General features: G+C 44.5%; 52 protein-coding genes (2 of these 52 only partly in view). 29 read left to right on the top strand and 23 right to left on the bottom strand.

All coding sequences use genetic code 11. The annotated features are described in order from the left end of the window. From B7360_RS04050 to B7360_RS04015, 8 genes are all read left to right on the top strand, one after another. On the top strand, nucleotides 1–144 hold the 3' portion of the coding sequence (locus tag B7360_RS04050) for a methyl-accepting chemotaxis protein (RefSeq protein WP_164673211.1). 1,794 nt of this gene lie to the left of the window's left edge; the window shows 144 of its 1,938 coding nt (coding positions 1,795–1,938); its start codon lies beyond the left edge, outside the window; it ends in the stop codon at nucleotides 142–144. Nucleotides 145–246: 102 nt separating this feature from the next. Next, nucleotides 247–1,251, top strand: a complete 1,005-nt coding sequence (locus B7360_RS04045) for a permease (RefSeq protein ID WP_085342778.1) — start codon at nucleotides 247–249, stop codon at nucleotides 1,249–1,251. A 9-nt stretch (nucleotides 1,252–1,260) separates the two neighbouring features. Then, on the top strand, nucleotides 1,261–1,494 hold the full coding sequence (locus B7360_RS04040; RefSeq protein WP_085342777.1) for a thioredoxin family protein: 234 nt from the start codon (nucleotides 1,261–1,263) through the stop codon (nucleotides 1,492–1,494). 263 nt (nucleotides 1,495–1,757) lie between these two features. Then, a complete protein-coding gene (locus B7360_RS04035) occupies nucleotides 1,758–2,561 on the top strand; it encodes an undecaprenyl-diphosphate phosphatase (protein WP_085342776.1) in 804 nt (267 codons plus the stop codon). A 12-nt stretch (nucleotides 2,562–2,573) separates the two neighbouring features. Further along, complete coding sequence (locus tag B7360_RS04030; RefSeq protein ID WP_085342775.1) at nucleotides 2,574–3,542, top strand: calcium/sodium antiporter; 969 nt, start codon at nucleotides 2,574–2,576, stop codon at nucleotides 3,540–3,542. Continuing rightward, on the top strand, nucleotides 3,542–4,549 hold the full coding sequence (locus B7360_RS04025) for an FAD:protein FMN transferase (protein WP_085342774.1): 1,008 nt from the start codon (nucleotides 3,542–3,544) through the stop codon (nucleotides 4,547–4,549). Before B7360_RS04030 ends, B7360_RS04025 begins: the two co-directional genes overlap by 1 nt. A 3-nt stretch (nucleotides 4,550–4,552) precedes the next feature. Continuing rightward, complete coding sequence (gene corA, locus B7360_RS04020; protein WP_085342773.1) at nucleotides 4,553–5,509, top strand: magnesium/cobalt transporter CorA; 957 nt, start codon at nucleotides 4,553–4,555, stop codon at nucleotides 5,507–5,509. Between the two features lie 10 nt (nucleotides 5,510–5,519). After that, a complete protein-coding gene (locus B7360_RS04015) occupies nucleotides 5,520–6,341 on the top strand; it encodes a mechanosensitive ion channel family protein (RefSeq protein ID WP_085342772.1) in 822 nt (273 codons plus the stop codon). A 62-nt stretch (nucleotides 6,342–6,403) separates the two neighbouring features. Here B7360_RS04015 and B7360_RS04010 read toward each other — a convergent pair whose 3' ends face one another. Beyond that, the gene (locus B7360_RS04010) at nucleotides 6,404–7,252 is read right to left on the bottom strand and encodes a universal stress protein (RefSeq protein ID WP_085342771.1); all 849 of its coding nucleotides are present in this window, start codon (nucleotides 7,250–7,252) and stop codon (nucleotides 6,404–6,406) included. Nucleotides 7,253–7,262: 10 nt separating this feature from the next. Continuing rightward, nucleotides 7,263–8,753, bottom strand: coding sequence for a SulP family inorganic anion transporter (locus B7360_RS04005; RefSeq protein WP_085342770.1), 1,491 nt, complete (start codon nucleotides 8,751–8,753; stop codon nucleotides 7,263–7,265). 234 nt (nucleotides 8,754–8,987) lie between these two features. On the opposite strand from B7360_RS04005, the gene B7360_RS04000 reads away from it, so the two are divergent. Genes B7360_RS04000 through B7360_RS03980 form a run of 5 tightly spaced genes read left to right on the top strand, consistent with a single transcriptional unit; the run spans nucleotide 8,988 to nucleotide 14,204 of the window. Next, nucleotides 8,988–10,019, top strand: coding sequence for an ATP-binding protein (locus tag B7360_RS04000; protein ID WP_085342769.1), 1,032 nt, complete (start codon nucleotides 8,988–8,990; stop codon nucleotides 10,017–10,019). Continuing rightward, nucleotides 10,020–10,718 carry a response regulator transcription factor gene (locus tag B7360_RS03995; RefSeq protein ID WP_085342768.1) on the top strand — a complete coding sequence of 233 codons (699 nt, stop codon included), beginning with the start codon at nucleotides 10,020–10,022 and terminating at the stop codon, nucleotides 10,716–10,718. Next, nucleotides 10,711–12,171 carry a TrkH family potassium uptake protein gene (locus B7360_RS03990; RefSeq protein ID WP_085342767.1) on the top strand — a complete coding sequence of 487 codons (1,461 nt, stop codon included), beginning with the start codon at nucleotides 10,711–10,713 and terminating at the stop codon, nucleotides 12,169–12,171. Before B7360_RS03995 ends, B7360_RS03990 begins: the two co-directional genes overlap by 8 nt. Nucleotides 12,172–12,184: 13 nt before the next feature. After that, nucleotides 12,185–12,838, top strand: coding sequence for a TrkA family potassium uptake protein (locus tag B7360_RS03985; RefSeq protein ID WP_085342766.1), 654 nt, complete (start codon nucleotides 12,185–12,187; stop codon nucleotides 12,836–12,838). 1 nt (nucleotide 12,839) lies between these two features. After that, nucleotides 12,840–14,204, top strand: coding sequence for a TrkH family potassium uptake protein (locus tag B7360_RS03980; protein ID WP_047690397.1), 1,365 nt, complete (start codon nucleotides 12,840–12,842; stop codon nucleotides 14,202–14,204). Between the two features lie 512 nt (nucleotides 14,205–14,716). Here B7360_RS03980 and phoU read toward each other — a convergent pair. The 5 genes from phoU to B7360_RS03955 all read right to left on the bottom strand — a co-directional run bounded on the left by phoU (nucleotide 14,717) and on the right by B7360_RS03955 (nucleotide 19,162). Next, nucleotides 14,717–15,364: a phosphate signaling complex protein PhoU gene (gene phoU / locus B7360_RS03975; protein ID WP_085342765.1), complete on the bottom strand. Its 648-nt coding sequence runs from the start codon at nucleotides 15,362–15,364 to the stop codon at nucleotides 14,717–14,719. Nucleotides 15,365–15,373: 9 nt separating this feature from the next. Continuing rightward, the gene (gene pstB / locus B7360_RS03970) at nucleotides 15,374–16,234 is read right to left on the bottom strand and encodes a phosphate ABC transporter ATP-binding protein PstB (protein WP_085342764.1); all 861 of its coding nucleotides are present in this window, start codon (nucleotides 16,232–16,234) and stop codon (nucleotides 15,374–15,376) included. 14 nt (nucleotides 16,235–16,248) lie between these two features. Further along, on the bottom strand, nucleotides 16,249–17,169 hold the full coding sequence (pstA, locus tag B7360_RS03965; protein ID WP_085342763.1) for a phosphate ABC transporter permease PstA: 921 nt from the start codon (nucleotides 17,167–17,169) through the stop codon (nucleotides 16,249–16,251). Beyond that, nucleotides 17,169–18,101 (bottom strand): phosphate ABC transporter permease subunit PstC, encoded by a 933-nt coding sequence (pstC, locus tag B7360_RS03960; protein ID WP_085342807.1) that lies wholly within the window; start codon nucleotides 18,099–18,101, stop codon nucleotides 17,169–17,171. The genes pstA and pstC overlap by 1 nt, the downstream gene beginning before the upstream one ends. 68 nt (nucleotides 18,102–18,169) lie before the next feature. Then, entirely contained in the window at nucleotides 18,170–19,162 is a 993-nt protein-coding gene (locus B7360_RS03955) for a PstS family phosphate ABC transporter substrate-binding protein (RefSeq protein WP_085342762.1), read from the bottom strand. Between the two features lie 172 nt (nucleotides 19,163–19,334). On the opposite strand from B7360_RS03955, the gene B7360_RS03950 reads away from it, so the two are divergent. From B7360_RS03950 to arsJ, 5 genes are all read left to right on the top strand, one after another. Then, nucleotides 19,335–19,706: a hypothetical protein gene (locus B7360_RS03950; protein ID WP_085342761.1), complete on the top strand. Its 372-nt coding sequence runs from the start codon at nucleotides 19,335–19,337 to the stop codon at nucleotides 19,704–19,706. A 76-nt stretch (nucleotides 19,707–19,782) separates the two neighbouring features. Next, nucleotides 19,783–20,124: a metalloregulator ArsR/SmtB family transcription factor gene (locus B7360_RS03945; RefSeq protein ID WP_071178641.1), complete on the top strand. Its 342-nt coding sequence runs from the start codon at nucleotides 19,783–19,785 to the stop codon at nucleotides 20,122–20,124. 13 nt (nucleotides 20,125–20,137) lie between these two features. Further along, nucleotides 20,138–21,139, top strand: a complete 1,002-nt coding sequence (locus B7360_RS03940) for an ArsJ-associated glyceraldehyde-3-phosphate dehydrogenase (RefSeq protein ID WP_085342760.1) — start codon at nucleotides 20,138–20,140, stop codon at nucleotides 21,137–21,139. Between the two features lie 12 nt (nucleotides 21,140–21,151). Then, nucleotides 21,152–21,649, top strand: coding sequence for a cyclin-dependent kinase inhibitor 3 family protein (locus tag B7360_RS03935; RefSeq protein ID WP_085342759.1), 498 nt, complete (start codon nucleotides 21,152–21,154; stop codon nucleotides 21,647–21,649). Between the two features lie 50 nt (nucleotides 21,650–21,699). After that, nucleotides 21,700–22,926, top strand: coding sequence for an organoarsenical effux MFS transporter ArsJ (arsJ, locus tag B7360_RS03930; protein WP_085342758.1), 1,227 nt, complete (start codon nucleotides 21,700–21,702; stop codon nucleotides 22,924–22,926). Nucleotides 22,927–23,061: 135 nt separating this feature from the next. On the opposite strand, the gene B7360_RS03925 is transcribed toward arsJ, so the two are convergent. The 3 genes from B7360_RS03925 to B7360_RS03915 are packed head-to-tail and all read right to left on the bottom strand — an operon-like array spanning nucleotide 23,062 to nucleotide 28,109. Continuing rightward, nucleotides 23,062–23,781 carry a hypothetical protein gene (locus tag B7360_RS03925; protein ID WP_085342757.1) on the bottom strand — a complete coding sequence of 240 codons (720 nt, stop codon included), beginning with the start codon at nucleotides 23,779–23,781 and terminating at the stop codon, nucleotides 23,062–23,064. Beyond that, entirely contained in the window at nucleotides 23,771–26,695 is a 2,925-nt protein-coding gene (locus B7360_RS03920; protein ID WP_085342756.1) for a VPA1269 family protein, read from the bottom strand. The genes B7360_RS03925 and B7360_RS03920 overlap by 11 nt, the downstream gene beginning before the upstream one ends. A 7-nt stretch (nucleotides 26,696–26,702) precedes the next feature. Beyond that, nucleotides 26,703–28,109: a site-specific integrase gene (locus B7360_RS03915; RefSeq protein WP_085342755.1), complete on the bottom strand. Its 1,407-nt coding sequence runs from the start codon at nucleotides 28,107–28,109 to the stop codon at nucleotides 26,703–26,705. 500 nt (nucleotides 28,110–28,609) lie between these two features. On the opposite strand from B7360_RS03915, the gene B7360_RS03910 reads away from it, so the two are divergent. Beyond that, nucleotides 28,610–29,413: a MetQ/NlpA family ABC transporter substrate-binding protein gene (locus B7360_RS03910; RefSeq protein WP_085342754.1), complete on the top strand. Its 804-nt coding sequence runs from the start codon at nucleotides 28,610–28,612 to the stop codon at nucleotides 29,411–29,413. Nucleotides 29,414–29,506: 93 nt separating this feature from the next. On the opposite strand, the gene B7360_RS03905 is transcribed toward B7360_RS03910, so the two are convergent. After that, nucleotides 29,507–29,782 carry a hypothetical protein gene (locus B7360_RS03905; RefSeq protein WP_048626615.1) on the bottom strand — a complete coding sequence of 92 codons (276 nt, stop codon included), beginning with the start codon at nucleotides 29,780–29,782 and terminating at the stop codon, nucleotides 29,507–29,509. Between the two features lie 229 nt (nucleotides 29,783–30,011). Between B7360_RS03905 and B7360_RS03900 the strand changes: the two genes are divergently transcribed. Beyond that, nucleotides 30,012–31,061, top strand: coding sequence for a DUF4382 domain-containing protein (locus tag B7360_RS03900; protein WP_005392211.1), 1,050 nt, complete (start codon nucleotides 30,012–30,014; stop codon nucleotides 31,059–31,061). A gap of 53 nt (nucleotides 31,062–31,114) precedes the next feature. Here the strand turns inward: B7360_RS03900 and B7360_RS03895 are convergent, their stop codons facing one another. After that, a complete protein-coding gene (locus tag B7360_RS03895) occupies nucleotides 31,115–31,834 on the bottom strand; it encodes an SIMPL domain-containing protein (protein WP_006742751.1) in 720 nt (239 codons plus the stop codon). Between the two features lie 163 nt (nucleotides 31,835–31,997). Between B7360_RS03895 and B7360_RS24970 the strand changes: the two genes are divergently transcribed. The 6 genes from B7360_RS24970 (at nucleotide 31,998) to dhaR (ending at nucleotide 40,628) form a co-directional block, all read left to right on the top strand. Continuing rightward, entirely contained in the window at nucleotides 31,998–32,264 is a 267-nt protein-coding gene (locus B7360_RS24970) for a hypothetical protein (RefSeq protein WP_041852999.1), read from the top strand. A gap of 137 nt (nucleotides 32,265–32,401) precedes the next feature. Further along, complete coding sequence (locus B7360_RS03885) at nucleotides 32,402–34,150, top strand: lysophospholipid acyltransferase family protein (RefSeq protein ID WP_006742750.1); 1,749 nt, start codon at nucleotides 32,402–32,404, stop codon at nucleotides 34,148–34,150. 602 nt (nucleotides 34,151–34,752) lie between these two features. After that, nucleotides 34,753–36,705 (top strand): PTS mannitol transporter subunit IICBA, encoded by a 1,953-nt coding sequence (locus tag B7360_RS03880; protein ID WP_085342753.1) that lies wholly within the window; start codon nucleotides 34,753–34,755, stop codon nucleotides 36,703–36,705. 112 nt (nucleotides 36,706–36,817) lie between these two features. Beyond that, nucleotides 36,818–37,966: a mannitol-1-phosphate 5-dehydrogenase gene (locus B7360_RS03875; protein ID WP_085342752.1), complete on the top strand. Its 1,149-nt coding sequence runs from the start codon at nucleotides 36,818–36,820 to the stop codon at nucleotides 37,964–37,966. Nucleotides 37,967–38,023: 57 nt separating this feature from the next. Next, nucleotides 38,024–38,554, top strand: coding sequence for an MltR family transcriptional regulator (locus B7360_RS03870; RefSeq protein WP_012841150.1), 531 nt, complete (start codon nucleotides 38,024–38,026; stop codon nucleotides 38,552–38,554). Nucleotides 38,555–38,702: 148 nt separating this feature from the next. Continuing rightward, nucleotides 38,703–40,628, top strand: coding sequence for a dihydroxyacetone kinase operon transcriptional regulator DhaR (dhaR, locus tag B7360_RS03865; RefSeq protein WP_085342751.1), 1,926 nt, complete (start codon nucleotides 38,703–38,705; stop codon nucleotides 40,626–40,628). Nucleotides 40,629–40,706: 78 nt separating this feature from the next. Here dhaR and ptsP read toward each other — a convergent pair whose 3' ends face one another. Genes ptsP through dhaK form a run of 3 tightly spaced genes read right to left on the bottom strand, consistent with a single transcriptional unit; the run spans nucleotide 40,707 to nucleotide 44,817 of the window. Further along, nucleotides 40,707–43,106, bottom strand: a complete 2,400-nt coding sequence (ptsP, locus tag B7360_RS03860) for a phosphoenolpyruvate--protein phosphotransferase (protein ID WP_085342750.1) — start codon at nucleotides 43,104–43,106, stop codon at nucleotides 40,707–40,709. Nucleotide 43,107: 1 nt separating this feature from the next. Then, complete coding sequence (gene dhaL / locus B7360_RS03855; RefSeq protein ID WP_053304323.1) at nucleotides 43,108–43,743, bottom strand: dihydroxyacetone kinase subunit DhaL; 636 nt, start codon at nucleotides 43,741–43,743, stop codon at nucleotides 43,108–43,110. A gap of 15 nt (nucleotides 43,744–43,758) precedes the next feature. Next, entirely contained in the window at nucleotides 43,759–44,817 is a 1,059-nt protein-coding gene (gene dhaK, locus B7360_RS03850) for a dihydroxyacetone kinase subunit DhaK (protein ID WP_085342749.1), read from the bottom strand. Between the two features lie 353 nt (nucleotides 44,818–45,170). Between dhaK and B7360_RS03845 the strand changes: the two genes are divergently transcribed. Beyond that, on the top strand, nucleotides 45,171–46,253 hold the full coding sequence (locus B7360_RS03845) for a glycerol dehydrogenase (RefSeq protein WP_025631419.1): 1,083 nt from the start codon (nucleotides 45,171–45,173) through the stop codon (nucleotides 46,251–46,253). Between the two features lie 53 nt (nucleotides 46,254–46,306). Here the strand turns inward: B7360_RS03845 and B7360_RS03840 are convergent, their stop codons facing one another. The 5 genes from B7360_RS03840 to B7360_RS03820 form a co-directional block, all read right to left on the bottom strand. Continuing rightward, nucleotides 46,307–47,692, bottom strand: a complete 1,386-nt coding sequence (locus tag B7360_RS03840) for a heavy metal sensor histidine kinase (protein ID WP_085342748.1) — start codon at nucleotides 47,690–47,692, stop codon at nucleotides 46,307–46,309. Beyond that, entirely contained in the window at nucleotides 47,685–48,377 is a 693-nt protein-coding gene (locus B7360_RS03835) for a heavy metal response regulator transcription factor (RefSeq protein WP_005392236.1), read from the bottom strand. Before B7360_RS03835 ends, B7360_RS03840 begins: the two co-directional genes overlap by 8 nt. Before the next feature lie 102 nt (nucleotides 48,378–48,479). After that, nucleotides 48,480–48,857 carry a DUF3316 domain-containing protein gene (locus B7360_RS03830; protein WP_031815906.1) on the bottom strand — a complete coding sequence of 126 codons (378 nt, stop codon included), beginning with the start codon at nucleotides 48,855–48,857 and terminating at the stop codon, nucleotides 48,480–48,482. A 204-nt stretch (nucleotides 48,858–49,061) separates the two neighbouring features. Continuing rightward, the gene (gene glmS, locus B7360_RS03825) at nucleotides 49,062–50,894 is read right to left on the bottom strand and encodes a glutamine--fructose-6-phosphate transaminase (isomerizing) (protein ID WP_005392238.1); all 1,833 of its coding nucleotides are present in this window, start codon (nucleotides 50,892–50,894) and stop codon (nucleotides 49,062–49,064) included. A gap of 114 nt (nucleotides 50,895–51,008) precedes the next feature. Beyond that, a complete protein-coding gene (locus B7360_RS03820) occupies nucleotides 51,009–51,770 on the bottom strand; it encodes a DeoR/GlpR family DNA-binding transcription regulator (RefSeq protein WP_005392240.1) in 762 nt (253 codons plus the stop codon). A gap of 433 nt (nucleotides 51,771–52,203) precedes the next feature. On the opposite strand from B7360_RS03820, the gene pykF reads away from it, so the two are divergent. Continuing rightward, nucleotides 52,204–53,616 carry a pyruvate kinase PykF gene (pykF, locus tag B7360_RS03815; RefSeq protein WP_005392243.1) on the top strand — a complete coding sequence of 471 codons (1,413 nt, stop codon included), beginning with the start codon at nucleotides 52,204–52,206 and terminating at the stop codon, nucleotides 53,614–53,616. Between the two features lie 157 nt (nucleotides 53,617–53,773). Then, a complete protein-coding gene (locus B7360_RS03810; RefSeq protein ID WP_082240136.1) occupies nucleotides 53,774–54,460 on the top strand; it encodes a GntR family transcriptional regulator in 687 nt (228 codons plus the stop codon). Nucleotides 54,461–54,524: 64 nt separating this feature from the next. Here B7360_RS03810 and B7360_RS03805 read toward each other — a convergent pair whose 3' ends face one another. The 3 genes from B7360_RS03805 to B7360_RS03795 form a co-directional block, all read right to left on the bottom strand. Then, nucleotides 54,525–56,405 carry a GGDEF domain-containing protein gene (locus B7360_RS03805; protein ID WP_005392251.1) on the bottom strand — a complete coding sequence of 627 codons (1,881 nt, stop codon included), beginning with the start codon at nucleotides 56,403–56,405 and terminating at the stop codon, nucleotides 54,525–54,527. A 109-nt stretch (nucleotides 56,406–56,514) separates the two neighbouring features. Next, nucleotides 56,515–57,009: an acetolactate synthase small subunit gene (ilvN, locus tag B7360_RS03800; RefSeq protein WP_005392253.1), complete on the bottom strand. Its 495-nt coding sequence runs from the start codon at nucleotides 57,007–57,009 to the stop codon at nucleotides 56,515–56,517. Nucleotide 57,010: 1 nt separating this feature from the next. Next, nucleotides 57,011–57,671 carry the final stretch of an acetolactate synthase 3 large subunit gene (locus B7360_RS03795; protein ID WP_085342747.1) on the bottom strand. Its footprint extends 1,064 nt past the window's final position, so only the last 661 of its 1,725 coding nucleotides appear in the window; the start codon falls outside the window, past its right edge — the gene reads right to left on this strand; its stop codon occupies nucleotides 57,011–57,013.

Raw genomic sequence — 57,671 nt, 5'->3', positions numbered from 1 at the left:
ACCGATATGATTAATAACATTCGCTCATTTGCCGACATGGCAACACAACAAGCGGCGACGAATGAAAACATCGCTAGCTCGTTATCTGATGAAGTCGATAACGCGATTGTTATCCTCGGTCAGTTTAAAACTCACGCTGGCTAACTCTCCTCTATCGATTAAAAAATATAAACTATTCTGCATCCTTTTAGCTTCATTTTCGTCTTAGTGACATCAAAGACAAATTATGAGGCTGAAGGAAACAAAATGTTTGAAGTATTTACTCATCTTGCTGATTGGATGACCTACCAGTTATTTGCTATGCAGCAAGGTACTAAGCTGGCAGATGCTATTCACTTTTTTATAGAAGACACTAGTAAAATCATGGTTTTGCTGATTGTCATGATTTACGTCATTGCCTTGTTTCGCGCTTCTTTAAATGTTGAAAAAGTACGCCACTACCTTGCAGGAAAACGGCGTCTTTTTGGCTATGTGACGGGGAGTGTCTTCGGGGCGATCACCCCATTCTGCTCATGTTCAAGCATTCCCGTTTTTCTTGGCTTTACCTCCGCAGGTATCCCGCTTGGGATCACCATGGCATTTTTGATTACCTCGCCATTGATCAATGAAATCGCAGTATTGCTTCTGTTTAGCCTACTTGGATGGAAATTCACCATCATGTACGTCCTGATTGGAATGCTTATCGGGATGTTGAGTGGCTGGTTGCTGGATCTGATAGGAGCAGAGCGTTGGTTACAGCCATTTGCCGCGAAAGCCATGCAGAAAGCCCAAGCCCAACAGCATACTCAGAACAACCTTAACGTTAGTAACGAAGAGGCTGCAATCACACTTTCATATCGACATCAGTTTGCCAAACAAGAGATGGTTGAAATCATCGGTCGGGTTTGGAAATGGGTGTTTATTGGCGTGGGTATAGGCGCAGGCTTACATGGCTTTGTACCCGATGGTTGGATAGAAGCCCACTTAGGCGCGGGTCAGTGGTGGTCTGTTCCAGCTTCAGTATTGATTGGTATCCCTTTGTATTCTAATGCGACGGGTGTGATCCCCATAATGGAGAGTTTACTGAGAAATGGGCTTCCCATTGGTACGACATTAGCGTTTTGTATGAGCACTGTCGCTGCAAGTGTCCCTGAGTTTGTGATGCTAAAACAAGTGATGCAATGGCGCTTATTGGGACTTCTTTTTGGTCTACTGCTAACAGCGTTTACTGTTATGGGGTGGATATTTAACTTACCGTTCTGGCAATTTTAGGAGATAAACATGAAAGCATTTAAAGTACTAGGGTCAGGTTGTGCCAACTGCGTCAATACCGCGAAACTGATTGAGAAAGTTGCGGCAGAGCAAGGCGTTGATGTTTCGGTTGAAAAAGTGACCGATCTTGAAACGATCATGAATTATGGCGTGATGTCTACGCCAGGCGTCGTCATGGATGAAGAAGTGGTTCACGCAGGAGGGATTCCTAACTATGAAACCATTGTGAGTTGGCTTGACTAAGCTATTTTAATTTATTGGAGATAAATAAATCATAAGTTTCCTTTGATGTATATTGTATTAATTCGTTACAATCTGCATCTGTTTAAGGGAGTAGCCTTCCACTACTGATTAGTAGTGGAGTGAATATCAACAGTCTCCAAGCCTCATGCTTGTGGTATTCACGTTCGACATGTTCTGGCAAGACTTAAGCAAAACAGCGATGCGGGCAGGATCGCTGTTTTGCTTTTGTTTTGCCTGCCCGATATGACAAAAGGAAACCTGCTGTGGATGCATGGTACGCTTTGTTTTTAGGGATTGTGCAAGGAATCACCGAGTTTCTTCCCATTTCTAGCTCTGCTCATTTGATTTTAATGCCTACCTTGCTCGGTGAAGCCGATCAAGGTATCAGTTTCGACCTCGCCACTCACATTGGCACTCTGCTCGCGGTGCTTATCTACTTTCGTCAAGATATCGTTTTGCTGCTCACGGAGTGGAGCAAGTCAATCACTCATCGCTCATATTCGACATCACACAGTCGTTTAGCTTGGGCGATTTTGTGGGGAACGTTTCCCGCAGCACTTGCAGGTTTACTGCTAATGGATGTGATTGATCACCAACTTCGTTCGGTTGAAGTGATTATTTTCACAACAGTGTTCTTTGGCGTATTACTGGGTCTGGCTGATATTTTCAGCAAGAAAACACGAGATATCAGTACGTTAACGTGGAAGGACGTGGTGGTGGTAGGCTGTGCTCAGGCACTCGCCTTAATCCCAGGAACCTCCCGTTCAGGGGCGACGATTACCGCTGCGCTTATGCTCGGCTTCGAGCGTCAGGCCGCTTCGCGCCTTTCATTTTTGCTTGCCATACCGATTACAGCTCTCGCGGCAGCCGCCAAAATCGCTGAAGTAGTGATGGATAGTTCGGTAACCGTAGATTGGCTGGCACTTTTAATTGGTAGCGTTACCTCTTTTCTCACCGCAATACTGGCGATCCACTACTTCCTCAAATTCCTGAATCAATTTGGGATGATGCCTTATGTCATCTACCGATTAATTTTGGCCATTATTCTATACCTTTACGTTATTTAATGGGGTTAAAACATGCTATTAGCGACACTCGCGATTATCGCTGGCTTTGCACAGCTTGTCTGGAGTGCAGATAAATTTGTTGAAGGCGCAGCCGCTAGTGCCAACTACGCAGGAATGCCGCCTTTATTGATTGGTATGTTGGTCGTCGGATTCGGTACATCGGCTCCCGAAATGGTGGTTTCGGCTATGGCGGCTATGGATGGCAACCCTGCTCTGGCACTCGGAAATGCTGTCGGTTCGAACATTGTCAACATTACCTTAATACTTGGTGTGACCGCGATCATTGCACCGATTGCTGTGCATTCAAGCATCATCCGTAAAGAACTTCCCATTCTTTTACTCGTCACGCTTGTCATTGGTGCAATGTTGTGGAATCACCATATCAGCACATTAGAAGCCTGGGCGTTGATTGGTGGATTCATGCTTTTGATTGGTTGGTCAATCTGGAGCGCATTACGCTCAAAGGGAGACCACTTAGAGCAAGAGATGGACGACGAACTGTCTAGCCAAAGTATGTCGCTTAAGTCTTCCATTTTCTGGCTGATTACAGGGTTAGTGTTACTGATTATCAGCTCGCGTATTTTGGTGTGGGGAGCGGTGGAAATCGCACAACAACTCGGTGTCAGCGATTTATTGATTGGCCTAACTATTGTGGCCTTAGGAACATCCTTACCCGAATTAGCAGCATCCATCGTGGCGGCTCGTAAAGGCGAGCATGATATAGCGGTGGGTAATGTGGTTGGCTCAAATATGTTTAACTCCTTAGCCGTCATCGGTATTGCTGGCACCATTGAGCCTATTAGCAATATTGGTGCTGAAGTCTTCTGGCGTGACTGGACATCGATGCTTTTTGTCACGGGATTGCTGTTGTTGACCGCCGCTCGTTTTGGTAAATCGCAGACGCTCTCTCGCAGTGAAGGCGCTTTGCTGTTGGTGTGTTATTTGGGGTACAACGGTTATCTCATCTATGGAGCGCTGTAATGTCTAAATTAGGCTGGATTGTTGTTGGTCTAGTTTTCCTCTCTGGATGCGAAAGCGCGTCTCCGAAGGTAGAAAAACTATCGGGAATGGCTCAAGGAACAACGTGGCATGTGAGCTATTGGAGCCAAGAAACCTTTGATAGCAATAAGTTAGATGCTGAGCTGGAAGTGGTACTCGCCGAAATTGATAAAGAGATGTCGAACTATCGTCCCGATTCGACCATCTCTGCATTCAACTCGGAAGCGAGTTTGTCTGGTCAGGTGGGGAATAACATTACTCATCTGATACAGGTCGCGAAAGACGTTTCTCAACAGTCCCGAGGGTGTTATGACTTGACCATAAGACCTTTGTTTGACCTCTGGGGATTTACACAAAATAAGCTATCCATTCCATCACAACAAGAGCTTGATAACGTCATGATGTCGGTGGGCATGGATAAAATTCAGGTTGACGATGCCATGATGACGAAAGCATCTGCACAAGTCCACGTCGATTTATCCTCCATTGCTCAGGGATACAGCGTTGGCCGATTGGCAGAGGTGCTTAAACAACACCAAATCACCAACTACCTGGTTGAAATCGGGGGAGAAATGGTGGTGAGTGGCGTAAAACCGAATGGCGAGCCGTGGAAAATCGCGATTGAAAAGCCCTTGCCTGGAGAACGAACGCTACAGAAAGTGTTGGCTTTCGACTTCCCTCAGGCAATCATGACATCAGGTACTTATCGACACTATTTCGATCAAGATGGACAGCGCTATACCCATATCATTGATGCCAGAACAGGAACGCCCGTTACGCACCATACAGTGTCGGTAACCGTTCTTCACGACGACCCAACTCAAGCGGATGCCTGGTCTACTGCGCTGCTTTGTCTTGGCTCTGAACAAGGTATTCAGGTTGCCAATGATAATCACATAAAAGCTCTGTTTATCGATGAAGCCGATGGAGAACTGAAAGAACAAAGAAGCAAAGCGTACCAAGAAATTCATAACGAGATTGAGGAATAACGAATGTTACGATTTTTTAATATTATCAATGGGGTGATCACAACCATTGCTGACGATGACAAACACGATCTGAATCAATTGGTCGCGCAAGCGGATTGGATTGATGCCCATGAGCCTACCGATGAAGAACGAGATTTAATCAGCTCTTTATTACGTATCGAACTGCCCGAGTCGGAAGATGTAGAAGAAATCGAAACCTCCGCACGTTGCTTTATTGATACCGCAGGGATCCATGTTCACTCTCTGTTCCTTTCACCAACAGAGGGACGCCACAACACTGTCACGGTAGTTTGCATTTTGCAAAATAAGCGTTTAATCACCATTCGTGAAGGGGATGTGGCAGATTTTCGTTTGCTCCGCCTAAGGGCAAGAAAAGGACAAATTCGTTGTGAGGATGTCGATAGCTTATTGGTGACTTTACTAGAGCAAAAAGTTGAAAATCATGCCGACACACTAGAAGACATTCACCGCCAATTAGAAAAGGTCAGCCATGATGTACTTGAGAATGATGATGCAGATTTAGAAGAATGTATTAGCCGCCTAGCTCGTTTGGAGGACAGCAACGGCAAAGTGCGTTTGTGTTTGATGGATACTCAACGTGACATCTCCTTTCTATTGCGCCATTTAAAATCTCGTAATGATCACCGAGAAACCTTGAGTGAAATTAGCCGAGATATTGAAGCCTTGATGTCACACACCACGTTCTTGTTCGATAAAATTAACTTCCTTATGGATTCCACCCAAGGATTTATCAATATAGAACAAAACCAGATCATCAAAATATTTTCCATCGCTGCTGTTGTTTTCCTTCCACCGACTGTAATTGCGAGTATCTATGGTATGAACTTTGACTTTATGCCAGAACTACATTGGTTAGGAGGCTACCCTTGGGCGCTAGGACTGATGTTAGCGTCAGGATTTGCTCCTTACTTTTACTTTAAACGCAAAGGATGGCTATAAAGGAGCGCCTATGAACTATTTAAGTGCATTTTATACTACGCATCAGGATTTGATTGTCCAAATCCTACAAAATACTCTCATCACTGTTTTTGTTTTTATTGTCGCCGCTATGCTCGCTAAGCTTGTTAAACGTGGCGTTTTCAAAGCAACCAGTAAACTGAGCGGTGGTGATGAAATCGTAGCACGTCTGCTGTCACAGGTGGCTTCTTATGCCGTCTACTTGGTTGGATTGGTGATCATTTTAGACTTGTTTGGTGTCAATACTGCCAGCTTAGTTGCTTTAGTCGGTGCAGCAGGTTTAGCGATTGGCCTAGCTCTGAAAGACACACTGAGCAACATTGCCGCAGGTATCATGATTTTATTTCTGAAGCCGATCAAAAAAGGCGAGTTCGTTGAATTCGGAAGCTACTCAGGTAGTGTGGTTGATATTGGTCTATTCACTTCTGTGTTCGAGACAGCGGATGGCCTCTACATCTCTAGCCCGAATAGTGCCGTTTGGAATTCAACCATTCGTAATTTTAGCCGTAACAACAAACGTCGTATGGATATCACGGTTGGTATCTCTTACCAAGATTCAGTCGAGGTTGGATTGAATGTGCTTAAAGAGTTAGCGTTGTCCCAGCCACATATCCTTAAAGATCCTGAGCCTCAAGTGATTGTTCACATGCTGGCTGACAGTTCAGTGAACCTCCAACTTCGCGCCTGGTGTCCAACGGATAAATACTGGGATACCTATTGGGCGGTGCAAAAGCAAGTGAAGCCGAATATCGAAGCGGCTGGATTAACTATTCCTTTCCCGCAGAGAGTTCTGAATATTAATTATAAAGACTAGATCGCGTATTGCGCTTAACATCTGCTGATATAAAAAGCCTTCCGTGAGGAAGGCTTTAGATTCTATCGTATCAATAGTAGAGGGACCGTTGTGTCGGTAATAATCCTCGTCGTATTACTTCCGACGAAGAATTGGCGAAGTTTAGAATGCCCGTAAGCACCCATCACAATCATGCCAATCTTTTGCTTCTGCTGATAGGTTAAGATAGTGGAATGCACTTCACCTTGTAATTGGGCTTCAACAACGTTGATGCCCTTGTCCTTAAGTTTCTGCGCAGCATTTGAAAAAGCATCACATTTACTATCAGAATCCTCAACCATCACCAGATGACAGGTCATGCCTTTTAGAAGCGGCGTGTTGATCGCCTTATCAACCAGTTTCTCGCTGATCGTACTGCCGTCGAAGGCAAGTATGTAACTATCTGGCTGAGAAAAATGACCTGAGGCAATCAGGATATGAGCCTTAATCGAACGCACAACACTTTCTAACTGTGAGCCAATGGTTTTAGTGTCATTCTGATGAAGGTCACCAGACTTACCCATAACTAAAACACGAATGTCTTGCTCCATATCGGTTAAAGTTTCAACAAGATTGCCATGCTTTTGTCGCTTTTGAATATCGTTGTGACCCTGATCATTTAAGTGGCTTTCTAGCTCGCTTAATAGCGCTTTGCCGTGCTTTAGTGCAATTTTTGCTCGTTGCTCATCAAGTTCAACAAGCTCTGCCAGTAGCTGCTCTCTCGCACCTAAGCCAATATTGCCACTTAATTCACTTTCCGCTTCTTGTGACGATTTGTCCAATACATGAAGTAACGTCAGGGGTGCAGATAGTTTTTTTGATGTCCATGCGCCAATGTCGGCAACTGATTGAGAATAGCTTGATCCATCGATACACGCGATTATGTTTGTCATATTTGGCTCCTTAGTGTCCGCCCATCAGTTTTTCAACTTCTTCTGGTTTATCGTGGATACCAAACTTATCAACGATGGTGCTGGTTGCTTCATTCATGCCAATTAAATTGACATCGGTGCCTTCGCGTCTGAACTTAATCACAACACGATCGAGAGAAGAAACCGAGGTAATATCCCAGAAATGTGCATTTGAGAGATCAATCGTGACACGCTCAAGCGCCTCTTTAAAGTCAAACGCTCTTAAAAATTGATCCGACGAAGCAAAAAAGACTTGTCCCACAACACGATACGTTCGCTCTTCACCACTTTCAGACAAATCGCTTTTCACCACCATGAAACGACCAATCTTGTTGGCAAAAAACAGCGAAGCCAGTAAAACACCGACAAAGACACCAATGGCGAGGTTGTGAGTCGCGACCACTACCACTACCGTCGCAATCATCACGATATTGGTCGATAACGGATGAGACTTAAGATCTTTAATCGAACTCCAAGAAAAAGTACCAATAGAGACCATGATCATCACGGCAACTAATGCAGCCATCGGAATAAGTTTCAGCCAATCACTAAGAAAGACCACCATAATCAATAAGAAAATACCCGCACAAAGCGTAGAAAGACGACCACGACCGCCCGATTTGATATTGATAATGGACTGACCAATCATGGCACAGCCAGCCATACCCCCAATAAAGCCTGTTGCGATATTGGCAATACCTTGTCCTTTACACTCACGGTTCTTATCGCTGTTAGTATCCGTTAAATCATCTACAATCGTCGCCGTCATCATCGATTCAAGCAAGCCTACAATCGCAAGACCTAATGAGTAAGGCAAAATAATCCAAAGTGTTTCAAGGTTAAGCGGGACATCAGGCCATAAGAAAACAGGCAAAGTGTCAGGTAGTTGTCCCATATCGCCAACAGTACGAATGTCGATATTAAATACAATCGCGACTGCCGTCAGCGAGATAATACACACGAGTGGTGATGGTAAAAGTTTGCCGACATAAGGGAGATAAGGGAACAAGTAGATAATCGCAAGACCCGCAGCCGTCATCGCATAAACATGCCAGGTCACGTTGGTTAACTCTGGCAGTTGCGCCATAAAAATAAGAATCGCTAACGCATTAACAAAGCCAGTGACCACCGAGCGAGAGACAAAGCGCATTAAATCCCCTAACTTGAGATAGCCTGCTGCGATTTGGATGATGCCTGTCAACACGGTTGCGGCTAATAGGTATTGTAAGCCATGCTCTTTAACGAGCGTGACCATCAACAGAGCCATCGCCCCTGTTGCCGCTGATATCATTCCTGGACGTCCACCGACAATGGATATGATAAAAGCAATACTAAATGAGGCGTAAAGACCCACTTTAGGGTCAACACCAGCGATAATGGAGAAAGCAATCGCTTCAGGGATCAAAGCCAGTGCGACAACTATGCCAGCCAGCACATCACCACGCACATTGGATAACCAATCACGTTTCATCGTTTCAATCATGAATTTACTCGTAAAATTAATAAATTAGTTAATGTATAGAAAGGAGTTGAGGAAGGCGGGTGGTCTAAGGCGGCGTAATTGACATCGAGTCGCTCCATAAAAAATAAAAACGTGATCCTAACTACAGATTAAGAAACAGTCAAACTCTTAAAAATTTTACGCTTTTTTTACGCGAAGCCTTTGGACTCGTTTGCTAGAGTGGGCAACACTGTTTATCGTCGCTGTTCTACTTTTATGACAACTTGTTGGCTTCATCGTCGCTCCCTAATATCTGTATTAGTGTTTTCTGTCGCTCTCCTTATCTCTTTAGGACTTGATCACTGGTTAGGCTCAACCATCGCGGTATTGCTGATACTCCAGCTCTCTATCGTTGTGATTGCCCTTCAATGTCACTCACGAATAGCTTATGTGGCTGCGATTGCCGAAGCCGTCAGTTTCAACTTTCTCTTTACCACGCCTCGATATTCGCTTCAGATGTTCCACTTAGATGACATCATCAACTTACTTGTTTTTATTGTGGTTGCCTTTACTACCAGTCAGCTCGCTGAACGATATCGACGTCAACAAAATGCGCTAGAACAAGTGCAACTACGCCACCAAATTTTGCTCTCTGTATCCCATGACTTGAGAACCCCGCTCGCGGGGATTATAGGCAATCTCACCACTTTCAAAGAATATCAGACGCAACTTCAAGCCAAAGAAAAGGATGAACTGCTCGACAGTGCCATCAAAGAAAGCCATCGCTTACACCAATACATAGAGAACCTTTTGCAAGCGACGAAATTGCAACACGGCGTGGTTCGCATCCAGAAGCAACAGGAATCCATTGTACATATTGTAAAAAGCGTTATCGGTCGTTTCTCTTCATCCACCACAAGTATTGAGGTCGTCGTCAATGGGGCGGTTTCATTGGTTGATGTCAGTCGGGCTTTGCTAGAGCAGGCGTTATTTAATGTCTTGGACAATGCGTTGCGCTATTCCCCTAAAGATAAACAGGTCAGGGTGACAATTTATCAGAATCAGCAAAATGTGGTGATTGATGTCTACAACCAAGGCCAATCACTGCAAGCCGATGAGGCAGAACGAATGTTCGAGCTGTTTTATTCAGGCAAGGAAAAAAGAAATGACGATTCTGGCTCGGGCCTTGGATTGAGTGTGGCAAAAGGTGTGGTCTCAGCCCATCAAGGCCATATCGAATGTGTAGAAGTACAACAAGGTTGTTTGATTCGGATTTCGCTGCCAAGCAGTCAACAAGGAGAGCTGTAAGTGAACTACAAAATACTGGTGGTGGATGATGAGCCTCAAATCCAAACGTTTATGCGCATTTCTTTGGCGGCTGAAGGCTTTGATTACGTGGGAGCAGATTCGTTAGCCATGGCAAAAGTGCAATTTGAGCGTGTTCAGCCGCATGTGGTGGTGCTCGACTTGGGATTGCCTGATGGTGATGGTATTGAGTTCCTATCGATGATCCGTCAGTCAAGTAAAACCCCCGTGCTCATCCTAACGGCACGCGATCAAGAAGAAGAGAAGATCCGCTTGCTTGAAGCAGGGGCTAACGACTACCTCAGTAAGCCATTTGGCATTAAAGAACTTATTGTACGGATTAAGGTACTGCTGCGAGACTTGGTTAGTGAGCATTTTAGCGAGGATATCTTAGACTTCGGTGTGCTCAAACTGCAAAAGAGCACACATCAATGTTGGCTTTCCGATACCGAAGTCATTCTGACCAAAAAGGAGTTTGCGTTTCTTGAAATGCTCATGATTACACCTGGGCAACTTGTGAAGCAAACAGATTTGCTGAGAGAGGTGTGGGGCGAAAGTCATACCGAAGATACTCATTATCTGCGCGTACTGGTTAGTCAGTTACGCAAAAAACTTAACGACAGCGCAGACGAACAACAGCTCATTAAAACCGAATCAGGGATCGGCTACCGTTTAGTTGCGATGGAGCCACCTCGTGATTAATCTCAAGAATACCGTTCGACTCTTGGTCATGCCCATGCTTTGGATGGGGATTGTGCAAGGTTCATTTGGCCTATTGTCGCTGTTTATATTTCAAGATCATATTTCAGGTGACTTCTTCTCTCCTTCGTCGGTAATGATGCTCACTGCCTTTTTGTTGTCCGTTCTATTACGAAAAAGTGAGCTACATAAAGTCACGTTTCGAGATGCGTTAATGTTTGCCAGTTTAACTTGGGTATTAACAGGCTTCTTAGGTGCATTACCGATCCATTTCGTTACCAAAGTCAGTATGACTGACGCAATATTTGAGTCCATCAGTGCCTTAACCACCACAGGTGCCACTATCTTAGCTGGTTTGGATGATATGCCGAAATCTTTTCTCTTGTATCGTCAATTTCTTCAGTGGATGGGTGGGTTAGGCGTGGTGATTTTTGTCGTCGCGGTATTGCCCATGCTCAATGTCGGAGGAATGCGACTGCTTAAGGCAGAAACGCCTGGGCCGATTAAAGATGACAAGCTTTCGCCCCGTATTAATAAGACAGCACATTATCTCTGGGGTGTGTATTTGGCGATTACCGTTGCGTGTGCGTTGGCTTACTATCTTGCAGGGATGTCGGCTTACGATGCCATTGCGCACAGTTTTACCACGGTTTCAACAGGCGGTTTTTCGACGCATGACGCCAGTATGTGGCATTTTGAAAGTCACCTTATCCTTATGCTATCTAACATTTTCATGATGTTGGGCGCAATCAGTTTTGGTCTTCATTTTCGAGTATTTCGAAGTGGTTTTGCAGGGCTACGTCTGTATGTCTCTGATGAAGAGTCAAGAGTATTTATTCTTACCGCGATTGCTCTCTCCTTTGTTTTAGGGTGGTACATTTTTAGCCATTCTGCTTACGACGATTTTCTTACCTCACTGAGTTTTGCCATGTTCAGCGTCGTCTCATTTATGACCAGTACAGGATTTGGGGCAGCGGATTTGGGCAGTTGGCCTGCGGCAAGCGCACTCTTCTTGGTGTTTTGTGCCTATCTTGGTGGTTGCTCAGGTTCAACCGCAGGGGGCAATAAATTTGTGCGCGATATCATTACGTTCAAAGTAATTCGACGAGAAATTCGCCAGATTGCACATCCCAGAGCCATTTTGCCGATCCGTTATCAAGGGCGCGTTGTGGCCTCTGATGTGACCAATGCCGTGATGGCTTTTATGTCTCTGGCAGCGCTGACCACCGTGGTGTTCACTTTGCTGATGATGGCAACAGGACTGGACTTTTGGTCGTCCTTTACCGCAGTGGTGGCGTGTATCAATGTGCTTGGCCCTGGTTTTGGCGTGGTAGCAAGCAATTTTCAACCTGTTTCTGATACAGGCATCTGGATATTAAATCTGGCAATGATCCTTGGCCGACTGGAATACTTCACGGTATTAGCCATGTTCTTGCCACACTTTTGGAAAAAATAGTAAAGGTATTGTCATGGCACATTTTACTGTCATTGGACTTGGGCGTTTTGGTATCGCGGCCAGTCTTGAACTGATCCATCTCGGACACACCGTGACGGGCGTTGATCGCGACCCAAAAATCGTTGAGAAATATGTCGAGGAGTTAACGCAAGCCATAATTTGCGACTCCACCGATGAGAATGCGCTGCGTGAATTAGATCTTGGCAACAGTGAAGCGGTATTGATCGCGATTGGGGAAGACATGCAGTCAAGTTTGCTTTGCACTTTGGCATTGAAAAATCTCGGTGTTAAAGAGATTTGGGTTAAGGCCAGTACCAAAGCACATCACACCATAGTGTCGAAACTTGGCGTTCAACGTATTATCCATCCAGAAGAGGAAATGGGCGTGCGTGTCGCTCAGGCGCTAAACTACCCTATGGTGAATAACTACTTGTCCTTAGGTCATGGGTTGTATGTGGTTGAAATTCATATCAGAGCATCGTTACACGACACTCCGATTGGACAAATTCTTGGTGATGCCAAAGTCAGTGTGCAAACGGTTCTCATCAAACGTGAACAAGACGTGATCAATCAGATTGGTCATGATTTTGTCTTGAAAGCGAATGATATCATTCTGTTGTGCGGCACTCGCGCTGAGCTAAAATACCTCGCTCCAAGGTTGGTGTGACATGGTATTGTGGCACCCCTCTATCACACCGATAGAACGTAAACCCAAGTCAGGAAAAAAAATAGTGGGTGCGCCGCCACTGATTTTAAGTGGCAGCTTTTTACTGCTTATCCTGCTGGGTACGGCATTACTCAAACTGCCAATTGCGGCTCATGAGCCTATCACTTGGATACAGAGTTTGTTCACGGCTACCTCAGCCGTAACGGTGACAGGGCTAGTGGTGGTTGATACAGGCACTCAGTTCACCTTATTTGGGCAAGTTGTCATCGCTTTACTCATTCAGTGTGGTGGCCTCGGACTCATGACCTTTGCCATTGTGACCTTGATTGCTTTGGGAGGGAAAATCGGCTTTTTAGAGCGTACCGTCGCAAGAGAAGCATTTAATCAAACCGACTCCTCAACGCTTGTTGCGACCGCTAAATCCGTGTTGATGTTTGCTCTGACCGTCGAACTGGTTGGGATGACCATATTGACCTGGTATTGGAGCGATGAGCTTGGCTGGGCAACCAGTTTATTTCACGGTTTTTTCTATACCATCAGTGCGTTTAATAATGCAGGGTTTGCCTTAAGTGCTGATAGCTTAATGCCTTATGTGGATGACCCCGTCGTTAACCTGACCATTACAGGACTATTTATCATTGGCGGGTTAGGCTTTTCGGTTTGGATGGATTTAAAGCGAAACCGTCGGTGGTCAAAGCTGACGGTTTATAGCCGCATGATGATAACGGGAACCGTGCTTATCAATGCCGTGGCAGTGATAGCCATCTACCTAATCGAGCGTGATAACCCCAACACCTTAGCGCCACTCAGCGAACTCGGTAAGTGGCTGGCTTCTTGGTTTCAGGCGGTAACTCCACGAACCGCAGGCTTTAATACACTTGCGATTGACCAACTCGAAGATGCAACAACGGCAATTATTCTGGTGCTGATGTTCATTGGTGGCGGCTCTTTAAGTACCGCAAGCGGTATCAAAGTCGTGACCTTTATGGTTTTGATATTATCGACTTACGCTTACTTACGTCGTGATGAGCAAATCCATGTGTTTAAACGTGAAATCGCGAAAGATACGATCAGCAAAGCTCTTGCACTGACGATGATTTCGGTTGTAGTGACGTGGTTAGCCATCTTTGCATTACTCTTGACGGAAAATGCCCCGATGATAGATGTCGTGTTTGAAGCGGTTTCTGCATTAGGTACTGTGGGGTTGTCTCGTGGCTTAACAGGTCAGCTTTCTGCATCGGGTGAACTCATTATCATCTTTATGATGTATATGGGGAGATTGGGACCATTAACCTTGGCGTACTTTTTAGCCAGCCCACGCCAGAAAAAACTACGTTTTGCGGAGACAAAATTAGCCATTGGATGAGTTTTCAAGGCTAACACAAGGAAGTGAATGCAGGTTTAACGAACTAATAGCTAAAGCAATGTCATCAACAATAATAAGCCTTATTTACGATGACTAGGGTATGACTATGTATTATTACTGGCGTATTTTAAGAAGGACGTTTTGGGTTAAATTCAATTGTTCAAGAGGACTGCACCATGATCCTGATAGCAACGCACAGTGCTGTTCTTACTGTGGAAAAAAGATATCTCACATATCGGCTTAAGTTGTAAATGCAGGTTCAATGCAGTTTGATATAAATCATGGAGATTTCCTTATTATTGATTTAACAATTTCTAATTTAGTGATGTCGAAAGCTCATTTTTAACCTATTTCAATTCAGACCTGTTACTCACAACATTCCTGAGTATCGAGGTTTACCCTAATTTACCTAAAGAATGATTATTAGAGGCGTTTATTCTCGCTGTCTCCATGAGAATAAACAGTATAAGGGTCTAAACAAGTTAAGACCCTTATTTACAGACAATACCCGTTTAAGCGCCATTCACCATAAACTGTACATCCGTAGCAATGTCACTGATGTGATCGCCAGCTCGCTCTAGCCCTTTCGCAATAAACAACAGTTCAACCAGTTGTTCAGATGATGTGGCTTGCTGGTTAAATCCCTGAATGAGCAGTGTGTATACATCTCGATAATAGGCATCGAGCGTATCATCGCCTTCCCAGACAACATTCGCCTGAGTGGCATTTTTAGTATTGTATGCCTCAATGACACTACGCAGCATTGTCACTAGGTGTAAATGCATCTGGTGAAATATTTCATTGAGTTCATCAGGAATGACTTGTTTGAACTGACTCGACTTTACCGCCATCGATTTTGCATAATCACCGACACGCTCTAACCTGGGTGCGATCCGCATTGATGATAGGATAAAGCGCAGGTCATCGGCTACGGCATGTTGACGTGCTAATACTCTGGCTCCATGTTGCTCGATGTTACTCAAACACTGGTTGGCGATACGGTCTTGAGCAACAATGTTATCGGCTAGCTCAGTATTAGGTTTATCAAAGACATCAATCGCTTGCTCGAACTCTGTTAACACAATGTTGGCGAGTTCATTGAGTTCGGTTTTTATCTGTTCTAAGTCACGATCAAATTTCTTTAGAGTATGATTTTCCATTTTATATTCCTAACCAAAACGGCCTGTGATGTAGTCGCGAGTCTTCTCTTTTGCTGGTGACGTAAACAAGGTATCTGTTGGCGCAAACTCGACCATTTCTCCCATATGCATGTAAGCGGTATAGTGAGAGATACGCGCTGCTTGTTGCATGTTGTGCGTTACCATGACTACCGTAGTCTCTTTGTGCAAGTCGCTCAGTAGGTCTTCAATCTTGGCAGTTGCAATCGGGTCTAATGCCGATGTCGGCTCATCCAGTAGCAACAAATCTGGCTTTGGCGCTAATGCTCGCGCGATACAAAGGCGTTGTTGTTGCCCTCCAGATAAACCATAGGCTGAGGTGTGAAGTCTGTCTTTGACTTCATCCCAAATCGCTGCACCTCGTAGTGACTCTTCGGCACGAGCATCAAGCTCGGCTTTGTTACTGACACCGCGAATACGCAGTCCAGCCACCACGTTTTCATAAATGCTTTTTGGAAAAGGGTTAGGCTTTTGGAACACCATGCCGACCGTTAAACGAACTAGGCCTGGATCCATATCAATCAGATTATGAGCACCAGGATGCAACAGGATTTCTCCCTCATAGCGATTGCCTGGATAGAGGTCGTGCATTCGGTTAAAGCTACGCAGCAGCGTACTCTTGCCGCAGCCAGAAGGACCAATCAACGCGGTTATCTTCTTATCCGCAATCGGTAAATTGACATTGTGCAAAGCATGAACCTTACCGCCGTACCAGAAATTGAGGTTTTTGACTTCTGCACGAAGCGTCTCTTTCACTGATGAAGCAGCCGATATCGTTGAGCTGCGTTTCACGCTATCTTGCTCAGTTGCCGCTGATTGGCTAGAGAAAGTTGAAATGGTTTGTGTCGTCATTGTTTGGTTCTCTCTTACTTCAGGTTACGACGCAGTCGGTATCGGATATAAATGGCAATACCATTCATCAATATTGTCATTGCCATGAGTACAACACCTGTCGCAGCAGCATTGATGTGGAATTCAGCTTGAGGGCGGGATACCCAGTTAAATAGCTGGATAGGCATCAAAGTAAACGGGCTGGACAACCACTCAAAATTAATGAATGGGAACTCACTTTGAAAAGGTGAACTGGGCAAAAAGGCAATAAAGGTTAATGCGCCGATAGTAATAACAGGTGCAGCTTCACCAATAGCACGAGCCAGTCCAACTATCGTGCCAGTTAAAATGCCAGGTCTTGCTGCGGGTAATATGTACATGCGCACGGTTTGCCATTGGTCAGCTCCCAGACCATAAGCGGCTTCACGTAGCTCTTGAGGAATGCTGCGAATTGATTCTCGTGTCGATACAATGATGACAGGAAGGATCAATAACGCGAGGACTAACCCCGCCGTAATGATGCTCTCCCCTAAACCAAAACCATAAATAAACAAGCCCAAAGCAAGTAAGCCATAGATAATGGAAGGCACGCCTGCTAGGTTACTGACGTTGATTTCAATGATATTCGTCAGCCAGTTCTTTGGTGCATACTCTTCGAGGTACAACCCTGCGGCGACACCAAAAGGGATGGCGATACAAGCCGTCACCAACATCACAAGACTAGTGCCAACCCATGCAGATAAAATACCCGCACGCTCTGGGTGTCGAGAAGGAAAGTTGGTATAAAAATCAGCGTCAAAAAGACGAGGAAACCCAGAATAAATCAGCTCGGCAAAAACACTGACCAGCAGTGACATCGCCATAAGCAGGATAATGATCCCAATCGTTGCGACGGTGAGATCGGCTTGTTTATTTTTACGGACGATCTGTTCGAGAGTTAAAGTGGTGTTTTGCATTAGTAAACCTCTCTGAATCGACGGCGTAGGTAGAAACCGAGGATGTTAAAAATCAGAGTGATGATGAAAAGTACTAAGCCTGCGGCAAAGACAGACTGATAGGCAATCGTGCCATGAGGTAAATCTCCCATCGCCATCTGTACGATGAATGATGTGATGGTGGCGGCTCCTTCGGTTGGGTCAAAACCAAACCGTGGGTTTTGCCCCGCAGCAATTGCCACAACCATGGTTTCACCAACCGCACGTGACATACCAAGAATACAAGCGGCTGTAATGCCAGATAAGGCAGCAGGGATCACGATATGCGTCGCCACGCGAAAGCGAGAATAGCCCAACGCATAGCCTGCTTCTCTCAAGTGCATAGGCACAGAGCGCATGGCATCTTCACTCACGGAGGCTGTATACGGCAGAATCATAATCCCCATCACAATACCTGGCGCTAACAAGTTAAAACCAGAGAGACTTGGAATGAAGGTTTGCAGTAGAGGTGTAACAAAAAGTAGCGCAAAGAAGCCATAGACGACCGTTGGCACACCTTCTAAAAGCTCCAGGAAAGGTTTAACCACTTCTCGTACTCGGTTGCTGGCGTATTCACTCAGATAGATGGCAAGGCCAATCCCCGCAGGAATGGCAACCCCAAGAGCAATACCTGCCACTGTGAGTGTTGCTGAAACCAACGTCATCACACCAAAATGCGCATTAGCAAACATCGGTGTCCACTGAGTGTCAGTGAGAAAATCGAGAATCGATACGTGCTGGAAAAAGGGTAATGATTCTGAAACCAGTACGTACACAATACCCACAGTGACAAAAATGGAAGCCAGAGCTGCTGCCATAAGAAGGTAACGACTCACCACATTCCAAAATGCACGTTGTTTTAAAAAGGCTTCAGAGACCAAGAGGCTTGAAGAACTGGATTGAGTTGTATTCATATTCATGCCTGCGTAAAGAGAACAAGGAGGGCAGCAAAGCTCCCTCCATGAATCAATACAATAATGACTTACTTAGGAGTGCGAGCTAACAGCTCTTCAATACCGACACCGACTTCAGCTCCGTGGAAAACAGAACCCGTACGACGTTGCTTAAAGTTTTCTTGCGCTAATTTGTAAGCTTTTTCTGGTAGAGGAACATAGCCGACTTCTTTGACTAGCTCAGGTGCATGAGTCGTGTCCATGTAGAAGTCTACAAATCGTTCAACGTGCGCTTTTTCATCGGCTGATTTTTTGTTCACGTAGATGAAAATTGGGCGAGACAACGGTTGGTAAGTTGCATTCTTGGCATTTTCAACACTTGGCTCTACAGGTTGACTGCCTTTCCAGCTAATTGGTGCAGCTTTTAGTTTGTCTTTGTTTTCTTCATAGTAAGCCAAACCAAAGAAACCAAGTGCATCAACGTCATTAGAGACGCCTTGCACGATGATGTTGTCGTCTTCGCTGGCGGTGAAATCACCACGGCTAGATTTGCCTTCAACAATCGCTTCAAGGAAGTAATCATAAGTGCCTGAATCAGTACCAGGACCAAAAAGTTTAAGCGGTCGATCAGGGAAAGCTGGGTTCATTTGTTTCCATGTCATGACTTTTCCTTGAGCCGCTGGTTCCCAAGCCTTTTTCAGATCTTCGACGTTCAAGTGTTTAACCCAATCATTTTTCGGGTTGATAACCACAGTCAGCGCATCAAGTGCTGCTGGCAGTTCGATAAACTCGATGCCGTTTTCAGCGCACAGTTTGCGCTCAGAATCCTTAATTGGTCGAGAGGCATTCGAAATATCCGTTTCACCACGGCAGAACTTTTTAAAACCACCGCCAGTACCAGAAATACCGACGGTGACCATGGTTTTGCCTTTCTCTGCATTTTGGAACTCTTCAGCCATCGCCTCGGTAATAGGGAAAACTGTACTAGAGCCATCAATTTTAACCAGATCACGAGCGAATGCGCCTTGACTAGCTGCGAGTAGCGTCGCGCCAACTAAGGCTGCTGACAAAGTATGTTTCATGACTTATCTCCATGTTTTACGTCATTGATAACTTCGATGGTTACGTTACTACTCATTTGTGACACTTTTGTGTCTATTTATTTAAATATACATGTATCCATATGTACGAACCTAAAAATATGCTGTATGTTTTTACGACTGTGGAATCTTACTTATTGATGAGAATGACAGGATGGATAAGAGAACTGTACATTTCATTAGCTACCCAACCTCCGATCTAGCCTGTATTGCTGCTCAGCTTCTTTTTAGTCGCTCTAGTGACCGATATCACATCAGTTATGAAAGGCTGCCCAACGAAGAAGACTGCGGCGATACGCTGGATTGCTATGGATATTTTGGTTATCTCTTTTTAGATGCCTCGGATGAGATAGAGCCAGGCTATGACTATGTGATTGATATCAACTACGCGATGCATCGAGTTGGAAGGCGTAGAGAGGCATATCAAAAAAACCTTTATTGGGAAGTGACTTGTAATCAAAACGCAATAGAAGAACTACAGAATCACATCAGCTATTTCTCTTCTCGTTGCGATGTCATCCTGTAATCTCCCTGCGTTTTTTTGTTGACAGACGATATACATCAAATAATATATACGCATATACAGATAAGTAGGATTGAACATGTTACCTCACCAGTTTTTTAAATTACTTTCAGATGAAACACGGGTTCGTTGCTTGTTAATGATTGCCCGTGAAGAAAAGGTCTGTGTCGGGGAGTTGACAGAAGCCCTTAATGAAAGCCAACCCAAGATTTCTCGCCACCTTGCATTGCTCCGTTCAAGTGGTGTGGTGGTTGATACCCGTCAGGGGCAGTGGGTTTTCTACCGTTTATCAGATCAGCTTCCTGGTTGGATGAGAAAACAGATCCAAGGGTTAGTTGACTCTAACTGCCTGAAAGCAGAATACCAGCAAGATATTCAACGCTTATCCGAGATGAAATCTCGTCCAGAATGTTGTGTTTAAAGGAAAAATTAAGATGTCTATCAAAGTAGGAATTAATGGATTTGGTCGTATTGGACGTTTAGCGCTGAGAGCGTCGTTTGATTGGCCTGAAATCGAGTTCGTTCAGATTAACGATGTGGCAGGTGATGCGGCAACTTTAGCGCACCTGCTTGAGTTTGACTCAGTGCAAGGTCGCTGGCACCACGAAGTGACAAGTGAAAGTAACGCAATTGTCATCAATGGAAAAACCATCGCAACCTCGCAAGAAAAAGCTATCGATTCAGTAGATTGGTCTAGTTGTGATGTGGTGATCGAGGCAACGGGCAAACACCGTAAATCCGAGTTCCTGAATCAGTATCTGGCACAAGGTGTTAAACGCGTGGTGGTTTCCGCTCCAGTAAAAGAAGATGGGATTGCTAACATTGTTGTTGGTGTTAACGACAACATTTTTGACCCAGAGAAACACCAGATTGTGACTGCTGCATCTTGTACTACTAACTGTATTGCACCTGTGGTGAAAGTGATTCATGAAAAACTCGGTATTGAGCAATCTTCGTTTACGACCATTCATGATTTGACAAATACTCAAACCATTCTCGATGCTCCGCATAAAGACCTTCGCCGTGCGCGTGCTTGTGGTATGAGCTTGATCCCAACGACCACAGGTTCTGCGAAAGCGATTATCGAAATTTTCCCTGAACTTAAAGGAAAAATTGATGGTCATGCAGTGCGTGTTCCGTTAGCTAACGCCTCATTAACCGACATTATTTTTGATGTTAAGCGAGACACTACGGCTGAAGAGGTGAACGACTTACTTAAAGAAGCGTCGCAGAATGAACTGAAAGGCATACTTGGTTTCGAAGAACGCCCTCTTGTTTCTATTGATTACAAAGGGGACCAACGTTCAACGATTGTCGATGCGCTTTCGACTATGGTTGTTGGCAAGCGTATGGTGAAAATCTATGCGTGGTATGACAACGAAATGGGTTACGCAACACGTACCGCAGAACTTGTTCGTAAAGTCGGCCTAGCATAAGGAAGCAAACCAATGACACATCCTACGTGGGAACTGCCTGTTGAAGACAATAACGCAGCGTTAGTACTAACTCCTTGTCCTGGCACTAAAGAAGCGTCGCTGAGTGACAGTATTGATCAACTCAAATCTCAAGGTGTAACTGTCGTTGTTACAGCACTGAGCACTCATGAGATGCAAGAAAAAGGCGTTGGCGATCTGCCTAATATTGTCGAAAAAGCAGGTTTGCAATGGTTTCACACACCGATAGAAGATGACTGTGCTCCAGGTGAAGATTTTCAGGCTCGCTGGAAACATATATCCCCTTCGCTACACAAAGCTATAGAACATGGCGAAAAGATAGCGATGCATTGCATGGGGGGATCGGGACGGACAGGTTTGCTTGCTGCCCATCTTTTGCTAGAGAAAGGTTGGGAGCTGCAAGAAATCATCACCCATGTCCAGTCGTTAAGACCTGGCGCATTTACCAAAGATGTACAAGTTGAGTACATCCACCAATTTGCTAATCAGTAAAAGCCTTAAAGAGCTGCCTAAGGCGGCTCTTTTTTTTAAAGAGAGTAAATATGTTGTCTAAACTCAACCAAAATGTCCGCCAGTACATGTTGGTCACATTTAACTATTGGAACTTCACTGTTACCGATGGCGCATTACGCATGTTGGTGGTGCTCTATTTTTATGATTTGGGGTATTCAACCTTAGAGATCGCCTCCCTTTTTCTTTTTTATGAATTCTTTGGCGTCGTCACTAACCTCATCGGTGGTTGGCTAGGTGCTCGTCTTGGTTTGAACCGAACGATGAATATTGGCTTGGGAATGCAAATCATCGCTCTTTCAATGCTGGCCGTTCCTGCAAGTTGGCTCTCAATTCCATGGGTCATGGCTGCACAAGCTTTGTCAGGTATTGCCAAAGATCTAAACAAGATGAGCGCGAAAAGCTCCATCAAAACCTTGGTGCCAGAGAATGCACAAGGAGCATTGTATAAGTGGATTGCCATACTTACAGGCTCTAAAAACGCGCTAAAAGGTGCAGGATTTTTCTTAGGTGGTGCGTTGTTATCGATGATTGGCTTCCAATATGCGGTAGCTGCGATGGCGGGTGTTCTTTTACTGGTCTTTATCGGCAGTGTGATTAGCCTTAAATCCGATCTTGGCAAAGCGAAAAATAAACCTAAGTTCTCTGAAATTTTTTCCAAATCTAGCAGCGTAAACATTCTATCCGCTGCTCGTATGTTCCTGTTTGGTGCGCGTGATGTTTGGTTTGTGATTGCACTGCCTATTTATCTGGGATCTGTGTTTGGATGGGATCATAGCGCCGTAGGTGGATTCTTGGCTATTTGGGTTATCGGTTACGGTATCATTCAAGGGATTGCACCAAAGATCACAGGCAGTAAATCAGGTCATACTCCAGATGGTAAAGCCGCGATAGTGTGGGCGTTGGTATTGTCTGTAGTGACTGGCGTAATTGCTTACAGTGTGCAGCAGCAATGGCACCCAGAAGTGGTTATTGTCGTTGGACTGATGATTTTTGGTGCTGTGTTTGCGGTTAATTCTTCTCTGCACTCGTACTTAATCGTCAGCTATGCCAAGGGAGATGGTGTCTCTCTGGATGTCGGTTTCTACTACATGGCAAACGCAATGGGGCGTTTGATAGGGACGGTTCTATCTGGATGGGTGTTCCAAATGTGGGGGTTCTCAGCCTGTCTATGGGTATCCTTTGCCTTCTTAGCATTAACGACCATTATTTCGTTTTGGCTGCCTATAGGTACAAATCAAAAACTGGCTCAGCAATAAATAAAACTAAGCAGATTTTTTCACCAATGCCAGCAATCGTAGCTGGCATTATTTTTTAACCTTAAGTCATTGAATAAATGGGATTCGTAAGTAATTTTTAGTTGTAGCATTATCTAACAACTAAGGATTTATCATCTATTTATCTATCAGCACTTTACACGCTGTTTCTATTGCTATTTTTAAGTCGATATCACTCAGCATGTCACCTTTTCTGATTGTCGTTTTAGCTATTAAGCATCCCTCATCATCAAATTCAATTTTGCTATTTCCATTCAAGAAATAACGAATGGCATCTACATACTCTTCAATGCATTCTTCATTAAAATCTGAGTTACTGATACCTTGAGATGGTGACACAGCATCATCGATTAGCCCACTTTTACGAAATATAAGTTTTTCACCTGTATCTTCAATCATAGGTAAGTCATGAATTTGCTTGAGCATATTGATTTGATTTCTTGCTGACCTCAACTCGTTATATAAGGTTTGAACCTTGAACTTAACAACATCACTACCAATAGTTGCAAAATCAGCATCTGTCATTGAAGTAAAGTCTACAGGTGAATAATCCGCAGATGCCTTGCTTACCTTTGCTTTGTCTATCTCATGTGACCACGCATCGAATAAAACCCTGTATGGGTTGGGCTTTCCCCGTACGGTTTTGTTATAAAGTGAGCTGGCACTCATTTTTATTCCAATAGATTCCAATGCACCAACTACATTAGGTACGGTTAAATCCACATGATTCTTTTTAAAACCATAAATGATTTTATTCAAAGCTTTTAGGCGTGTTTCAACATTTGAATTTGCATCTTTAAGAAGGCTCTTTAGAACGGTATCAACATCATGCTGCATGGCATACCTCCATCAAATTCTCTAATCTCAAAGCTGCAACTAGATACTTCCCTTCCTGGGCTTTGATGTCGTTTTCAATCAACTTTGCCGTTGCTGATATAGCCTGCTCCTTTTCCTCATGACTTAAGTTCCTTAGAAATATCGGTTGCTCACCAATGGCAACAAGTGCTTTATCAACAAACGTGTCACGTTTGAACTTCAAGTTTTTATCTCTTTCGAAATAGGGCAAATAAGACTCGGACTCTACCACTGCGTTCAAATGTTCAAAGTTAGTACATTCCTCAAAACCAATGCTTTCAACGAAATCTTCGCTGGTATTGGTTAGATTTCTAACCGTTTCAAACAGTAAGTTCCCATAATAAACCTCAGAAAGAATCAAATTCACATCTCCTGAGTTCATTTCCATGTTATTCTCCGCTTTCTTAATCAACTTGTTCAGGCTAGCCCATTCATCTGAACGACCATTTTTTTTGAACTCACTCTTCCTCTGTTTTATAAGCTTCCTATAATCTGATTGCAGAAGACTATAATCATCATTAAGTTCTTTAGCCTTATAAAGAAGAGCATTTACATGCGCCCAGATATTAATCAAAAATGGCTTACCACTAATTAAGTACTTGCAGTTCAAACACTTACCAACGCCATTGAAGTGCGTGGCTTCTTCATCACGACCTTCATGACAGAGAGTGCCTGAGTTCGGGCATATTCCTAATGCATTAGAGTTCCAACTACGTTCTTGAACATCTCCCCAAGACGTTAGATAGATATCAGGGATGTAAGCAATCTGTCTCGCTCTCTCAATATCCGATGTCTTTAGTTCTTCTGTAAGAGCCAACTCCATCTTGCTGCTTATTTTAGCTTGAGCTTCAGTAATTCTGTCATTTATATAGCTCTTATCATATTTGACATAACGGTATGTAGTTCGTACGTTGGCGTGACCAGCAATTAATTTAGAAATGATATGAATAGGCACACCAAACTCTTCGAGCCTTGTAATCCCTGTAACTCGCGTGCAGTGTGGCGTCAAATAGCTAATGTAAGAATTGCCACCTCCAACATTATTTCTAAATTTTTCAAGTTTCTCTTGAGATATCACAGAGAAATCAGCTCCCTCAGCATCAAGGCGACGTTGTATTTCTACCATTAATTGGTTCCACATCTTTGTAATCAACAGCTTGGTTGGTGGGAAATCTCTACTTTTTTCATCAGAATTCAAATTGCACCTAAATAAATAGAAGCGTGAAGGTGTAATTTCTAAAACCGCAGTAGTTGGCTTGCCGCCTAGGATCGTTTGAGGTCTATCTAGATCTTTCATGGCAGCAGGAGACTCAACGTGGTGATATTTGTTCAAAAAATCTAACTGTCGTGCATATACAGTCAATGCGTCTTCGTGGTGCCAAGGAATGGTATACCCACTAACCTCACTGAAAGCTACACTTCTATCTGCTGTCTTATTCGTGTTGATGTACATGTAGGCTTGTCTAACGATGGGGGAGCCATTTTCATCAATATTTTTACTCTGTATAGCTTCCTTTACTAAGCTAGTATCACGCTTAACAAAGCCTCGGTCTTGATTAACTGAATACCTTGATTTCCAGTAACCTGCGTGAGGGCTGTCATTTGGTATCCATCGTAAATTGTCAAAGTCATAACGATAATCATCACCTTCACCACTATCTAACACTTGAGCCTGAATTATTCTTATCGGCAATAGAAAGACCAAAGCCAATAAATTATTTAAGGTTGGGTTAAATACACTATTCCCATTCTCATCAATGAAGTATTGATCTTTCAGCGTTTTTGCCCACTTATATTCAGCGTCAAGCAAGATATCTATTGCTAGTTGGTGAACACGCAACGGTATCACCGCTTTAGGTGTTTCATCTTTACTAGAACCAGTAATTTTTTTGAAGACCTTATCTCTCTGAATACGATCCCATTCATAATTATCAAATAGAGGCTCGAAACCATTTTTAGGGTCAATGTTATATTCATTCATCGCCCAAACCATCATATCTCTGATGTACATGGACTTCGCTCTAACGCTCGCTTTAACCTCATTCTCTAGATAGTGAAGAAACCGTTGAGAGCCTCTACGTCCCTGAACTAAAAGCTCAGTTAGCTCATCGACTGTATGAATGCACTCAATTCCCAGCACATTCTCAACATAATCAAGCAAGTTATAAAATGCTGAATTTTGCCCCTTCTGGGTCTTTAAAATAAGCGTATCAATGTAAGATTCATTAATCTTTACAAGAAGAGAATACGTAGCTAACTGCTCTTGACGCCCTAGGGATTTGACTTTTCCGCGAGCAATACTTCTACCTTGGGGTTTAATAAGATCGTCAGGAACAATCTTCTCTAAAATACCTTTGGGAACTTCAGTTCCGTTAAACTCATAGATTGTTCTTAGGAAAGCAGTTATGCCGTAAAGATCCCTTCTTGTAAGGTTGTTTGATTCATCGCCTCTGTTTCCTTTGAACAGATCATAATTACTCACGACCAAATCAAAAAGGTATTGAGCATCTGCTATTTTCAACTCCTTAAGACGATATCGCTTGTAAAATAACGAATAAAGCCTAGCGAAGAGCCTTCCCTTTTGTCTTGGTGCAGAGTTGTCACCATAAGATGAATTGTGCTCATCAAATTCATCCACAAACTTTTGAACATCTGGACTAGACTTAGTAGCCAAAGCCGTTAAATATGAGGCTGACCAATTGAACTTGGCAAAGTTGTAGAATTCAGAGAAGCAAATTTTCCTGCGCAGCATCTCACCATGCAGTTTTTCTGAATAAATATCAGGTAATGATGTGGCATTTAACACCAAGAAACACTCAATCAATTTCGTGTTGCTTAACTCTTTGATGCCCGTATCTTCGATGTATTTTAAGACGGTTGATTTTGTGATTTTCAATTTAGACCTACATACCTTTTAGAGACAATAGATATACACCTGCAACATTTTTCAAAGCTTCATCGATTGCTCGTTTATTCGCTGACTTATATATTTCTTGTGACAAGATACTTCTATGGTTCATCATATCTTGAAGTACTTTTGGAGGCACTCCAGCCTCCTCCAAAATTGATGCAAACCAATGCCTCATAGAGTGCGGTGCAATCCCATTTTTTGCTCCATATTCAACATAATATCCTAATTTCCGAAGCCTCTTACATGCTTGTTTAAATGCTTTTAAATAAGAGTTAATTGACATAGGCGAACCAAGATCATTCACATCTCCAGTTTTTACAAAAAAGAATGGATGTTCATACCCATACTTAGCTTTATAGTCTCTCATACAGACTTCTCTTTCATGCATATACTGTTTAAACAATTTAACGAATAATATTTCAGCATCTTCATGAATTAATCTAATTGGTGTTGTGTAGTCTTTCTCAAGAGCCAAGTCTTTCCACCCAGCATAATAAGAGTTTGAGTTGTTATCGTTATCTCTCGGTAATAGGCCACGCTCCAAAAGATACTCCGCTCGACTTTTATTTTTATATGGCGGGATATCACAACTCGATTCTGATGGGTGATGAAGAGAGATTTCAAGCTTCCCCGAGCTAGGGTAAATATTGAAATCGTTAAACCATAAATGGAACGGCTCACTCTCTCTTAGCCCACCAAAAATCAAAAGCATTGTAATCATCTTAGCACCAATGTTTTCTCTTCCATTTCGCAGTTTGAACCCTTCATTTAGAAGTGGCTCAATCAAATCCTCTGGGAACTGGGACACTTTGTTGGAGGTTGTGGTGGTACTCTTGGAAAACTTGAATATGTGATCTATTGATGTCGCCTGTAGCCTAGCAGCAACCTTATTAACGTCTGTAATATGGCTCAGGAACGAGTTATTCTTAACTTGGCTAGCACGAAAGAAGTACTCCTTATGCGTCTTAGAAGGTGATTTAGGCAGGGTGCCATTCGATTCTAAATGGCGAGAGAAATCTAGAATATAACCGACATTCCTTCTGACTGTTTTTGCGCTACTTGGAGTCCAACCCAACCCAGAATCACCAGATAATGAGCACTGAATAAAGCCCCTTATGGTGTCAGCAACATTGTTGTCATTCTTGTAGACTGGAGCCTTCTCAACACAAAAGTCGTAAAATAAGCCAATTGCTCGGGCTACCTGGCGTTGCCAAGACCCGCTGTTACCATTTGTCTCGAAGTAGTTGATTAACTCTCTATATACAATTGGCTTCTCTGAACCAAGAGGTTTGATGTAAAGGACAATAAAGTGATTCATCACTCCACTCTTGAGCTTTACTTTCTGCTTTACCGTAACATGGTGAACAGGATGAGCGTAAGATTGCTTCCTGAACTTCATTTACCTAACCTCTCTTGCTTACAATGGCTAACTATCTTACATTTTCTTGTTGTAAGTTGTAAGGGGTTAACACTAAAACCGACTTGAACAATAATACAGTTTAACTTATAGTTATCAAGGATATTGTTGGAAGTTGTTGTAAGTACATTATAGGTTTTATACGAACGGTCGACTCATAATCGATTGGTCCGCAGTTCAAGTCTGCGAGGGGCCACCAAATTTCGAAAGGCGTAGCAGGTTAGTACCTACTACGCCTTTTTTGTGTCTGCTGACTTTGGGTACAGTTGTGGGTGTAGTAATTCGTTGCTCATATCCTCAACAACTTCAAACTTATCATCTTCCTCGATTCTACCCTCTCTTTCTTTTCGCTTATTACCAATCTTTCTATATAGTCGTAGAAACAAAATGTCTACTCGCTATTTAAACCATTGACCCTTTTTCGACTTCTGATAGGATGGACATGTAAACGTATGGACGTCTAAAACAAAAATGGAGTTACAATGAAAAGTATTCGTCACCTAAAGAAACTAGCTTTGGTTCTCACGGCAGTAGTTGGCTTAAGTGCTTGTGGAGAAAAAGATAACTCTGTCATTAAAGTGGGAGCAACCGTAGGGCCTCATGCTCAAGTAGTTGAAGCAGTAGCGAAGGAAGCTGCGAAGCAAGGCTTGAATGTAGAAGTCATCGAGTTTTCTGATTACGTGACACCCAATGCCGCGCTTAGTGATGGTAGCATCGACATTAACAGCTATCAGCACCAACCATTTTTAGACAACTTCAACAATAGTCATGACGCCCAATTAGTGATGATTGGTCAATCCATTCTGATGCGCATGGGGCTTTATTCTAACAAGTATCGCTCATTACAAGAGCTTCCAAACAATGCACGCATAGCAATTCCAAACGATCCAACTAATGGTGGTCGTGGTCTATTGCTACTCGCCGATGCAGGTTTAATTGAGCTTAAACAAGGTGTTGGCCACAAAGCAGCCCTAACTGATATTACAAAAAATGCAAAGTCGTTTGAATTTGTCGAGGTAGATGCCGCCCAGTTACCACGAACATTGGATGATGTAGACGCGGCTGCGATCACAATGAACTACGTAATGTCTTCTGGTTTAGACCCGAAGAAACAAAGTATCTATCTTGAAGCAAAAGACGCACCGCTGGCCGTCATGGTCATCGCTACTCGTGACGCAGACAAAAATAATGAAGCGTATAAAAAATTCGTTTCTATTTACCAATCTCAAGCAATTCGTGATTATCTCGATCGTACGTTCAAAGGCACAATAGAAGCGGCTTTTTAATCAATAAAGCAACGAATACTTTGCTCACTAATCAGATAGAAAAGAGGCTGATGTTTCTCATAGCCTCTTCTTTTCATTCCTCACTCAATCGGCTTATTGTCGACTTTCAGCCTCTAATCTCATTGCTAAATAAGCTTGGTCCGCAGAAACCAATTCAGGGCGGTTAATCAACTTCCAAAGGAAGTATGGTGGGATTAGAAATACGACAAAGTAGAGAGATTCATGGAAGAATACATCGGCTATCGCTTGCTGATGCTCCCAGAGTGCCGTCAGTGCAAAGAGCTCTAACATCACACCTAAAACGCCAAAGACGACAGAGACAACGATCGCTAAACCCAGTAGTTCTCTAATAAAGTGCTTGTATGCCATGATACTAATTCCTTCTAGCAGTAAGTCATACTAACTTACGCTCATAAGAACGAAGCCAGCTTGACTATCATCAAACTCCCCTCATCACAGTTAAGAACTTAGTTTTATAAAAAAGGACTTGTATATAGCGCCATTGAAGATTGACCTCTCTATCACAATACAATGACATCATTTCTCGACTTTGAGACTAGCCTTTTACATTTATCAGCAGTGTAAACAAGAGGTCATAATGAAAAAATATACTTATCCTTTACTTGCTATCTCAGGTGGTCTTTTATTGACGGGCTGCGGTAGCGACGACTCTTCATCCGATACAGAGGCAGCCACTTTTTCTCTCAGCGTTTCCGATGCGCCTGTCGACGATGCCAACAAAGTCGTCTTAGCGTTTAAAGATGTTGTCCTTGTACCATTTGACCCAGAAACTGGCGAACAGACTGGAGAACATATTCTGTTAGATGTTAGTGACAATGGAACACTACACCAAGTTGATCTAATGGAATATCAGGGAAGTAACGCTAAAACGATCATTAGCGAGCAAGACATCGCTCCTGGTGATTATGCTATGTGTGTGTACGCTAAAGACGGCAAACAATTAAACGATACAACGCTGTCATACGTAGAGAAGACAGACGGCAACATCAAAGGCTTAGTTGTGCCTAGCCGAGGCAGCTGTTTTGGTTTTAAACCAGATACGAGCGATCAAGGTCGCTTGAAGTTTTCGCAAAAAGGTCAGTATGTAAAAGTTCATACTGGTCATAATAGCTATGTTGTCGAGTTTGATTTGCGTAAAGGTCTGGCAGATCCAACGGGCAAAGATTACATGAACATGAACTCTAATGCGGTAAGCTTAGTAAACGCATCAGAATCAGGTCATATCGGTGGTGAAGTCAGTGAAATTCAGTATCAAGCGTGTGAAGCAGACAGTGCAGCATCAAATGCAATAAATGACGTTCCTGCCGTTCACTCAGTCTATCTTTACGCAGGTTCGATGGATCGCTCAACCATGGGCGATATGGGCGCGATGGAACCACTCCAAGCGCCAGTTGCAGTAGCTAACGTGAATGAATCGCAAGACGAAGAAGGTAATACAACCTACAGCTACGAGTTTGGTTACATTGGTCCAGGCACCTACAGTATTGGGTACACCTGTACCGCGTATGTTGACACACCAGATAACCATGAAACATCAGAAGATGGCTTCCTGATTTATCAACATTACACACCTGTTGATGTGGTCGAAGGTGAGCATACAGAGCAAGATATCAATCCTATCCTATAGCTCTCGTCTTATCGAAAGCCGCTCACACGATGAGCGGCTTTTTGACTATTATTTTAATCCGATAAGTAATACTGAACGGTTGAGACCACTCGTACTTTCTTAATGTAAGGCGTGTTGCTATCTCGGTCATAAATCGAGAACTGCCCTTGCGTGGCACGTTTGATCTTACCCAATGAACTCTGTGAGTCTTTCGCAAACTTTTGCGCCACTTCGCGGGCGTTTTTGGTCGCCTCTTCAATCATGTCTGGCTTTACATCATTCAGCTTAGTAAAGCTGTACTCAATGCGGTTCGCGTACGGGTCCTGATTCAGCAGTACGCCTTGTTTTCCTAGCTCACCAATCTCATTAATTGCCGCTCGAACCACATCGACACTTTGACTATAAACCGTAACGGTCCGCGAGGCTAAATAACGAAACTCGATATCTTGCTCACTCCCGTATTGCTGTGCTTTTCGGTCAATGACAGCAGGAGAAGAAAGGGAAACGCTCGTTTCAGGGAGCCCTTTGGCACTTAAGAAATCCAGAATCAAACGCGTTTGCTGATCGATGTCATCAAACATAGCCCCCATATCATTACTCGCTAAGGTGAACTGAATTGGCCAGATCACTGTATCGGCAGAGTACTCTCGTTCAGACAATCCCTTCACCGTTACCACTCGCTCATAGGCTTTGTATTTGACTGCTGTTTGCTGAATAAAAAAGCCCAATACTCCTAAACCAATTATCAGACACAGCCCGAGCCATATTGACGCTCTATTGGAAATCTTCTCCATTCATCCTCCTAATTTCGCCAAAAGTAACAATTCGTCGTATCGATAACATAGCTCAACTATGGCCAGAAAATGGCGACCTAAAGCCAAGTTTTTGTCATATCGTTCGAAATGGTGAATAGAATAAATTACAATTGAACGGTGTTTTATTGTGAGTTTTAAGATTATGTTGAAAATAAAATGGCTGGTAGTTCTGAGCGGATTATTTGTCTCAACGGCTTGTTTGAGTACTGACGACTTAGTAATGGATGACAACTCAACACAAGAACCCCAAGCAGGTATGTGCGATGAAGATCAATGCGAAGGGAAACGCTTTGATGGTCGTATTCTGCTAGACAATGAGCCGACCAAACAGGTCTTGAGCTCACTAGAAAGTCTCGGTGAAACGCTCAACTCTCTGAGTATCCTGATGTTTGCTGGCGACAAAACGTAACGCTAAAGCTGTCCTATCCCCTTCGCCTTTAGTCAACAAAGCTTCACCAGTTTGTCACTAAAGGCTCATGGATTTGCCTCTGAACTGTCATCTGTAATTTCTACTATCCGATCAGCCACTTGTACGCTGAGGTAAATATGGATAGTTCGACCCCTTTTCGTCTCCCTCGTAAAACGCCGTTTGGCATTGGTGAAAACGTTGCTGAATGGGCAACAGGTTTAAGTCAGCTCGATAAATTCTACGCCCAACGCCCCGTGAATGCGGATACCAAAACTTTCTTGCGATTTACGCTGGATATTTTGGGGATCGACTATCGCATTGCCCATGGTTCGCTCGACGCAGTGCCAAAGCAAGGCGCAACCGTCATTGTGGCGAATCACCCTCTCGGTTGTGTTGAAGGCGTGATTCTCGCCGAGCTACTATTGATGATACGAGACGATATCCAAATTTTAGCGAATCAGTACCTAAAAACCGTACCAGAGCTCGACCAACTTTTTATTGGTGTCGACGTATTCGAAGGCAAAGACGCCGTCAAATCGAATATGAAGGCCCTCAGAGCAGCCAACAAACACCTTGCGAATGGCGGCTTGTTATTGGTTTTCCCTGCGGGTGAAGTGTCGCAGTTAGTGGATGCCAAACAACAGCGTTTAGAAGACAAAGAATGGAGCCGCAGTGTCAGTGCGTTAATTCGTAAGAACAAAGCCGCCACTGTTCCCGTCTTCATTCGTGGTCAGAACTCAAAACGCTTCTACATGGCAGGTAAAATCCACCCTCTTTTACGCACCTTGATGTTGGGAAGAGAACTGCTCAACAAGAGCGCAAAAACCATTGAGTTGTCCTTTGGGCAAGCAATCAAGTTTAAAGAACTCAATAACCTCAACGATGATCAGATCGTCAATTATCTGAGGCTTAACACCTACCTGCTTAACCGCGATGTAAGTGCCACTCAGCAAACGGTCTCAGACAATGATCTCTTACCTATTGCAGCAGGGTTACCCATAGGCCAATTGCTTGAAGAGCTGCACAGCTTACCGACAGAAACCCAATTGCTTCAAAGTGGCGAGTTCGACGTATATTGCGCCAGCGCGCAGCAGATCCCATCTCTCCTGCATGAAATTGGCCGCTTGCGAGAACATAATTTCCGTCAAGTTGGCGAAGGGACCGGACAAGCGATAGACATCGATCATTTCGATCATGATTACCTGCACCTATTTGTGTGGGATCGTGAGAACCAATGCATGGTAGGTGCTTACCGTCTTGGATTAGTTGATCAATTATTGGCGAAATATGGCGTAGAAGGATTGTATTCGCGCACCTTGTTCAACTATGACCAAGGCTTTCTCGATCAAATGGGTAAGTCGATTGAAATGGGTCGTTCTGTGATTGCCGAGCAATATCAAAAAAGCATGAGTGCCCTACTCTTACTCTGGAAAGGCATAGCGACTTTTGTCCATCAACATCCCGAATACACGCACTTATTTGGCCCAGTGAGCATCAGCAACGATTACAGTCATACCGCGCGTCAATTGCTGGCACAATCGATGACCCTACACCACTACGACAACGACTGCGCCGAATACGTCACTCCGTCAAACCCACTGCCAGAAACCAACTTAAACTGGAATACCAGCATGCTAACCGCATTGGGAGATTTACAGTTGCTATCTCGCGTGATCGCTCGAATTGACGAAGGCAAAGGCGTTCCGGTATTACTGCGCCAATATTTGAGTTTGAATGGTAAGTTGGTGTGTTTTAACGTCGATCCGGCGTTTAACAACGCACTGGATGGATTGATTATGGTGGATTTACGCGATGTGCCTGAGAAAACGCTTGCACGTTACATGGGCAGTGGAAACGCGCGCGAGTATTTAGCTCTGAACCATTAACCGTCGTCGGAGGTATCGCGCTGCTCAAAATCGCTCTAAACAACACAACGCGAGCAGCGTGATGCGTTATTTACCCATAAGACATTAAAAACAAAGTGTTTAGTTAAACTCATCGCAAAAAGGCCAGTCATCTCAAGCTTTAATCCCAAAACGCCAACATCGCACAAACGTTCACGTTATAAACTTTCACAAAACCTCAAAATGGTCATAGATCACATTTTCAATCAAACCTAACGTCAAACAAAATGTGACATTGATCATTTCGAGCATTTAATTTGAGTTGAAAAAGAAATTAAAGGTGATCTTAATCACAATGAATTTTAATTTTATATTTGTCAGAAGATCGAATTGATCACTAATATTTTTATTGACAGATTTGAAAGTCATTTTTTGTTATTAAGTTACATATCAATTAATTGATCATCATCACTTAAAAAATGCTTTTCATCCGAAGAAATGCGGGGGTTGATCACGAAAAACCCGTCGTCAGTTCCAATTGGAAAATGTGTGGTAAATTGATTGGGTACTAAGCAATCAAACAAGCGGTTTTGGCGAACCGTTTACGACAACATATTCATCAGAACATCGAACGGGGAATTGTTATGATATCACCAGATGCCAAGATCAAGATACAAAATTTTGGTCGTTTTCTGTCAAACATGGTAATGCCTAACATCGGCGCGTTTATCGCGTGGGGCTTTATCACTGCTCTATTTATCCCAACCGGATGGCTACCAAATGAGACGTTAGCTTCCATGGTTGGTCCTATGATCACTTACTTGCTGCCACTACTGATCGGTTACACCGGTGGTAAATTAGTGGGCGGCGATCGCGGCGCGGTCGTTGGTGCAATCACTACCATGGGTGTGATTGTCGGTACCGACATCCCAATGTTTATGGGTGCAATGATGGTCGGCCCAATGGGCGGCTGGGCAATCAAAAAATTCGATAACTACATCGACGGTAAAGTAAAAAGCGGCTTCGAGATGTTGGTGAACAACTTCTCTGCGGGCATCATTGGTATGCTGTGCGCCATTTTGGCTTTCTTCCTTATCGGTCCATTTGTCAAAGTGCTTTCAGGCGCATTGGCAGCAGGCGTAAACTTCCTTGTTTCAGCGCACCTTCTGCCACTGACTTCTATTTTTGTTGAGCCAGCGAAGATCCTGTTCCTAAATAACGCGATCAACCACGGCATCTTCTCTCCACTGGGTATTCAGCAAGCGTCTGAAACTGGTCAATCGATCTTCTTCTTGATCGAAGCGAACCCAGGTCCTGGTCTAGGTATTCTGCTGGCTTACATGGTGTTTGGTAAAGGTACGGCTCGCCAAACGGCTGGCGGTGCATCCATCATCCACTTCTTCGGCGGTATCCACGAGATTTACTTCCCTTACATCCTAATGAACCCTCGCCTAATCCTTGCGGCTATCGCAGGTGGTATGACGGGCGTATTCGTTCTAACTATGTTTAACGCAGGTATCGTTTCTCCAGCATCACCAGGCTCAATCTTCGCAATCTTGTTGATGACTCAGAAAGGTTCAATCGTTGGTGTACTAGCGTCTATCGCAGCAGCAACAGGTGTGTCATTCGCCGTAGCAGCACTGCTAATGAAGACACAAACGTCAACAGAAGAAGACGGTGATGAAGCAGCACTAGAGAAAGCAACATCACAAATGAAAGACATGAAATCTGCATCTGAAAACGATGCGGTGGTAAACAGCCAAAGCAAAGGTGACGTAGACCTAGCGACAGTACAAAGCATCATTGTCGCGTGTGATGCGGGCATGGGCTCGAGTGCAATGGGCGCGAGCATGCTACGCAAAAAGGTTCAAGACGCAGGTCTGAACATCCACGTAACTAACCTTGCCATTAACAGCTTACCAGAGAGTGCAGATATCGTGATTACTCATAAAGACTTAACGGGTCGTGCACGTAAGCATGCTCCAAACGCACACCACATTTCATTGACTAACTTCCTAGACAGCGAAATGTACAACCAGCTAGTCACCAAGTTACTGGCAGCACAAAACCAATCCGCAGCCAATGACGACCAAATGGTAAAAGTGTCAGTCATGGCGGCGAACGACGACTGCTTTGAGCCACAGCAGCCATCGGTTTTCCAAATCCAGCGTGAGAACATTCACCTAGGTTTGAAAGCAGCCAACAAAGAAGAAGCCATTCGCTTTGCAGGCAACAAATTGGTTGAACTTGGCTACGCAGAACCAGAATACGTAGACGCGATGTTTGAGCGTGAAGCGTTGGTTCCAACTTACCTTGGCGAGTCTATCGCGGTTCCTCATGGCACCGTAGAAGCGAAAGACCGCGTGAAGAAAACAGGCATTGTAATCTGCCAATACCCATCGGGTATCCAATTTACTGAAGATGACGACGATGTCGCGAAACTGGTTATCGGCATTGCCGCTAAGAACGATGAGCACATCCAGGTGATCACCACCATTACGAACGCGCTCGATGAGCCGGAAGCAATTGAGAAGCTAACCAGCACCAACGATGTGGAAGAGATTCTGAACATCCTTGGCGGTCAACAAGCGGCTTAATTACTCCTTTAATTTGCTCCTGAGGCAAATGAGGTCAGCTGTCACCCCCTATGCGGTTGGCCTCACCCTAGTTTCGTAAGTCAACATTTTCATATATTGGTAGGTAAGAATTATGAAAAACGCAGTTCATTTTGGTGCAGGTAACATTGGTCGTGGTTTCATCGGTAAACTCTTAGCAGACGCAGAAGTCGAAGTAACATTTGCAGACGTGGACGCTCCGCTCGTCGATCAACTGAGTCACAAACAAGAATACAAAGTGAAAGTCGTGGGCACCGAGTGCCAAATCGACACTGTTACCCACGTCACAGCCGTAAACTCAGCCAGTGATGACGTGATTGATCGCATCGTCAAAACCGATTTAGTTACCACAGCGGTCGGTCCAAACGTATTAGATATCATCGCGAAAACCATCGCGAAAGGCATCGCCAAACGTTTTGAAGCTGGCAATAACACGCCACTTAACATCATCGCCTGTGAAAATATGGTGCGTGGCACTACGCACCTAAAAGGCGAAGTGTACAAACACTTAGATAAATCATTGCATGCAAAAGCAGACGAGTTGGTTGGCTTTGTTGATTCAGCGGTAGACCGCATCGTGCCACCAGCAGAAGCCGCCAACGATGACCCACTAGAAGTCACGGTAGAAAGCTTTAGTGAATGGATTGTGGATGAACAGCAATTCAAGGGCGAAATCCCTGACATCTCAGGCATGGAAAAGACCAACAACCTAATGGCCTTTGTCGAACGTAAGTTGTTCACCCTAAACACAGGTCACTGCATTACCGCTTATTTAGGTTGTTTGAAAGGGCACCGTACCATTCGTGAAGCAATTGAAGACCCAAGCATTCATGCTGAAGTAAAACAAGCAATGCAGGAAAGTGGCGAAGTATTGATTCGTCGTTACGGCTTCGACCGTGAAATGCACAATGCCTACATCGAAAAGATTTTAGGTCGCTTTGCCAACCCATATTTAGTGGATGAAGTGGATCGCGTTGGACGACAACCAATTCGTAAATTGGGTGCAAATGATAGATTAGTGAAGCCATTACTCGGTACAATCGAGTATGGCACTGAAAATCAAACACTTTTGAAAGGGATCGCGGCGGCGTTGAAATACACCAACGACACCGACCCACAAGCGGTGGAACTACAAACCTCATTAAAAGCCGTGGGCGTAAAGAAAACGCTAGCAACGTACACTGGCCTGGCTGAAGACAGTGTTGAAGTGGCTCAAATCGAAGTGATTTACCACCAGCTTTAATCGAATCAAGGGGAGCTCTGCTCCCCATAAATATAATTTTAAACAGTTACTCAGTATATGGCAGATAACATCAACGAAACCGAGATCATTGAACGATTAAACAGCGCGCCATCGGTACGAGGCTTTTTTATTGCAGCAGTCGATGTGTTCAACGATTCCATCGACGGGCTAATACAAAGGATCTTTCGTAAAGATAACTTCGCCGTGCAATCGGTTGTTGGTCCCCTACTGCAAGACTCCGGACCGCTGGGCGATCTCTCCGTTCGTTTGAAACTCCTATTTGGCTTAGGCGTACTCCCAGACGATATTTATCATGATATTGAAGACATCATTAAGCTTAAAAACCGACTCAATAGCGATGCATCGGACTACGAGTTCACTGATCCAAATATTCTAGAGCCAATCAAAAAGCTGCATCTGGTAAAGAAAATGGGCATGGTGCAATTAGAAGTCAACGAACCTGATGACGACATCGATCTTGAGTTTTATCAACTCCAACTTCAACGCCAGCAACAAATAATAAAATCAGGTCTCTCGCTCGCCATTGTCGAAATTTGCAATGAACTGGGCAAGGACAGCCCTTTTTAACCCAACCTCCGGCAAGGAACGCCTTCTCTACTAGCCTCTTTTCTTTGCGTATCCTTTCTGTATGACGTGCGTGAAAGCCATCACAGTCCATATTCGTATGTCTCTGTAATATCAGACCAATCTATCGCTGGTATTGAAACGGTATGGCATGCTTTCAATCGAAGACACTAAAACCAAATGGGAGTTTTTCCAGAAACACCATTGGGTATCTCCAGAATTTTCCCGCACTCCCGTACTTGAGTCGTGGGAGCGTTGCATAAAGCAATGCAGTCCTTACACCTGGTCAAAGCCACATATTGCCTCTGGATTTACCTTCTCATCTCTGATGAAACGCAACGAGCACCTCATCGAATGCGCCACGACCGTACTTGAAGACACTTACGACATGCTAGGAGACGAAGACCTGCTATTGATGGTAACTGACGGCAACGGCTGCGTTCTTTCCGTTGTGGGACATCACTCTATGCAGCAAGAGATGCAGCCGCTCGGCATTAAACAAGGCTGTTTTCTATCTGAAGGAAAAATTGGCACAAATGCGGTCAATCTCTGTATTAGTACTCATATCCCGAGTGAAGTTTTCGCAGCAGAACATTTCAATCGCCACTTACATTCTTATGCCTCTGTAGCAGCACCTGTTTTCGACCAATTTGGCAAGTTACGCGGCACAACATGCCTTCTCAAAAAAGCAGAGAGCTATAAGAAAGAAAACTTAGTCATCATCGCGTCGAGCGCGAAAGAAGTCAGTTTGCAAATCCATATTCAGTCGGAACAAGAAAACATTAACCGCCTCACTTGTGCTCACAACGCAACACTAGAATGCATGGATGACGGCCTTCTTGCCTGGGATGAAGAAAGCCGTATCACCATGGTAAATCATCAATCAGAGCGTTTGTTAAACATTGAAGCCAGTCAGGTTTTGGATAAAGAAGTCTTTTCTGTTTTACGTTTCCCGCCAAATGTCCTCAATAGTCTTGAGTCGGGTGCAAGCATCAACCGCAAGCTCACAACGGTAGAGGTTCGTGGCGAGTTTGTTGAAGCGATCATTACCTTGCGTCCACTCAACGACGGCACGCACTTATTGTTTTTGCACCCCATCGATAAAATTCGCGAACTTGCTCAACAACAAATAGGTGGCAGTGCGCGCTATACGTTCAGTACTTTGCCCGTCATTTCACGAAAAATGAAGCATGTCATTACCGTGGCAAAACGGGCCATAAAGTCCAAATCACCGATTCTAATTACAGGTGAAGAAGGTGTAGGAAAAGCCACTCTCGCCATGGCGATTCATAACGAAAGCACCTACAAAGAAGGGCCGTTCATTACGCTCAACTGCCGCTCCATCAATACAGAGCAACTGGTCAAAGAAACCCTAGGCTACGACGAAGGACAAGGCATGCCCTCTAAGTTTGAACTCGCCCACGGCGGCACGCTCTTTTTGGAAAAGGTGGAATATCTGTCACCCGATTTACAAGCCGTGTTACTTAAGTTGTTAAAAACTGGGCTCGTCAGCCGCAGCGACAGTTTGCGATTGATCCCCGTAGACTTTCAACTTATTACGAGCACCGCTTCAGAGATCAGCGAGTATGTCACTCAGCGCTCATTTGGTCGGCAACTTTATTATGAAATCTCCTCGAACGAGCTGCATATTCCACCACTACGAAAGCGTAAAGAAGACATTGAATTTCTCGTCCAGCAACTTATCAGCCATTATGAACGCCGCCACAATGTGACGATCTCGATAGAGCCAGTCGCACTGGAAGCGTTGATGAATTTTCGTTGGTCAGGCAACAACTCTGAATTAAGAAACCGAACTGAGCGAATTTTGCTGAACCGCAGTTCCAACTTAATCAAGCTGAACGATATTCCTGAAGACATTAAACTGAATTCTCGCCATACCGCAGAAAATACGCCAGTAATCACGTTAGAAGAAGCCGAGAGAAGAGCGATTGTTCAGGCTTGGAATCAGTGTGATGGCAAAATGCATGATATGGCGAAAGCATTGCAAATTGGCCGCACGACCTTATGGAGAAAAATTAATAAGTTTGGGCTGCAGGAGCAAATGAAGCTGTATTAAGCCAAGAAGTGGCGTTCCTACAAAAGTAAAACCGGCGTAAGCACGCCGGTATACGTGTACTAACGATAAAGGTATCGATTAAACATCGACAGACAACTGACGAATCTGCGCTTTTAGTCCCGGCAACAAACTCGCACTGGCGCTGAATTTTCGTAACCCAACACGAAGCAATGTTTCTGTGGCATTTGGATCGCCTGCCATCTCACCGCACATACTGACCGGTATGCCCGCGCGATCGCCTGCTGCACACGTGAGTTCAATAGCTTTTAGTACCGATGGTTCAAAGTAGTTCACCAATTCGGCAACGGCGGCGTTGCCTCGATCGGCTGCCATAACATATTGAGTCAAATCATTGGTGCCAATAGAGAAAAAGTCGACTTCTTGTGCTAACGCATCTGCATTTAATACCGCGGCGGGTACCTCAATCATAATACCGACAGGCAAATGAGTCGCATCCAAGCCGAGTTGGTTTGCTTGATGTGCCAACAGCGCTTTTACTTTTCTCACTTCTTCAACCTGAGCCACCATCGGTATCATCAATTGAATATTCGGTTGCTCGTGAAAAGCTCTCAGAATGGCTCGAAGTTGGGCGGTAAACAATGACTCATGTTGAAGGCACAACCGCACCCCTCTCAAACCTAAAAATGGATTATCTTCCGATGGCATAGGGTAAGCGGCTAAAGGCTTATCACCGCCAACATCTAGACTACGAATCGTAAGTGGCTTATCACCAAGTGCGGCGGCAATATCACGATACACTTGGTATTGCGCTTCCTCAGTCGGCAACTCATCACTGTTTTGAAACAGAAACTCAGTCCGGAATAGACCAACCCCCTCAGCTCCTGATGTTAGTGCATCATCAATATCTTTCGGTCCACCAATATTGGCGAATACTGGAATATGGACGCCATCACAGGTGACTGCGGCTTGCTGAGCACTCGCTAGCGCACTTTGTCGGGAGATTTGCCACTCAATTTGTTGCGCTTCTAATTCCTGCTGTACGGAATCCGAAGGAGAGAACCATAAATGTCCTCGGAAGCCATCAATAGTCACCACTTGACCAGCACGCACAGCATCAAGGCAGCCCTGAGCTTTAACGATGGCAGGAATCCCCATCGCACGAGCAAGAATCGCACTGTGAGAGGTTTTCCCTCCTTCACTCAAACAGATACCAAGCACTTTCGATTTATCAAGCCCGGCCACATCAGAAGGCATCAGGTCGCGGGCCAACAAAATACTCGGTTCCTGAATGTCGATGGCATTAGGCGTTACGCCTGTCATTTCGACCATAACTTGGCGTGCGATATCATGCACATCTGCTTCGCGTTCCCGCATGTACTGACTTTCTGCCTGGCGAAACTCTTCGGCCAACGTTTGCAGTGATTCTACCCAAGCTTGCTCGGCTATCATGCCCGTTTGAATTCGCGACTCGACCGATGCCCATAATTCTGGGTCACTGAGCATCATGCTATGAGCGGAAAATATTTCCCCTTTCGGCTGCTTCGCTTGCTCCTGCAAATGTTGAACAACCACGCCTATCGCACGCTTAACCCGTTCAATTTCATCTTGTTCACTTTGGAAATCACGTTCAGGCACAGCTGGCATTTCATGAGTAAAAAGGACAGCAGGAGCAGTAGCGATACCGTCATTGACTCGAATACCAACAACAGCACCTTCAATCTGACTTGGGGCCATGTCATCGAGCAAAGTATCCGAGCTTTCTTCAGGTTCGACAATACCTTGCTCAACCGCCTCTTTTTCTCCGAAGTGCTCATGAGCTAAGGCTTCAAATGCCTGAACTGCTTCACTAGATTGAGAGCCGAGTGCGCATAGGGTGATCGCCTCTTGACTACGAACGCCAAGTTTCGCAATGCTGTTTAAGCTTTTCGCGTTCACACGGCGCTCGCCTTTTTTCAACCATACTTGGCAGTCAAAAGGCGCGAGTGCACCAACAATAGCCGCAGCGGGACGAGCATGTAATCCATGCGGATTTTGCACTACCCAATCAAATGTCCGCTCGTGTTCAAAGTTCTCTGATACTGGCGCTATCTCAGCGAATGTTAGTGGCTGCTCACCAAGGTGCTCTCGTTTTACGCTTAACGCATTCTGTGCCTCTTCGACTACCGTCGATAAAGGTAGTCCGGCGGCAGCAGCCACCGACGCCGCCATGGTTCCTTCAACAATAGGGGCCGAGATAAGGGTGACATTTTCCCTCACATGATCATCAATCAGATCCAGAGCCATTTCCGTGCTAAGCAACGCGCTGCCAAGATCCATCAATACAACAACCCCTTGTTGATCTTGTACCTGCTCAATCGCTTCCATCACGGCAATAGCATCAGTTCCGATCGGGTTCTCTGGATCATCAATCCCAGCCGCAATCGCAAGCTTGGCTTTGCCTTGCGTCATTTGGGTGGCAAGTTCTGCCACCCCTTCTGCAAGGCGACGACTATGAGATACAACTACAATTCCCACCATCTTAATTACCTGCTATTGCCTGCTGTAGTGCTTTAATCATTAACAAAGAAGAGGTTGCACCGGGATCTTGGTGACCAATACTGCGTTCGCCTAAATAGCTTGCTCGCCCTTTTTTCGCCAACATTTCAATCGTGGCAACCGCACTCGTTTCTGCTAGCTCAACCATTTCATTCAGTAAGTGATCGGCGCTCATGCCATTTTCTAACGACGCCTTCACGCTAACTAAAACGGGTAACCAAACATCACACATGGTTTTATCACCCAGTTCCGCTTTACCACGAGACACCACGCCATCCACACCGCTTTTTAGTGCATCCACTAACTCTTCAAACGTTAATTGCTCTCGAGTTCCGACAGCGGCAGCCGTGCGAATAAACAGCGTGCCATACAGCGGGCCACTTGCCCCACCGACACTAGAAAGCAAAGTCATGCCCGTATTCTTGAGAATGCTGCCGATATTTTGGTCCGCAAATTGCGGCAGTTTTTCAGCAACTTTTTTAAAGCCTCGGTTCATATTGAGACCATGGTCTGCGTCACCAATATCACGATCAAGGTCGGTCAGAAAATCTTGATTCTCTTGATACGTTTTTGCACATAACTCTAACCAGTGAACGATATGTTGTTTTTCAATTTGCATGTTTGCTCCCCCTTGTTACCACTTGATCGCAGCCGTATCGACAGGAGCATCAAACAGCTCCAACATCTCTTTATTTACTTTCAGCAACGTAATTGAAACGCCTTCCATATCAAGTGACGTACAAAAGTTACCGACCATATTACGCACGATACGGAACCCCGCTTGCTCGCAGTTATGGGCAAGACGGCGGTACACTCCGTAAAGCTCAGAAATTGGCGTTCCGCCCATACCATTCACCATCACAATGTAGTCGTGTTCAGCGGCGAAAGGCTCAATGCTGGATTCCACTTCATCCCATTCACCTTCGTCACGATTCCAAATACGCAATGTGCGCTGATAAGGTGTGTTTTCAGCAACTTCAGCAAACATCTCATCCACTAACGTATCGACGTCGGTGTATTTCACTCGCTTGATACCTGGTTCACCATGGATACCAACACCAAACTCCACTTCATCATCTTCCAGAACAAAAGATGGTTTACCCGCCGCTGGCACAACACAAGCATTAAGCGCCACGCCAAATGAACGACAGTGATTATTAACGCGACGAGCCAGTGCTTCACATTGCTCCAACGAATAACCTTTGTTCGCGGCAGCCCCAACTAACTTCTCAACCAATACCGTTCCAGCAACGCCACGGCGACCAGCGGTATACAGGCTGTCTTTTACGGCCACATCGTCATCCACCAACACCGACCCAACTTTGATGCCATCGGTATGAAGGAGCTCCACGGCCGTTTCAAAGTTCAACACGTCGCCGGTGTAGTTTTTAATGATAAACAGCACGCCTTCACCAGTATTCACTTGGTTACCACATTCGTACATTTGATCTGGCGTAGGTGAAGTAAATACCTCTCCTGGGCAGGCGCCTGTCAGCATACCTTTACCAATAAAACCTGCGTGCAAAGGTTCATGACCACAGCCACCACCAGAAACCAATGCCACTTGCCCCGGCGTTTCCTCATGCCACATGTAACGAGGTTCGTAGTTAGCTTTTAACTCAGGGCGGGACAATGCCAGGCCCTCCATTTGCTGCAATACAACATCATCGACTTGGTTAATTAACTTTTTCATCGTTCTATCTCATTCCATTTATATTTTTATGTAGGGTATGAATTCATCTTAAACAGAGAAAAAACGTGCTCAACAAAAATCAATCCGTTTCATATTGAAACAACGACTTCGGAATTTTCGTTTCAATATGAAACGAAAAACGACAGATTCGCTTGAATAGTGATCGGCGCCATAAAGCATGCTGATGCTTATTACTTCTGACAGTCGGTTTGACACAGAGGTCATAAAAGCATGGAACAAAACCAGAGATATCCTTCACCACCTACCACACCAAACCTAATATAAACCTTATCCCTACAATGGATATTCATTGCAGTCCAAAACACACATAAAAAAGGTTAAAGGTTTGAATTATGGACAAAATTATTATCAGCCCAAGCAAATACGTCCAAGGTGAACAAGTACTTACATCTATCGCTCACTATGTGAAAACATTAGGTGAACGTCCGTTAGTCATTGCCGATGAGTTCGTGACTAACCTGGTTGGTGATGACGTCAAACAAAGCTTTGCTGACGAGAAGCTTCCACTCACTATGAACATTTTTGGTGGCGAATGTTCGCGCGTTGAGATTGAACGCATCACGGACATTTGTGCGACTCAAAAACATGATGTCATTGTCGGTATTGGTGGTGGTAAAACCTTAGATACAGCAAAGGCCGTTGCGTTTTACACCAAAATTCCTGTCGTGGTGGTTCCTACGATTGCCTCGACGGATGCGCCAACCTCTGCTCTTGCGGTGATATACACACCAGAAGGTGAATTTGCGGAATACTTGATGATCCCTAAAAACCCAGACATGGTCATCATGGATACATCAGTCATCGCCAAAGCCCCTGTTCGCCTACTGGTATCGGGGATGGGCGACGCGCTTTCCACCTACTTTGAAGCTCGTGCCAACATGACCTCTGGTAAGGCAACAATGGCCGGTGGGTTAGCGACGCGTTCAGCACAAGCGCTTGCGAAACTTTGCTATGAAACCTTGCTTGAAGATGGTTTAAAAGCAAAAGCTGCGGTAGAAAATGGTGTGAGCACCAAAGCGGTAGAAAATATTATTGAAGCCAATACATACCTAAGCGGTATCGGTTTTGAAAGCAGTGGCCTAGCAGGCGCTCACGCTATTCATAACGGCCTAACCAAGCTCGAAGAGTGTCACCATCTCTATCATGGTGAGAAAGTCGCGTTCGGCACGCTTGTTCAATTGGTGTTAGAAAACGCAGCGATGGAAGAGATTAATACGGTTCTCGCCTTCTGCCGATCTGTAGGTCTACCAACCAACTTATTTGATATGGGCGTTAAAGAGCTTAATCACGATAAGTTGCGCGAGGTCGCCGAAGCTTCAACGGCCGAGGGAGAAACCATCCACAATATGCCATTCCCAGTGACGGCAGAAAATGTCTACTCTGCAATTCTAACCGCTCATCAACTGGGTCAATAACCCAAATAACTTCAAACAAGTTTGAGTCCCAAAGGCAAGCCTTAGCTTGCCTTTTATGCTTCAACTGACTTATCACTTCCATTGACACTTGACGATGGCAACATCATGACAAACTGCGTCTTTTCGTTATCTGATGTTACTTTTATCTGTCCTTCATACGCTTGCACGATAGATTGGGTAATCGACAAACCTAGCCCTGCACCGACGCTGCCGACATGTTGGCGAGACTTATCTGCGCGGTAAAAACGGTCGAAAAGGTACGGTAAGTTTTGCTCGGCAATGGTGTCACCTTGGTTGCTGACCGATATCGTCACCCATTCATCAACCACTTGAACGTCAATCACAATGGTTGAATCAGCATACGCATGACGAATCGCGTTGGAGAGCAAATTGCCCACCGCACGCTCAAACATGTTTTTGTCCATATAGAGCTGACCGTCGCCTGAGTTCACGATTCGAACCTCGGCATCTTCGGCCAATATTTCAAAATACGCGACCAAGCGGTCGATTTCCTCCCGCACCGCAAACACTTCGTCATGGCGATGAATTAGCTTGTTTTCAGCCTTGGCAATGTAGAGCAAATCGTTGATGGTTTTCGTGATGCGGTTGAGTTCTTCTAACGTTGAGGCAATCGCATCCTGATATTCCTCAGGCGTTCGACATGCACCTAAAATGACCTGATTTTGCGTAGTAATGTTGGTGAGTGGCGTTTTTAACTCATGTGCTATATCAGAAGAAAACTCGCTCAAGCGGCGAAAACCAGTTTGCAACCTATCGAGCATCGCGTTGTGTTTGTTGGCTAACTCGCGCAGTTCTATTGGCAACGAATCGGGGTCGAGACGAATGCCCATTTGCTCTGGGGATATCTGTTGAATGTGCTGATTCAACCCCACAATCGGCTTCAACCCACGTTTTACAATCCAACCGCTCAACGCGGAAGAAATCACAAACGCCAAACCGAGCGCCCAAAACAAAATCCAGTCGAGTTTATCCAAAAACAAAATATGGTGGTTGATACTCATGCCGAGCACCACCTGATACTCCCCAGCTTGAAACGCAAACGCGCGGATATTCAGCGAGTCCTCACTCCATTCGATGGCGCGCTCGTGATTTAAAACCTGAGGTGAGCTAATGCTATAGGCTCGGTTCTGAGGAATCGTCAGGCTCGAATTCTGATACACGTTCTGCTTGCCTTCAAACACCCACATGTAGAGCGTGCTGTTATTCGCTTGCTTGAACACATCCTCTGGCGAGCGTTTTAACGCTTTCTCAATGGCATTGAACTTACTGGAAATATAGCTGAAATCTTGCGAATAAAAGTGGCGCTCAATGGCGTACTGTAGGATGAAAGCCAAAGAAAAATAGGTCACGAACGTCATGCTAACAAACATCAGCACGAGCTTATTTTTCATGGAAAAAGGCAGCGAAAACTTAGGCATCACAACTCTCTTCGAGTTTGTAGCCCATCCCTCTGACTGTGTGAATCAGTGGTTTATCGAACGGTTTGTCCACTTTGCTACGCAGACGTTTGACCGCCACATCAATCACATTGGTATCGCTGTCAAAGTTCATATCCCACACTAACGACGCAATAGTGGTACGTGAAAGCACTTGGCCAGTTTTGCGCATCAACAACTCAAGCAGGGCATATTCTTTGGCGGTAAGCGACATCGACTGCCCCGCGCGCGTGGCAACGCGTTTGATCATATCAAGTTCTAAATCTGCCACACGTAATGTTTGCGGCGATGCGACCACTTGCGCGGAAATATGATGACGAAATACGTTTTGAATACGCGCCAGTAGCTCCGCAAACGCGTAAGGTTTTACCACATAGTCATTGGCACCCAGCTCAAAACCGCGCACGCGATCTTCCACTTGCTCCTTCGCTGTCAGCATGATCACTGGGGTGTGAATTCCACTACTGCGCAATGTATTAAGCACCTGCCAACCATCGAGTTTAGGCAACATAATGTCGAGGAGGATTAAGTCATATTCTTCACTGGTAGCGTGATACAGCCCATCGACCCCATCATGTACTAAATCCACCACATACCCAGATTCAATCAAACCTTTTTGCAGATATTCTCCGGCTTTGTGCTCATCTTCGACGATCAATATTTTCAACTTTACTTACCTAGTGTGTTAGCGGGAGGGTGAGAACCTAGTATAAAGATCGAAAAAGAGCATGATGTGAACCACACCATACTCTTCCCCATTGGCAAACCATTATCGATTGTTATCGCGTTCGGCATAATGCACTTTGACATTCACTTTGCCCAAATATTCCAACTGACCATCTTCATTCATGCGTTCTTGCACGGTCACGAAGCCACCATCTTTTAAATGCGTACTGCGAGACTTCACATTAAACGTCAGGATATTGAGCTCTTTATTCAGTTCACGAGCCGTCATGGTTTTAAGTGAATTGAGTTCAGACAGTGCCTGTTGATAAGCCTCATCTGACGTTGCTGTCGGCGTAACTGAGATGGTTTTCATCTCTTCGCGGCTCACGTAGTTACCACCAGTGAAAAGTGGTTGAGCGAATGCAGATGCGCTAGTGATTGCCATTACCGTTACAAAAAGAGCAGTTTTGATTGCGTTCATGTTGTTAACCTTTGAGTGCTTGTTTTCAATGAGGTCATTATTGAACACCGCCTCTGACACCATCCTTTCAACAAAATGACATTTTTGTCATGAAAGCAACCTACTGGCGAAGGCTCTTGAGCGTTCCATTACGCTTAGAATAAGACAAAAAAAGCGGCACATACTCTCGCATGTGCCGCTTGGGATTTTTGCTGTTAAGCGTAATTACTCAACCGTTACCGCTTTCGCTAGGTTACGTGGTTGGTCTACGTCCGTACCTTTGATCAGCGCGACGTAGTATGACAGCAACTGCATTGGGATGGTGTAGTAGATCGCCGCCGTGATTTCACTAACGTGAGGCATCGTGATGATCTTCATTGTTTCATCGCCTTCAAAGCCTGCATCTGCATCTGCGAATACGTATAGAAGGCCGCCACGTGCACGCACTTCTTCAACGTTTGATTTTAGCTTCTCTAGAAGATCGTTGCTTGGTGCAACCACAACAACAGGCATGTCAGCATCAATCAGCGCAAGAGGACCATGTTTCAGTTCACCCGCCGCGTAGGCTTCTGCGTGGATGTAAGAGATCTCTTTCAATTTTAGAGACGCTTCCATCGCGATTGGATAGAATTCACCACGACCTAGGAACAATGTGTGGTGCTTGTCTGCGAAATCCGTCGCTAGTGCTTCAATGTCTTTCTCGAAAGAAAGTGCCGCGTTGATTTGCTTAGGAAGTGCGTGTAGCGCTTCAACAATCTCTTTTTCTTTCTCTTTGCTGACGCGACCTTGCTCTTTACCTAACGCCGTTACCAGCATCAATAGTGCAGAAAGCTGAGTCGTGAACGCTTTGGTTGAAGCGACACCGATTTCGACACCAGCGCGAGTCATGAAAGCAAAATCAGATTCACGAACCAAAGAAGAACCCGCTACGTTACAGATGGTCATCGCCGCCATGTAACCTTTTTCTTTCGCAAGACGAAGGGCTGCTAACGTATCTGCTGTTTCACCAGACTGAGACAACGTAATAAGAAGGCTGTTTGGACGAGTCACAAACTTACGGTAACGGAACTCAGACGCGATTTCGACGTCACAGCTCACGCCAGCAATGTCTTCAAACCAGTAACGCGCTGTCATACCTGCGTTGTAAGACGTACCACACGCAACGATTTGTACGTGTTCTACTTTACTTAGAATGTCAGCCGCATGCACACCGATCGCATCAGTTACAACGGAGTCTGCCGTGATACGGCCTTCCATTGTGTTGATCAACGCTTTAGGTTGCTCATAGATTTCTTTTTGCATGAAGTGGCGGTATTGGCCTTTATCGCCAGCATCATGTTCTGCGTTAGATTCTACGATTTCACGCTCAACCAGCTCGCCCGTTGCGTCAAAGACAGTAACTTCACGGCGAGTGATTTCTGCCACATCACCTTCTTCTAGGTACATGAAACGGCGCGTTACATTCAGTAGCGCAAGTTGGTCAGAAGCCAGGAAGTTTTCACCCACACCAAAACCAATTACGATCGGGCTGCCTGAACGTGCAACTACGATGCGTGAAGGATCTTTGCGATCCAACGCTACCGTGCCGTATGCGCCTTCAAGTTGTTTTGCTGTTTTTTGTACTGCTTCTAGTAGCGTTTCTGAAGTGCGAAGTTCCCACTCAACCATGTGTGCGATAACTTCTGTATCCGTTTGAGATTCAAACACGTAACCACGAGATTGAAGCAATTCACGAAGCTCTTCGTGGTTTTCGATAATACCGTTATGTACAACAGCAATATCGCCAGACATATGTGGGTGTGCATTAACTTCAGATGGTTCACCGTGCGTCGCCCAGCGAGTGTGTGCAATACCCGTTCCGCCGATCACTTTTGCTTCTTCTACTGCATCAGCCAGTTCTTGCACTTTACCCAAGCGACGAACGCGCGTTAGGTTTGACTCGCCATCAACAACAGCAACGCCAGCAGAGTCGTAACCGCGGTACTCTAAGCGGCGTAGACCTTCAACCAAAATTTCTGCAACATCTCGTTGTGCTACTGCACCTACGATTCCACACATGTGTTTATCTCCGTTTGTAGTTTTGTTCTTCCCTAGCCATGTTTCAGATAGAGGCAGCAAGCAAAGGCCTGTATTCAGAGGGAAGTGAAATATGAAACTGATTACATTATTAGATTAGGCGCAAATAACTTTCACGCCATGTTGTTCAATCTGTATTTTGTGTTCTTGCTGAATATCAGCATCCGTCACTAGCACATCAATTTGATGCCAAGCGAGCTCTAAATTCGGGATCTTACGACCGATTTTTTCCGATTCGATCATGACGATCACTTCGCGCGACACTTCCGCCATCACCTTACTCAAACCAACCAATTCATTAAACGTTGTGGTGCCGCGTTCGAGATCGATGCCATCCGCACCGATAAATAGCTGGTCAAAATCGTAAGCTCGTAATACAGATTCGGCTACTTTGCCTTGAAAAGATTCTGAGTGCGTATCCCAAGTCCCGCCAGTCATCAGCAGTGTTGGTTCGCTCTCTAATTCATTAAGGGCGTTAGCAACATGCAACGAGTTGGTCATGACAACTAAGCCACGTTTGTCATTCAACTGTTGAATCAACGCAGCCGTAGTACTGCCACTGTCGATCACTATGCGATTATGGTCTCGAATCAGTGATGCCGCTGCTTTTGCCAAGTTTAGCTTTCGAGTCGAAACATTAGCGCTCAATTCTTCGTGAATGACTTCGGTTGGGATAGCAATCGCACCGCCGTAGCGGCGTAGAAGTTGGCCATTTTTCTCTAAAGAAGCTAAATCCTTTCTAATCGTGACCTCTGAGGTTTCGAATTTCTGAGCGAGTTCGTCAACGCTGACTTCTCCTAGCTCAGAAACCAAGTTAGAAATGGCGTGTCTTCTTAGTTGAGTGTTTCGTTTCGACATTTACGTTTTGAATTTAAGTTTCGATATGAAACTTATTATAGTCAAACCGAAACTTTCAAGTCCATTTATTTCGATCCAAAAAATTAATATTTCTCGATAAAACCTTGTCCTAAGACAATTCTTAAACAGTGATATTGGATTCATTCAGTGGTAGAATTCGCCACCGAAAAGAAAAAAAATTACAGAATTGAAGGCTATTTTTTTGCAACTTTCTGCATATAAAGTGGGATTAGTCACAAAAAGGTAACCAAAATCGCCGATCTTTTAGTCATAAAATGACTAAACTTGGTGAAAGACTTTCAGAATCTGAAGTACTGATAATGAGGCGAAAAATCGGTGGGTGACAGGCACTAAATGTCATCAATAACGCCCTAACTTCAGAGTAAACAACCGACTTTCAAATTGTAACTATACTTACCGGAGAGTATCTTCCATGAAAAAGACCAAAATCGTATGTACGATTGGCCCTAAAACTGAATCTGTAGAGAAGCTAACTGAGCTAGTGAACGCAGGCATGAACGTAATGCGTCTTAACTTCTCTCACGGTGACTACGAAGAACACGGCACTCGTATCGCGAACTTCCGTAAAGTAATGGAAGCTACTGGCAAACCACTAGCAATTCTTCTAGATACTAAAGGTCCAGAAATCCGCACTATCAAGCTAGAAGGCGGCAACGACGTTGATCTAGTAGCTGGTCAAGAATTCACTTTCACAACTGACACTTCAGTTGTAGGTAACAAAGATAAAGTTGCAGTAACTTACGCAGGTTTCGCAGCAGACCTAAACGTAGGTAACACTATCCTAGTCGACGACGGTCTAATCGAGATGGAAGTTATCTCTAAGACTGAAACAGAAGTTAAATGTAAAGTACTTAACAACGGTGCACTAGGCGAGAACAAAGGTGTTAACCTTCCTGGCGTTTCTGTAAACCTACCTGCTCTATCTGAAAAAGATAAGAACGACCTTAAATTCGGTTGTGAGCAAGGCGTTGACTTCGTAGCTGCTTCTTTCATCCGTAAAGCTTCTGACGTTCAAGAAATCCGTGAAGTTCTAGCGGCAAACGGCGGCGAGAACATCCACATCATCTCTAAGATCGAAAACCAAGAAGGTGTTGATAACTTCGACGAGATCCTAGAGCTTTCTGACGGCATCATGGTTGCTCGTGGTGACCTAGGTGTTGAAATCCCAGCTGAAGAAGTAATCTTCGCTCAGAAAATGATGATCGAGAAGTGTAACCGTGCACGTAAGATGGTTATCACTGCAACTCAAATGCTTGATTCTATGATCAACAACCCACGTCCTACTCGTGCGGAAGCAGGCGACGTTGCTAACGCAGTAATGGACGGTACTGACGCAGTAATGCTTTCTGGTGAAACAGCGAAAGGTAAGTACCCAGTTGAAGCGGTAACTATCATGGCTCAAATCGCGAACCGTACTGATTCAGCGCTAAAAGCTGAGCTAGGTTCTCGTCTAGACAGCCCACGTCTACGCATCACTGAAGCAGTATGTAAAGGCGCAGTAGACACAGCTGAGAAACTAGCTGCTCCACTGATCGTTGTTGCAACTGAAGGTGGTAAATCTGCACGTTCAGTACGTAAATACTTCCCAACTGCAAACATCCTAGCACTAACAACAAACAAGAAAACAGCAGCACAACTTGTTCTAACTAAAGGTGTGACGCCAGTTGTTGTTGATTCTATCGAAAGCACTGACGCATTCTACGTAGCAGGTAAAGAGCTTGCTCTAGAGTCTGGTCTAGGTAACAAAGGCGACATCGTAGTGATGGTTTCTGGTGCTCTAGTCGCTTCAGGCACTACGAACACAGCTTCTGTACACGTACTATAATACTGAACTTTTCATACTTCAGTTGATTGATAAAGAGGGCTTATGCCCTCTTTTTTTATATGGCTTTCTTGCTCTAATAATAGCCTAACTGTATCATTCACCATGAGCAGAATTGCGTACTGTTTAATTTTGTCGTCACGATTAAAATTTCTATGAGGTGTATGTGTCCAGTCCCACTCTTACCGACAAAGTATCAAAAATGATCCGTCAGGATATTCTCGATGGCGTGCTTAAACCGGGTCAAAAACTCGTGGTTGCGGAACTCAAAGAGAAGTACAACGTAGGAGCGTCACCCATTCGCGAAGCTTTGGTGCTGTTATCGTGGAGCAAATACGTCAAACTTGAGCCGCAAAAAGGCTGCTGGGTTGCACCTGTATGTAAAGATGAGTTGAATGACTTGTACGAGAGCCTACAAATGGTCTCTGCATGCCTACTAAATAAAGCAATTGTGATTGGCGATGAAAATTGGGAACTGGACGTCCTAACCGCTTATCACAAGTTATCCCGCTCTAAATCTGGCGAAAGCTTTTGCTGGAAGGAATGGGAAGAACGCCATAATCAGTTTCTTACTGCGCTGTTTGAAGGCGCTGGCTCTGCCAATATGTTTGGTTTTTTCCGCGATCTACTCACGCAAATTAAGCGTTACCAATATTTTGCTATGCAAATGTTAGGTACTGGAAACCCAGGGCACTGTAATATCGATGAACAAGAAATGCTGATGAAGACGTCGTTAGATAAAAAGAGCCAGGATGCTTTAGGTTATCTAGAGCGTTATTTGAGACAGTCAATGCAGTGTATCGAAGCGGCCATCGACAACCAATATCGCATACTGGCTAGCGAATAACGCTGAGGCTAAAATAAGCATAAAAATCGGGGTCTATCCCCGATTTTTTGTTTTTGAAAAAGAGCTAAGCAATATCATCGAAACTATGGCATAGCGATACGCAGTTACGCCCTGCACTTTTGGATTCATACAAGGCAATATCAGCACATTTATAAGTACGCGTGCGATCGGAGGTTAAATCACTATACCCGGCGCTAACGGTAATCGCTCTATCACTGCGCAGTTGAACCGCCACACGTAACCGGTTCAATACAACTTCTGCTTCTTCGAGTGTGGTATGCGGCATGATCACCGCAAATTCCTCACCACCGACACGAGACACAAAGTCAGTACTGCGCACCTCTTTAAGAAGAGTCTCAGCGACACTGCAAATCACTTTGTCCCCTTCATCGTGCCCAAGTTCATCGTTAATGCGCTTAAAGTGGTCAATATCAAACAACGCCAAACACGCTGGGGGACTGTCAGGATAACGCTCAATAATCCCGGCATATTGCGCTAATTGCTCTTCAAATTTTCGGCGGTTCCACAAGCCCGTCAAACCATCTTTTTCACTGAGGTTGCGTAGCTTTTCTTCCAGCTCTTTTTGCTCGGATATATCCACCAGCGACGTGATGTAATAGCTTACTTTACCTGACTTGGTTAAGTTTGCCTGAATGCGCATAATGGCGGTAAATACGTGATTAAACTTGGTTCGACAACGAACCTCACCTTCCCAAACGTGCTCGTTCGCAAGCTTATTCCAAATATTGAGGGTCGACTCGAGATCTTCCGGTAAGAAAATTAGATTATGCGCATTCCAGCCTTGAGTATGCTTGGTTGAATAGCCCATCATGTTTTCAAATTCTTGGTTCACCATAATGATTCGATGCGACGCATCTGAGATCATCACCGCAGTCATGCCATCAAGTGCAGCCCGAGCTAACTTCGATTCCATACTATGACGTCGATAGTGCAGGGCTAGCGCGGTCGTTGGTAAAGTAAAACCAAACACCAAACTTAATACAAAAAACGCTTCTTGGATTAAGTCATCAATATCTCGCTGAGATCGAGATAGTAATTGCTCATTGGTAAGATCAATAACCAGATGAAGTGGTTCACTAGAAACAAATTGGATCGTGCTATACGCTATCAAATTCGAGCCGTTGTACTCATAGCCCGAAACTTCTGAGATCATCGTGCGCCAAATGTTGGGGTACATCCGGCCAAAATTAAATTGAGAACGAGCTGGAATAATGTTGCCGTACAAGCGTGATGACTTAGGACTCGCGATATAAAAGCCATCACTTTTAATTAACTCAATATGAAAATCCCGCACCGGTGAGTAGTTGAGTCGAGAAGATAAATACTCAATATCAACATTAAGAACAAGATACCCTTCGCGTTTCCCATTGAGGGAAATCGGCATCAGAATACGCAATGAAGGGCTATAAGGGTAAACAAGCTCACCATTTTCCCGCTCCAGTTCAATCCCCCACGACGCAATTTCATCATTACCTAAACCTTGCGCGTAATGAAAATAATCCCGCTCTGACTTGTCATGTAATTTGAGGGCGGGTGCAGCGATACCCGTTTTGAAATCGTAATTAATCCGTGCTTTTTCCTGACCGGTAATATCAAGAAAACGAATTTGTTTATATAGCTTTTGGTTGATCGCAACCGAGATCCACATATCTTCTAAGATAGAAAGGTTGACTCGGTTCGGCTGACGTAGATAGTCGTAAAGACTTTGGCTGTGACCGAGAAGATCGCTGATCGTCTCAATTTGATCCTGAATATTGTTGTATTCGCGACCAGTATAAGCCAGTTGGTGTAATGCTTCTTGAGCGGTATTCTCAACGTTACTCTCTAATAACGTCAGATATTTCTGATAATAGTAAACTGCAGTGAGCGCACTAAAAAATAGTGCTGTCGCCAACAATGTGCCGACTCGCTTAGGTATTTTCACGCGTCTACTGCCTATAATGCTTACTAAAACGACAATTATATCATTAATTGTTATTTTCTAAACAAAAAGCCACTTAGATTAAGTGGCTTTTCTATATGCAATTAGACAATTACGGTTTGAGTGCGCGCTCACCTCGGGCAATGCCCACTACCCCACTACGAGCAACTTCGACGACTTCAGTTACTTCAGATATCGCTTGAATGAAGGCATCCAACTTTTCACTCGTGCCCGCAAGTTGTACCGTGTATTGAGCAGCAGTGACATCCACGATCTGGCCACGGAAGATGTCTGCCGTCCGTTTCACTTCTGCTCGCGCAAAACCGCTGGCTTTCACTTTCACCATCATCAGTTCACGTTCGATGTGCTCATACTCGGTGACTTCTTGTACTTTCAGCACATCGATCAATTTGTGTAACTGCTTCTGAATTTGCTCCAACTGCATCTCATCAGACGTCGTGGTAATGTTCATTCGCGACAGCGTTTCATCATCTGTCGGTGATACCGTCAAAGATTCAATGTTGTAACCACGTTGAGAGAACAAGCCAACAACACGAGACAACGCACCCGGTTGGTTTTCCAATAGCAATGAAATAATGTGTCTCATATTAAGTTCTCTCCGTTTTGCTTAGCCACATTTTATCCATACCCTCACCTTTAATTTGCATCGGGTATACGTGTTCGGTTTCGTCTACGTTGATGTCCACAAACACCAGACGATCTTTCATATCCAACGCTTTTTGTAGCCCTTCTTCGAGCTGTTCAGGCGTTTCGATACGAATACCGACGTGACCATAAGCTTCTGCAATCGCTGCAAAATCAGGAACAGAACTCATGTAAGAATTAGAGTGACGACCTTGATAAATAATGTCTTGCCACTGCTTTACCATGCCTAAGAATCGGTTGTTTAAATTGATGATCTTCACTGGAATGTCGTATTGCATCGCTGTCGAAAGCTCTTGGATATTCATTTGAATACTGCCATCGCCCGTAACAACCACGACTTCTTCTTGTGGCATGGCAAACTTAACACCCATACCAGCCGGAAGGCCAAATCCCATAGTGCCCAATCCACCCGAGTTGATCCAACGGCGTGGTTTGTTAAATGGGTAGTAAAGTGCTGCAAACATCTGGTGCTGACCCACATCAGAAGCAACATACGCATCACCATTGGTCAGCTTGTGCAAGGTTTCAATCACTTGCTGTGGCTTAATTCGCTCTGGTGACTTCTCATAAGCCAAACAGTTGCGGTCACGCCACACCTGAATG

Source organism: Vibrio sp. ArtGut-C1 (assembly GCF_002105475.1).
GTDB lineage: Bacteria > Pseudomonadota > Gammaproteobacteria > Enterobacterales > Vibrionaceae > Vibrio > Vibrio diabolicus.
Note: the sequence above shows the minus strand (reverse complement) of the source record. Positions and strands in the feature narration are given on the sequence as shown.

Coding starts and splice junctions, on each gene's coding strand:
- B7360_RS04000 (WP_085342769.1), top strand. CDS start 8,988: ATGACAACTTGTTGGCTTCATCGTCGCTCCCTAATATCTGTATTAGTG.
- B7360_RS03830 (WP_031815906.1), bottom strand. CDS start 48,857: ATGAACGCAATCAAAACTGCTCTTTTTGTAACGGTAATGGCAATCACT.
- B7360_RS04010 (WP_085342771.1), bottom strand. CDS start 7,252: ATGACAAACATAATCGCGTGTATCGATGGATCAAGCTATTCTCAATCA.
- pstC (WP_085342807.1), bottom strand. CDS start 18,101: ATGAATACAACTCAATCCAGTTCTTCAAGCCTCTTGGTCTCTGAAGCC.
- glmS (WP_005392238.1), bottom strand. CDS start 50,894: ATGTGTGGAATCGTAGGTGCAGTAGCACAACGAGATGTTGCAGAAATT.
- B7360_RS24970 (WP_041852999.1), top strand. CDS start 31,998: ATGTTGAAAATAAAATGGCTGGTAGTTCTGAGCGGATTATTTGTCTCA.
- B7360_RS03915 (WP_085342755.1), bottom strand. CDS start 28,109: ATGAAGTTCAGGAAGCAATCTTACGCTCATCCTGTTCACCATGTTACG.
- B7360_RS03925 (WP_085342757.1), bottom strand. CDS start 23,781: ATGCAGCATGATGTTGATACCGTTCTAAAGAGCCTTCTTAAAGATGCA.
- B7360_RS03935 (WP_085342759.1), top strand. CDS start 21,152: ATGACACATCCTACGTGGGAACTGCCTGTTGAAGACAATAACGCAGCG.
- B7360_RS03845 (WP_025631419.1), top strand. CDS start 45,171: ATGGACAAAATTATTATCAGCCCAAGCAAATACGTCCAAGGTGAACAA.
- pstB (WP_085342764.1), bottom strand. CDS start 16,234: ATGACGACACAAACCATTTCAACTTTCTCTAGCCAATCAGCGGCAACT.
- dhaL (WP_053304323.1), bottom strand. CDS start 43,743: ATGCAAATTGAAAAACAACATATCGTTCACTGGTTAGAGTTATGTGCA.
- B7360_RS03895 (WP_006742751.1), bottom strand. CDS start 31,834: ATGGAGAAGATTTCCAATAGAGCGTCAATATGGCTCGGGCTGTGTCTG.
- B7360_RS03985 (WP_085342766.1), top strand. CDS start 12,185: ATGGCACATTTTACTGTCATTGGACTTGGGCGTTTTGGTATCGCGGCC.
- dhaK (WP_085342749.1), bottom strand. CDS start 44,817: ATGAAAAAGTTAATTAACCAAGTCGATGATGTTGTATTGCAGCAAATG.
- B7360_RS03955 (WP_085342762.1), bottom strand. CDS start 19,162: ATGAAACATACTTTGTCAGCAGCCTTAGTTGGCGCGACGCTACTCGCA.
- B7360_RS03900 (WP_005392211.1), top strand. CDS start 30,012: ATGAAAAAATATACTTATCCTTTACTTGCTATCTCAGGTGGTCTTTTA.
- ilvN (WP_005392253.1), bottom strand. CDS start 57,009: ATGAGACACATTATTTCATTGCTATTGGAAAACCAACCGGGTGCGTTG.
- B7360_RS04015 (WP_085342772.1), top strand. CDS start 5,520: ATGAACTATTTAAGTGCATTTTATACTACGCATCAGGATTTGATTGTC.
- phoU (WP_085342765.1), bottom strand. CDS start 15,364: ATGGAAAATCATACTCTAAAGAAATTTGATCGTGACTTAGAACAGATA.
- B7360_RS03885 (WP_006742750.1), top strand. CDS start 32,402: ATGGATAGTTCGACCCCTTTTCGTCTCCCTCGTAAAACGCCGTTTGGC.
- arsJ (WP_085342758.1), top strand. CDS start 21,700: ATGTTGTCTAAACTCAACCAAAATGTCCGCCAGTACATGTTGGTCACA.
- B7360_RS03950 (WP_085342761.1), top strand. CDS start 19,335: ATGGATAAGAGAACTGTACATTTCATTAGCTACCCAACCTCCGATCTA.
- B7360_RS03940 (WP_085342760.1), top strand. CDS start 20,138: ATGTCTATCAAAGTAGGAATTAATGGATTTGGTCGTATTGGACGTTTA.
- dhaR (WP_085342751.1), top strand. CDS start 38,703: ATGCTTTCAATCGAAGACACTAAAACCAAATGGGAGTTTTTCCAGAAA.
- B7360_RS04040 (WP_085342777.1), top strand. CDS start 1,261: ATGAAAGCATTTAAAGTACTAGGGTCAGGTTGTGCCAACTGCGTCAAT.
- B7360_RS03880 (WP_085342753.1), top strand. CDS start 34,753: ATGATATCACCAGATGCCAAGATCAAGATACAAAATTTTGGTCGTTTT.
- B7360_RS04030 (WP_085342775.1), top strand. CDS start 2,574: ATGCTATTAGCGACACTCGCGATTATCGCTGGCTTTGCACAGCTTGTC.
- B7360_RS03980 (WP_047690397.1), top strand. CDS start 12,840: ATGGTATTGTGGCACCCCTCTATCACACCGATAGAACGTAAACCCAAG.
- B7360_RS03870 (WP_012841150.1), top strand. CDS start 38,024: ATGGCAGATAACATCAACGAAACCGAGATCATTGAACGATTAAACAGC.
- pykF (WP_005392243.1), top strand. CDS start 52,204: ATGAAAAAGACCAAAATCGTATGTACGATTGGCCCTAAAACTGAATCT.
- B7360_RS04045 (WP_085342778.1), top strand. CDS start 247: ATGTTTGAAGTATTTACTCATCTTGCTGATTGGATGACCTACCAGTTA.
- B7360_RS03945 (WP_071178641.1), top strand. CDS start 19,783: ATGTTACCTCACCAGTTTTTTAAATTACTTTCAGATGAAACACGGGTT.
- corA (WP_085342773.1), top strand. CDS start 4,553: ATGTTACGATTTTTTAATATTATCAATGGGGTGATCACAACCATTGCT.
- B7360_RS03820 (WP_005392240.1), bottom strand. CDS start 51,770: ATGTCGAAACGAAACACTCAACTAAGAAGACACGCCATTTCTAACTTG.
- B7360_RS04025 (WP_085342774.1), top strand. CDS start 3,542: ATGTCTAAATTAGGCTGGATTGTTGTTGGTCTAGTTTTCCTCTCTGGA.
- B7360_RS03910 (WP_085342754.1), top strand. CDS start 28,610: ATGAAAAGTATTCGTCACCTAAAGAAACTAGCTTTGGTTCTCACGGCA.
- B7360_RS03840 (WP_085342748.1), bottom strand. CDS start 47,692: ATGCCTAAGTTTTCGCTGCCTTTTTCCATGAAAAATAAGCTCGTGCTG.
- B7360_RS03875 (WP_085342752.1), top strand. CDS start 36,818: ATGAAAAACGCAGTTCATTTTGGTGCAGGTAACATTGGTCGTGGTTTC.
- pstA (WP_085342763.1), bottom strand. CDS start 17,169: ATGCAAAACACCACTTTAACTCTCGAACAGATCGTCCGTAAAAATAAA.
- B7360_RS04005 (WP_085342770.1), bottom strand. CDS start 8,753: ATGATTGAAACGATGAAACGTGATTGGTTATCCAATGTGCGTGGTGAT.
- ptsP (WP_085342750.1), bottom strand. CDS start 43,106: ATGGTGGGAATTGTAGTTGTATCTCATAGTCGTCGCCTTGCAGAAGGG.
- B7360_RS03905 (WP_048626615.1), bottom strand. CDS start 29,782: ATGGCATACAAGCACTTTATTAGAGAACTACTGGGTTTAGCGATCGTT.